Annotated in this window: 45 protein-coding genes and 1 tRNA gene; 37 read left to right on the top strand and 9 right to left on the bottom strand. The window is 43.8% G+C overall.

Annotation, left to right across the window (positions count from 1 at the left end; translation table 11 throughout):
* Window positions 1-30 precede the first annotated feature (30 nt).
* The 6 genes from PG766_RS13210 to PG766_RS13185 all read right to left on the bottom strand — a co-directional run bounded on the left by PG766_RS13210 (window position 31) and on the right by PG766_RS13185 (window position 3,775).
* Window positions 31-642: a hypothetical protein gene (locus PG766_RS13210; RefSeq protein WP_270590972.1), complete on the bottom strand. Its 612-nt coding sequence runs from the start codon at window positions 640-642 to the stop codon at window positions 31-33.
* A gap of 125 nt (window positions 643-767) precedes the next feature.
* Window positions 768-1,382 (bottom strand): hypothetical protein, encoded by a 615-nt coding sequence (locus PG766_RS13205; RefSeq protein ID WP_008370646.1) that lies wholly within the window; start codon window positions 1,380-1,382, stop codon window positions 768-770.
* A gap of 108 nt (window positions 1,383-1,490) precedes the next feature.
* The gene (locus PG766_RS13200) at window positions 1,491-2,144 is read right to left on the bottom strand and encodes a Fic family protein (RefSeq protein ID WP_270590968.1); all 654 of its coding nucleotides are present in this window, start codon (window positions 2,142-2,144) and stop codon (window positions 1,491-1,493) included.
* A 151-nt stretch (window positions 2,145-2,295) separates the two neighbouring features.
* On the bottom strand, window positions 2,296-2,805 hold the full coding sequence (locus PG766_RS13195; RefSeq protein ID WP_118199918.1) for a hypothetical protein: 510 nt from the start codon (window positions 2,803-2,805) through the stop codon (window positions 2,296-2,298).
* A 92-nt stretch (window positions 2,806-2,897) separates the two neighbouring features.
* A complete protein-coding gene (locus PG766_RS13190) occupies window positions 2,898-3,146 on the bottom strand; it encodes a hypothetical protein (RefSeq protein ID WP_270590964.1) in 249 nt (82 codons plus the stop codon).
* A 17-nt stretch (window positions 3,147-3,163) separates the two neighbouring features.
* Window positions 3,164-3,775, bottom strand: a complete 612-nt coding sequence (locus PG766_RS13185) for a hypothetical protein (RefSeq protein ID WP_270590962.1) — start codon at window positions 3,773-3,775, stop codon at window positions 3,164-3,166.
* A 253-nt stretch (window positions 3,776-4,028) separates the two neighbouring features.
* On the opposite strand from PG766_RS13185, the gene PG766_RS13180 reads away from it, so the two are divergent.
* Entirely contained in the window at window positions 4,029-5,216 is a 1,188-nt protein-coding gene (locus tag PG766_RS13180) for a tyrosine-type recombinase/integrase (RefSeq protein WP_118199458.1), read from the top strand.
* A 156-nt stretch (window positions 5,217-5,372) separates the two neighbouring features.
* Here the strand turns inward: PG766_RS13180 and PG766_RS13175 are convergent.
* Window positions 5,373-5,455: transfer RNA gene (locus PG766_RS13175), tRNA-Leu, on the bottom strand.
* A gap of 231 nt (window positions 5,456-5,686) precedes the next feature.
* On the opposite strand from PG766_RS13175, the gene polA reads away from it, so the two are divergent.
* From polA to PG766_RS13145, 6 genes are read left to right on the top strand one after another with little or no spacing between them, the layout of a single operon-like run.
* Window positions 5,687-8,311: a DNA polymerase I gene (gene polA, locus PG766_RS13170; protein ID WP_118199459.1), complete on the top strand. Its 2,625-nt coding sequence runs from the start codon at window positions 5,687-5,689 to the stop codon at window positions 8,309-8,311.
* 12 nt (window positions 8,312-8,323) lie between these two features.
* Complete coding sequence (gene coaE / locus PG766_RS13165) at window positions 8,324-8,914, top strand: dephospho-CoA kinase (protein ID WP_055156618.1); 591 nt, start codon at window positions 8,324-8,326, stop codon at window positions 8,912-8,914.
* Window positions 8,915-8,934: 20 nt separating this feature from the next.
* Window positions 8,935-9,732, top strand: coding sequence for an MBL fold metallo-hydrolase (locus PG766_RS13160; RefSeq protein ID WP_117834548.1), 798 nt, complete (start codon window positions 8,935-8,937; stop codon window positions 9,730-9,732).
* 42 nt (window positions 9,733-9,774) lie between these two features.
* Window positions 9,775-10,047: an ACT domain-containing protein gene (locus tag PG766_RS13155; protein WP_117556694.1), complete on the top strand. Its 273-nt coding sequence runs from the start codon at window positions 9,775-9,777 to the stop codon at window positions 10,045-10,047.
* 11 nt (window positions 10,048-10,058) lie between these two features.
* On the top strand, window positions 10,059-11,423 hold the full coding sequence (locus PG766_RS13150; RefSeq protein WP_118199457.1) for a PFL family protein: 1,365 nt from the start codon (window positions 10,059-10,061) through the stop codon (window positions 11,421-11,423).
* Window positions 11,424-11,440: 17 nt separating this feature from the next.
* On the top strand, window positions 11,441-12,313 hold the full coding sequence (locus PG766_RS13145) for a DegV family protein (protein ID WP_118199456.1): 873 nt from the start codon (window positions 11,441-11,443) through the stop codon (window positions 12,311-12,313).
* Window positions 12,314-12,389: 76 nt separating this feature from the next.
* Here PG766_RS13145 and PG766_RS13140 read toward each other — a convergent pair whose 3' ends face one another.
* On the bottom strand, window positions 12,390-13,688 hold the full coding sequence (locus PG766_RS13140; protein WP_118199455.1) for a tRNA(Met) cytidine acetate ligase: 1,299 nt from the start codon (window positions 13,686-13,688) through the stop codon (window positions 12,390-12,392).
* 200 nt (window positions 13,689-13,888) lie between these two features.
* Here PG766_RS13140 and PG766_RS13135 point away from each other — a divergent pair, with 200 nt between their 5' ends.
* From PG766_RS13135 to PG766_RS13080, 12 genes are all read left to right on the top strand, one after another.
* A complete protein-coding gene (locus PG766_RS13135) occupies window positions 13,889-15,076 on the top strand; it encodes an acetate/propionate family kinase (RefSeq protein WP_117823893.1) in 1,188 nt (395 codons plus the stop codon).
* A gap of 97 nt (window positions 15,077-15,173) precedes the next feature.
* A complete protein-coding gene (locus PG766_RS13130) occupies window positions 15,174-15,701 on the top strand; it encodes a YceD family protein (protein WP_118199454.1) in 528 nt (175 codons plus the stop codon).
* A gap of 3 nt (window positions 15,702-15,704) precedes the next feature.
* The gene (rpmF, locus tag PG766_RS13125; protein ID WP_008372209.1) at window positions 15,705-15,887 is read left to right on the top strand and encodes a 50S ribosomal protein L32; all 183 of its coding nucleotides are present in this window, start codon (window positions 15,705-15,707) and stop codon (window positions 15,885-15,887) included.
* 141 nt (window positions 15,888-16,028) lie between these two features.
* Window positions 16,029-17,054, top strand: a complete 1,026-nt coding sequence (plsX, locus tag PG766_RS13120; protein WP_022219879.1) for a phosphate acyltransferase PlsX — start codon at window positions 16,029-16,031, stop codon at window positions 17,052-17,054.
* 21 nt (window positions 17,055-17,075) lie between these two features.
* The gene (acpP, locus tag PG766_RS13115) at window positions 17,076-17,306 is read left to right on the top strand and encodes an acyl carrier protein (protein WP_008372189.1); all 231 of its coding nucleotides are present in this window, start codon (window positions 17,076-17,078) and stop codon (window positions 17,304-17,306) included.
* A 67-nt stretch (window positions 17,307-17,373) separates the two neighbouring features.
* On the top strand, window positions 17,374-18,069 hold the full coding sequence (rnc, locus tag PG766_RS13110) for a ribonuclease III (protein ID WP_022219880.1): 696 nt from the start codon (window positions 17,374-17,376) through the stop codon (window positions 18,067-18,069).
* 7 nt (window positions 18,070-18,076) lie between these two features.
* The gene (smc, locus tag PG766_RS13105; protein WP_270590958.1) at window positions 18,077-21,637 is read left to right on the top strand and encodes a chromosome segregation protein SMC; all 3,561 of its coding nucleotides are present in this window, start codon (window positions 18,077-18,079) and stop codon (window positions 21,635-21,637) included.
* A gap of 16 nt (window positions 21,638-21,653) precedes the next feature.
* On the top strand, window positions 21,654-22,607 hold the full coding sequence (gene ftsY, locus PG766_RS13100; RefSeq protein ID WP_022219882.1) for a signal recognition particle-docking protein FtsY: 954 nt from the start codon (window positions 21,654-21,656) through the stop codon (window positions 22,605-22,607).
* Window positions 22,608-22,611: 4 nt separating this feature from the next.
* Window positions 22,612-23,826, top strand: a complete 1,215-nt coding sequence (gene ilvA, locus PG766_RS13095; protein ID WP_008372180.1) for a threonine ammonia-lyase — start codon at window positions 22,612-22,614, stop codon at window positions 23,824-23,826.
* A 476-nt stretch (window positions 23,827-24,302) separates the two neighbouring features.
* Complete coding sequence (locus PG766_RS13090) at window positions 24,303-25,691, top strand: 2-isopropylmalate synthase (RefSeq protein WP_055248879.1); 1,389 nt, start codon at window positions 24,303-24,305, stop codon at window positions 25,689-25,691.
* Between the two features lie 22 nt (window positions 25,692-25,713).
* A complete protein-coding gene (locus PG766_RS13085) occupies window positions 25,714-26,352 on the top strand; it encodes a GntR family transcriptional regulator (RefSeq protein ID WP_118199452.1) in 639 nt (212 codons plus the stop codon).
* Between the two features lie 19 nt (window positions 26,353-26,371).
* Window positions 26,372-27,568 carry an NADP-dependent isocitrate dehydrogenase gene (locus PG766_RS13080; protein WP_118199451.1) on the top strand — a complete coding sequence of 399 codons (1,197 nt, stop codon included), beginning with the start codon at window positions 26,372-26,374 and terminating at the stop codon, window positions 27,566-27,568.
* Between the two features lie 57 nt (window positions 27,569-27,625).
* On the opposite strand, the gene PG766_RS13075 is transcribed toward PG766_RS13080, so the two are convergent.
* The gene (locus PG766_RS13075) at window positions 27,626-29,533 is read right to left on the bottom strand and encodes an ABC-F family ATP-binding cassette domain-containing protein (protein WP_118199450.1); all 1,908 of its coding nucleotides are present in this window, start codon (window positions 29,531-29,533) and stop codon (window positions 27,626-27,628) included.
* A gap of 158 nt (window positions 29,534-29,691) precedes the next feature.
* Here PG766_RS13075 and PG766_RS13070 point away from each other — a divergent pair, with 158 nt between their 5' ends.
* The 18 genes from PG766_RS13070 to PG766_RS12985 all read left to right on the top strand — a co-directional run.
* Window positions 29,692-30,339, top strand: coding sequence for a redox-sensing transcriptional repressor Rex (locus tag PG766_RS13070; RefSeq protein WP_022219887.1), 648 nt, complete (start codon window positions 29,692-29,694; stop codon window positions 30,337-30,339).
* Between the two features lie 80 nt (window positions 30,340-30,419).
* Entirely contained in the window at window positions 30,420-31,943 is a 1,524-nt protein-coding gene (locus PG766_RS13065; RefSeq protein WP_118199449.1) for an NAD(P)H-hydrate dehydratase, read from the top strand.
* The gene (gene alr, locus PG766_RS13060; RefSeq protein ID WP_118199448.1) at window positions 31,940-33,103 is read left to right on the top strand and encodes an alanine racemase; all 1,164 of its coding nucleotides are present in this window, start codon (window positions 31,940-31,942) and stop codon (window positions 33,101-33,103) included. Before PG766_RS13065 ends, alr begins: the two co-directional genes overlap by 4 nt.
* 90 nt (window positions 33,104-33,193) lie before the next feature.
* Window positions 33,194-33,541, top strand: coding sequence for a type II toxin-antitoxin system PemK/MazF family toxin (locus PG766_RS13055; RefSeq protein ID WP_022219890.1), 348 nt, complete (start codon window positions 33,194-33,196; stop codon window positions 33,539-33,541).
* A gap of 22 nt (window positions 33,542-33,563) precedes the next feature.
* Window positions 33,564-34,406 (top strand): hemolysin family protein, encoded by an 843-nt coding sequence (locus PG766_RS13050; RefSeq protein ID WP_022219891.1) that lies wholly within the window; start codon window positions 33,564-33,566, stop codon window positions 34,404-34,406.
* Window positions 34,407-34,457: 51 nt separating this feature from the next.
* Window positions 34,458-35,192, top strand: coding sequence for a YebC/PmpR family DNA-binding transcriptional regulator (locus tag PG766_RS13045; RefSeq protein ID WP_022219892.1), 735 nt, complete (start codon window positions 34,458-34,460; stop codon window positions 35,190-35,192).
* A gap of 23 nt (window positions 35,193-35,215) precedes the next feature.
* A complete protein-coding gene (locus PG766_RS13040) occupies window positions 35,216-35,977 on the top strand; it encodes a CFI-box-CTERM domain-containing protein (protein WP_118199447.1) in 762 nt (253 codons plus the stop codon).
* Between the two features lie 248 nt (window positions 35,978-36,225).
* On the top strand, window positions 36,226-36,957 hold the full coding sequence (locus tag PG766_RS13035; RefSeq protein ID WP_055260573.1) for a ClpP family protease: 732 nt from the start codon (window positions 36,226-36,228) through the stop codon (window positions 36,955-36,957).
* Window positions 36,958-37,100: 143 nt separating this feature from the next.
* Window positions 37,101-39,755, top strand: a complete 2,655-nt coding sequence (locus tag PG766_RS13030) for an FtsK/SpoIIIE family DNA translocase (RefSeq protein ID WP_118199446.1) — start codon at window positions 37,101-37,103, stop codon at window positions 39,753-39,755.
* Between the two features lie 32 nt (window positions 39,756-39,787).
* Window positions 39,788-41,455, top strand: coding sequence for a formate--tetrahydrofolate ligase (locus tag PG766_RS13025; protein ID WP_055156706.1), 1,668 nt, complete (start codon window positions 39,788-39,790; stop codon window positions 41,453-41,455).
* Between the two features lie 33 nt (window positions 41,456-41,488).
* Window positions 41,489-42,862 carry a chitobiase/beta-hexosaminidase C-terminal domain-containing protein gene (locus PG766_RS13020; protein WP_118199445.1) on the top strand — a complete coding sequence of 458 codons (1,374 nt, stop codon included), beginning with the start codon at window positions 41,489-41,491 and terminating at the stop codon, window positions 42,860-42,862.
* Window positions 42,863-43,155: 293 nt separating this feature from the next.
* The gene (locus PG766_RS13015) at window positions 43,156-44,337 is read left to right on the top strand and encodes an iron-containing alcohol dehydrogenase (RefSeq protein ID WP_022219898.1); all 1,182 of its coding nucleotides are present in this window, start codon (window positions 43,156-43,158) and stop codon (window positions 44,335-44,337) included.
* A 294-nt stretch (window positions 44,338-44,631) separates the two neighbouring features.
* On the top strand, window positions 44,632-45,519 hold the full coding sequence (locus PG766_RS13010) for a sulfide/dihydroorotate dehydrogenase-like FAD/NAD-binding protein (protein WP_055156711.1): 888 nt from the start codon (window positions 44,632-44,634) through the stop codon (window positions 45,517-45,519).
* Window positions 45,519-46,904 carry an NADPH-dependent glutamate synthase gene (gltA, locus tag PG766_RS13005; protein WP_117556726.1) on the top strand — a complete coding sequence of 462 codons (1,386 nt, stop codon included), beginning with the start codon at window positions 45,519-45,521 and terminating at the stop codon, window positions 46,902-46,904. Before PG766_RS13010 ends, gltA begins: the two co-directional genes overlap by 1 nt.
* A 410-nt stretch (window positions 46,905-47,314) precedes the next feature.
* Window positions 47,315-47,989 carry an HAD family hydrolase gene (locus tag PG766_RS13000; RefSeq protein WP_118199444.1) on the top strand — a complete coding sequence of 225 codons (675 nt, stop codon included), beginning with the start codon at window positions 47,315-47,317 and terminating at the stop codon, window positions 47,987-47,989.
* Between the two features lie 20 nt (window positions 47,990-48,009).
* Window positions 48,010-50,034 (top strand): HelD family protein, encoded by a 2,025-nt coding sequence (locus tag PG766_RS12995; RefSeq protein ID WP_182438651.1) that lies wholly within the window; start codon window positions 48,010-48,012, stop codon window positions 50,032-50,034.
* A 39-nt stretch (window positions 50,035-50,073) separates the two neighbouring features.
* Window positions 50,074-50,553: a 23S rRNA (pseudouridine(1915)-N(3))-methyltransferase RlmH gene (rlmH, locus tag PG766_RS12990; RefSeq protein ID WP_022219903.1), complete on the top strand. Its 480-nt coding sequence runs from the start codon at window positions 50,074-50,076 to the stop codon at window positions 50,551-50,553.
* Between the two features lie 93 nt (window positions 50,554-50,646).
* On the top strand, window positions 50,647-51,264 hold a 618-nt coding region (locus tag PG766_RS12985; protein WP_270590956.1), incomplete at its 3' end, for an IS607 family transposase.

Here is a 51,264-nt window from a genome sequence, read left to right as displayed (position 1 = left end):
GAATGGTCCTATTTCTTTTAGGGACTTATTTCACAGCCCCTCCAAATTATCTAAGAAATCCCATGTGTCATCATCTTCGCATGGATAATATTGAATATTACCGTCGCGACAGCCATGGTCTTTGTCGTATTGTTCTCTTAAAAGATCAAGGGAACGTTTGGTTTTTTGTAAGTCTCGATATGTTTGAAGTTTATCAGCAAGTGGGACTCTTCCCATGGACGATCTATCGATGGTTCTTGGTTCCTCATCTGTTTTGTTGTAATGAACGAAATCGATGTTTCCGTAAGCTGTTTTATACCATTTGGACTTTCCTGTGGTCATATAGGTCATGACGGTAGGAATCTGCGAAATGAGGCTCCATGCTGAAGCAGAGGATTCAAGGCTTTCATAGAAAGAGTCATTTGGTCGGATCTTCTTACCGATCAAATCCATCGTACCAAGTCCCCAATATTGCGAAAAATAATAAACGTATACATTATGGTATGCACGATTCAAAATGTCTTCTTTTATAAGAGACTTCAATGTTCCATTCAGTTTGCTGCCGGTTTCGTTGAAAAGCTCAGACAGCTCTTTTTTAGTGTAAACATGAGTAAATCGCCCATCATTGTGGGCAAGTTTTTTCATAGCGTCGATAATACGCATCTTATCACCTACTTTCAAAGTATATTATATCATATATTTTGATTAAGTAAAACTCGTCTAACCGTAAAAGGAAGAGAGGAAACGTAAAGCATAATGACTCCAAAAAAATAATAGGAAGATGCACACTAGAGTACATCTTCCTGCTTATCAAGAAAATCCCAAGTATCGTCGTCTTCGCAAGGATAATATTGGATATTTCCGTCGCGACAGCCATGGTCTTTGTCGTATTGCTCTCTTAAAAGATCAAGGGAACGTTTTGTTTTTTGTAAGTCCCGATATGTTTGAAGTTTGTCTGCAAGTGGAACCCTTCCCATCGACGACCTATCGATGGTTCTTGGTTTCTCATCTGTTTTGCTGTAATGAACGAAATCGATGCTTCCGTAACCCGTGTTATACCATTTTGACTTTCCTGTGGTCATATAGGTTACGACCGTGGGGATCTGTGAAATGAGACTCCATGCTGAAGCAGAGGACTCAAGGCTTTCATAGAAGGAGTCATTTGGTCGGATTTTCTTACCAATCAAATCTAAAGTACCGAGTCCTCCGTATTGAGAAAAGCGAAAAACGTATACATTATGGTATGCACGATTCAAAATGTTTTCTTTAATAAGTGACTTCAATGTTCCATTCAATTTGCTGCCAGTTTCATTAAAAAGTTCTGACAGCTCCTTTTTAGTGTAAACATGAGTAAATCGCCCATCATTGCGGGCAAGTTTTTTCATAGCGTCGATAGTACGCATCTTATCACCTGCTTTCAAAGTATATTATATCATATACTTTGATTAAGTAAAACTCGTCTAACCGTAAAAGAAAGCAGGAAGCCGACTGAAATCAGTTTCCTGCTTCTCTTAATTGTAGATTGATGTTTCAATTAAAAATTTCTGTAATTCAGAATCATCCGCTGTCTCATAGAAGCGCTTGAGCTTTTCACCGAAGTCATGTTTACACTCTGGTGGAATCGCCAAGATTCCGCGCCCGTCAGCGATCAACATCTTGTTTGCCACGAGCTGTGCCGTTCGCTTATTTCCATCACTAAAAAGTTGGGAACGACAAAGATAACCGAACATCTTAAGCGCCCGTTCTCTCCCAGGTTCCATATTCGCAATTTTCTCGATAGTGGTTTTTGCAGTATCGAAGTCCGGCATTTCCGGTTGCCAGGCGGTCCCACTGATACCTACTGGTATGTTACGAATACATCCAGCGTTATGAACAAGCGATGCACCCAAAATGGAATTTATTTTGGCAACAAACTCAAAATCTACAAGTGAGTTTAAATGCTCAAAGAGATAATTCCAAGCAAGTTTAAGATTGTAGACGGTAATTGTTCCGGTGACAGTCAATCCTTCAACGGTTTGGTTGTGCTCAACGATTACTTTTGCTTGCGGGTATGTGATGTTGACACCTTCAATGATTGCCTCTTTCCAGATACTATCCACAACATTTTTTTTCGCATAGAAGACATTGAATTTAACAGCTTTTTCAGCCTCAGCGATTGTAGACATAGTATTTTTACCTCCATAATACTATTATACCATGTCCATATGCATTCATTCAATATGCTCGGTGTGCGCTGTACGGTCAGCGTTTTGTGTCTTGCTAATGCCCACAGTATTACTTCTTGTTTTCAACATGTTGCTTCCAAGTGTGGCAGCTTTACACTTCGGGCGTTGCGGGATAGTCAGACCAACCTCGGGCATCGGCTTGCCTTTCCTGGCCTTGTCCGTGTTCCTGAGATTGCTCTTTTTCAGGGGTATCGTTTTCGTGCTCGATTTTTTTACCGAGCTCTTGTTCAACCATCTTGGAAAAGGCCAGGATTTTTGCAACATCGGAAGTGCTGAACAGAAGATTGTTATCTTCATGCATCGCATCCATGCCCATTTGCTTCATTGTGTCCGCAAAGAGCTTTGCAATAGCCGGATCATTAAGGTCAAGTTGACCATAATCTTTTCCATTACGCGACAGGCGGCCGAATGTGCCATCATAGACTTTCTTGAAGATACCTCCGACGAAATCTTTCATTCGACGAAGGATACCGCGCCTTTGCGTTTTGGTGCCATAGCGGAGGTCTTGCTGCTTATTACGCATGAGCTCTTCAAGCAACCGCAAGAAAGTCGTGACGACTTTCATTTGTGAGGAGAATGCTTCCTCTCCCAAATCTGCCATTATCAATCATCCCTTCTGGATGCCTTTTGCATCCTACGGTACTAACACGCAATGATTATGCGATCTGCAAACCATACGTCAGGAAATTCATATTACAGCCGTGAATCAATATCTTGATCCGAAATGGAATTTCGGTCATCAGCAGCACGGTCATCCTCGATGGAGCGCTGATTGAATTCATATCCCGATTCGATTTCAGGTGTCGATGGATCGAGGTCCATTCCATCGTGCGACTTAAAGCGAGCATCTAGCTCCCTGAAACGATTTGTAGCCACGACAGCATCAGCAAGAGTTCTCTGATTGCGTGTGGCGGAATCTTGAACCATTTCACGGCTTGTCATTTTTGTCTCCTTTCTATTTAATGTTCGTCGAGATCACCGTCGTCAAGTACTTGACATGGACGGTCGAAAACGCGACCACGCTCATCTGCCTTATATTGTGCATCAAGACTGTCTTTAAGTGACGTGACCTTATCCGTAAGCCGATCAGACCTGTATTGTTCCAGATCATCAAGACTTTCCACCGGCATTGCGGTGTCAACATTCTTGAAGTTCCCGTTCTCCTTGAGAATGGCAACGCGTGCATCGAGATCGTCGTTTCTGCTCGCAATCATGTTGTCTCGAAAATCTCTGTCGAGAGGGCGCTCCCAAAGCCTTGAATCGCCCATGATGACGGACTGCACGTTGAATTCTGTCGGCTCGATTTCCTGCGCTTTGAGCTTTTCTCGGATATCCTCCTTGACCCATCTGACGCTGGCGTCCTCGATAATCTCAGGGCCGGCAGCTTCATGGGCGCATCCGAGATCGCTGAAGTATTTTCCGTATGACCACGAGGCCGTCGCGCGGTCATAGTCTGTAGCCACGCAAAACGGCTGCGCGTTGCTCGGCTGGAAGAGAAGTGCCGTGCCGTCTTGGAACTGCTCGAGGACGATATTGCCCTTTGTATCGATAGCGCCTAGGGCATTCATCATTTTTTTTTTGCTGGCAATTGCTGCTCATATGATTTCTCCTTTCTTTGACAGAACATGAGGAAATCTTTTGTAAGATTCTACCACTTTAAGATTCCGGCTGTTGTCTGAAGTGGAAAGTATTCCAGTTTCCGACAGGGAGTAAAGTTATGCTGAGGTAACACTGATACTATAGTACTAAGACAGTGATTTGCATTTTTCGAATACGCCACGTAAATGTTTGCGTTAAGAGAAAATTGCAAAAGGGGAATATACTATGAACGACGTCAATGGATATGATAGTACTATCAAATATGCTATTATGGATATCGTAGGTGCGATCAACAAAATAGAATCAATGAAACAAGATAGGTACTTAGCGATGCATCCATATTCCATTACGCATAGCGCAGATGGCTATTACCGAACATATCTTCCAGCCGATGATGGCAAACGTAAACAAATAAAAAAGAAATCGAAAAGCGATCTTGAAAAGGTTGTCATCGATTATTGGACGAAGCGATCGCCTACATCTTCTAAGGAGAGATATGCCGTATGGGTAGACCGTCAAAAGCTAAAAGGCGTTTCTGATAACACGATATACAAATATCAGACCGACTACGCACGTTTTTTGAAAGGTAAAAAAATCGAAAAGAGAGATGTCCGAACGATCGATGAAGAATATTTAGAACTATTTTTTAACGAACTGCTTTCAGAAAAGGAAGTGCCCTATCGGGCATTGAAAGCACTGTTCGGTTATCTTAAGGGCGTATTTGATAAGTCGATTAGGGATGGATTGATTGAAAGCAATCCGTGCCTAAAAATTGATTTGCCGCTTTACAAAAGGAGATGCGAGCAAGCGATTGTTAAGATGCCGGAAGAACGGACGTTTTCACAAAGCGAAAAAAATAGACTAATAAATTCTCTTAACAAAAAACGAAAAGAGCGTCCTGATGATGTTCTTCCATATGCCGTTGAGCTTGCCCTTTATACCGGAATGCGTGTAGGCGAACTTTCAGGATTGATGTGGAACGACATCGACGAAGTCAACAAGCGCATCATTATCCGGCACAGTGAAAAATTAAATCGACTGACAAACACTTTTTACATCTCGACGCCTAAAAACGGAAAGACGCGGATCTTCCCATTGACGATCGAAATCGCCGAGCTTCTTAAAAAGATTAAAAATGTCGAGGAAAAATACGGCTATTTGACTGAGTTCGTTTCCTCTAATGCGGATGGACGTATTCATGCAAGAGTCATCTCGGGATATATGAAACGGCGGACATCGAATGAGGGGTTCACTAATCCCAAAAGCATACATACTGCAAGAAGGACTTTGAATTCAGAGCTGCTTGCTTCCGGCGCACCAAGAACCATGTGCTGCGCAATGATAGGTAATACTGAGCGGGTAAATGAGGAATACTATACGTACGATCCTCCACGAGTGAAAAGATGGAAATAGTCACAAGGATAAACAGTCGGGTTACTTCAAATGTTAACGGTAACCGCAATGATGGTAGTCCTTAAGCTATCGAGTAATCAAAGGTAATCAAACATTTTTGAATGTAAAAATCCCTGAAACCCTTGGTTTATAAGGATTTCAGGGATGTTGGATAACTGCCGGCAGCGGGACTTGAACCCGCACGCGGTCACCCGCAACAGATTTTGAGTCTGCCTCGTCTGCCATTCCGACATGCCGGCTTAACTAAAGATTCAATAAGAACCGAAAATAATGATAGCATATTTGCTATTGGTTCGCAAGTATTTTTTCAAAATATATTTCTTAAGATCCTGTTCATATAATATTTGTAAATGGATTTATTTAGGAATATTGAAAATATATCAAAAAAATGTCATAATGAGATGTTGTATATTTGAACGAATAGATAGAAAAGATAGAAGTAAGTGATGAGACTTACAGAGAGGCAGTTGATTATGAGCAAAATCGTATTGATAGACGGACACAGTATTCTGAACAGGGCGTTTTTCGGACTTCCGGATCTGACAAATGCGGAAGGACTCCATACGAATGCAATATATGGATTCTTAAATATTATGTTCAAGATCCTGGAGGAGGAAAAGCCGGAGTATCTGACCGTTGCATTTGATGTGCATGCGCCGACTTTCCGCCATAAGATGTTTGAGGCGTATAAGGGGACGAGAAAGCCGATGGCAGAAGAACTCAGACAGCAGGTACCGTTGATGAAGAAAGTTCTGCATGCTATGGGAATCCGGACGATCGAGCAGGAAGGGCTGGAGGCAGATGACCTTCTTGGAACGCTGTCCAAAAGATGCGAGCGAATGGGGATGGAAGTGGTCATTATTTCCGGAGACAGAGATCTTCTCCAGCTTGCTACAGACCATGTTGAGATCCGGATTCCGAAGACAAAACGGACCGGAACTGAGATCGAGAATTATTATGCAGTGGACGTAAAAGAAAAATACCAGGTGACACCGACAGAATTTATCGATGTGAAAGCATTGATGGGAGATACTTCAGATAATATCCCAGGGGTGCCGGGAGTCGGAGAAAAGACGGCGACCAAGATTATTGTAGAATACGGATCTATTGAAAATGCCTACAAGCATGCATCCGAACTGAAGCCGCCGAGAGCATCGAAAAATCTGGTGGAATACTGGGATCAGGCACAAATGAGTAAGGTGCTGGCGACAATTGATGTAGACGCGGATTTTGCTTATGAACTGGAAGAGGCGAAGCTTGGAAATCTTTATACAGAGGAAGCTTATGTCTATTTCCAGAGACTGCAGTTCAAGAATCTGCTGAATCGTTTTGATGTGCAGAGTGAGAATTCGATTGAAGATGCATTTGTGATCGCTGTGGGAAAAGAAGAAATTAAGAAAATCTTTGCGGAGGCAGAAAAAGCGCAGACAGTGGGAGCTGTTCTTTACAAAGACACCAGAAATGTACTTCCGCTGTTTGCAGGAAATGCTGAGATAGGTGGAATTGGAATTTCGTTTGGAAAAGAGAAGATCTACTGTATTCCGGCAGGAAATGGATACAGCATGGAGGAACTTCTGGAGGCACTTGTACATGTGGCAAAGCATGCCGGACGGTTTGTGGTGTTTGATCTGAAGTCATCCCTGCCTTATCTGAAAGGATTAGAAGGAGCAGCAGAGGAGAAGTGCTTTGACAGTATTGTAGCAGCTTACCTCCTGAATCCGTTGAAAAATGATTATGGATTTGAAGATGTGGCACAGGAGCATCTTGGATTGATGATCGATCCGAAGACAGAACTGGAAAAAATGGTCTGTTATGAAGCCTATGCTGCATTTGCGTCATCGGCAGTTTTGGAAGAAAAGCTGAAAAAAGAGGAAATGTGGAAGCTTTTTACAGAAATAGAGATGCCGCTTGTATTTACTCTGTTCCACATGGAGCAGAATGGGGTGCGTGTAGAAGCAGAAGAACTGAAAAGCTATGGAGAACAGCTTGGCGGAAAAATCGTACAGTTGGAAAAGGAAATTTATGAGCTTGCCGGGGAAGAATTTAATATCAATTCACCAAAGCAGCTGGGCGTGGTCCTTTTTGAACATCTGTCCCTTCCAAATGGAAAGAAGACGAAAACAGGATATTCGACGGCAGCAGACGTACTGGATAAGCTGGCACCGGATTATCCAATCGTGGCAAAAATCCTGGAATATCGTCAGCTTGCCAAGCTGAAATCGACTTATGCAGATGGGCTTGCCGTATTTATTCATGAAGATGATCACCGGATCCATGGAAAATTCAACCAGACAGTCACAGCGACCGGACGTATCAGCAGTACAGAGCCAAACCTGCAGAATATCCCGGCGAGGGTAGAACTTGGTCGGCTGATCCGTAAAGTATTTGTGCCGGAAGCGGGATATGTGTTTGTAGATGCTGATTATTCGCAGATAGAACTGCGTGTGCTGGCACATTGCTCCAGAGATGCAGCACTGATCGAAGCATACCGGGAGGCAAAGGACATTCACCGAATCACAGCTTCTCAGGTGTTTCATACTCCGTTTGATGAAGTGACCGATCTGCAGAGGCGAAATGCAAAAGCAGTCAACTTTGGTATTGTCTATGGGATCAGTTCTTTTGGACTGAGCCAGGATTTAAGTATTACGAGAAAAGAAGCGGCCGAATATATTGACCGTTATTTTGAAACCTATCCGGGCATTAAGAAATTTCTGGATGATGCAGTTGCTCATGCAAAAGAACAGGGATATGTTGTGACCTTATTTGGCAGAAGAAGACCGGTTCCGGAGCTGTCTTCCAGCAATTTTATGCAGAGACAATTCGGGGAACGTGTGGCAATGAATTCTCCGATCCAGGGAACGGCTGCAGATATCATTAAAATCGCAATGATCGCTGTGGACAAAGAGCTTCGCATGAGAAACATGAAATCCAGGCTGGTTCTGCAGGTACACGACGAACTTCTGATCGAGACATGGAAGGAAGAGGAAGAGGAAGTGCGGGAGATCCTGAAAGAAGGCATGATGCATGCGGCAGATCTTTCCGTTCCGCTTGAAATTGACATGCATAGTGGAAAAAACTGGTATGAGGCAAAATAGAAGGAAACAGATATGAGAAAAATAGGAATAACAGGAGGCATTGGTTCCGGGAAGAGCAAAGTACTCGACTTTTTAAGTGTAGTGCGCGGTGCGGTGATCTGCCAGTCAGATCTGGTGGCACATCAGGTACAGCTTCCGGGAGAAAAATGTTATCAGAAGGTCGTGGAGACGTTTGGGAAAGAAATTTTAAATCCTGACGGAACGATTGATCGGAAAATTCTTGGCAGAATTGTGTTTGATCAGCCAGAGAAACTGCAAAAGCTTAATGCGATCGTGCATCCGGCGGTCAATGAAAAGATCCGGGAGGAAATGCAGAAGGCGCAGGAAGAGGGAAAAGAGCTTTTTATTCTGGAAGCCGCACTCCTTACGGAACCGGTATATCGTGAGATGTTGGATGAGATCTGGTATATTCATGTGCCACAGGAGATCCGGATGGAGCGACTGAGAAGTTCACGCGGATATTCAGATGAAAAAATGTATGCGGTGTTTGCAAATCAGCCGTCGGAAGAGACATTTACAGCGGTTTCGGATCTTGTGATCGAAAACGGCGGAACCTTTGAAGAAACGGAAAAACAGATAGACTTGGCACTGGGAAGAGGCTAAGAACAGGGAGAAGAAACAAGATGAGATTATGCAGCATTGCCAGTGGCAGCAGCGGAAACTGTATTTATGTGGGGAGCGATCGAACGCATCTGCTTGTAGATACAGGAATCAGCAAAAAACGAATTGAGGAAGGCTTAAAGGAACTTGAAATAAAAGGGAAAGAGCTGGATGGAATCCTGATTACCCATGAACATGCAGATCATATTCAGGGACTTGGTGTATTCAGCAGAAAATATGAGATCCCGATCTATGGAACACCGGGAACGATTCGGGGAATCCGTGATTATAAAAATCTCGGGAAAATGCCGGAAGGACTTTACCATGAAATCCAGGTAGATAAAGAATTTAAGCTGGGAGATATTGATGTGCATCCATTTGCTATTTCCCATGATGCAAATGAACCGAGCGGCTACCGCTTTGAGCAGGATGGAAAGAAGATCGCGGTAGCAACGGATCTTGGAAAATATGATGAATATACGGTAGAGAACCTGAAGGATTTAAACGCGGTCCTGTTGGAATCTAACCATGATATACATATGCTGGAAGTCGGTCCTTATCCGTACTACCTGAAGCAGAGAGTTCTTGGGGACAGAGGACATTTATCAAATGAATTGTCAGGACGGCTTCTTTGTGATATACTACACAATAACTTGCAGAGTGTATTGCTGGGGCATTTGAGCAAGGAGAATAATTACGAAGAACTTGCGTATGAGACTGTCAGGCTGGAGGTCACTTTGGGGCAGAACCCGTATAAGGGGGATGAGATACCAATCGCAGTTGCAAAAAGGGATCAGGTGTCTGCAGTGATCGAGGTTTAGAAAAAGAAAGTATGCAGGATTGGATTCAGGAGGACAGGCAGAATGAAGAAATGCATTATTACAGTAGTCGGTAAAGATTCGGTAGGAATTATTGCAAAAGTATGTACATACCTGGCAGAGACCAATATCAATATTTTAAATATTTCCCAGGCGATCGTGGATGGGTATTTTAATATGATGGCGGTTGCAGATGTGGAAAATTCAAAAAAAGAACTGGATATCGTAGCGGTAGAACTTCGTGATATCGGCTTACAGATCGGTGTCAATATTCATTGTCAGAGAGAAGAGATTTTTGAAAAAATGCACAGAGTGTAAGGAGAATCGCTATGATTAATTTTTACGAAGTAGTAGAAACAAACCAGATGATCGAAGAAGAAAATCTGGATGTAAGAACAATCACATTGGGTATCAGTCTGATGGACTGTATTGACTCAGATCTGGACAGACTGAATGAAAAGATATATAAAAAAATCACAACACTTGCAAAGGATCTTGTATCGACAGGAGAGAAGATCGAAAGTGAATTTGGAATTCCGATCGTTAATAAGCGGATTTCCATTACACCGGTTGCACTTGTTGGCGGTTCAGCCTGCAAAAAAACAGAGGATTTTGTGACGATCGCAGAGACACTGGATAAAGCAGCAAAGGAAGTCGGTGTAAACTTTATCGGAGGATACTCTGCAATCGTATCCAAGGGAATGACAAAGAGCGATGAACTCCTGATCCGTTCCATTCCGATGGCAATGGCAAAGACAGAGCGTGTGTGCAGTTCGGTCAATGTAGGTTCGACAAAGACTGGTATTGATATGGATGCAGTCCGTCTTTGCGGCGAGATTGTAAAAGAGACAGCAGAGGCGACAAAGGACAAGGATTCGATTGGCTGTGCAAAATTTGTAGTTTTATGTAATGCACCGGATGATAACCCGTTTATGGCAGGGGCTTTTTTAGGTGTTACCGAAGGAGATGCCGTGATCAATGTCGGTGTCAGCGGACCTGGTGTTGTAAAAAGAGCGATTGAAAAATGTCGTGGCGAGGGCTTTCAGGAACTTTGTGATACGATCAAGAAGACCGCATTTAAGGTGACAAGGGTTGGTCAGCTTGTAGCCGGAGAAGCTTCCAAAAGGCTTGGTATTCCGTTCGGAATCATTGACCTGTCACTTGCACCGACACCGGCTGTTGGCGATTCAGTAGCGGAGATTCTGGAAGAAATCGGACTTGAGAGAGTTGGCGCACCAGGAACAACAGCAGCACTTGCTATGTTGAACGATCAGGTGAAAAAAGGTGGCGTTATGGCGTCTTCCTATGTAGGAGGTTTAAGCGGAGCTTTTATTCCGGTCAGTGAGGATAAAGGAATGATCAATGCAGTCAATGCCGGATCTCTTTGTATAGAAAAGCTGGAGGCGATGACTTGTGTCTGCTCGGTAGGACTTGATATGATCGCTATTCCGGGTAAGACGAAAGCTACTACGATTTCCGGGATCATTGCGGATGAGATGGCGATCGGAATGGTCAATCAGAAGACAACGGCGGTTCGTGTGATACCTGTAGTTGGAAAGGATGTTGGAGATATGGCAGAGTTTGGTGGCCTTTTGGGATATGCGCCGATCATGCCGGTCAATGAATTTGACTGCAGTGCATTTGTGAATCGAAAGGGAAGAATTCCTGCACCGATACATAGTTTTAAAAATTAGAAAGAGGTAAAGAGAGCATGGGGAAAGTTGCGATTGTAACAGATAGTAACAGTGGAATTACACAGGCAGAAGGAAAGAAGATGGGAATTTACGTACTTCCGATGCCATTCTATATCAATGAGGAGTTGTTTTACGAGGATATCACACTCACGCAGGAGGAGTTTTATGAAAAACTGGCAGGAGATGCAGATATTAAGACTTCCCAACCGGCTCCCGGAGATGTAATGGATATGTGGGACAAGGCGCTGGAGGAATATGATGAGATTGTGCATATTCCGATGTCAGCCGGTCTTAGCAGTTCATGTGAGACTGCAATCATGCTTTCCCAGGACTATGATGGAAAAGTACAGGTCGTAAATAATCACCGGATTTCTGTTACGCAGCGAAGATCGGTGGAAGAGGCGAAAAAGCTTGCAGATGCTGGAAAGAGCGCGGCAGAAATTAAAGAACTGTTAGAAGCGATCCAGTGGGACAGTGATATCTATATTACAGTAGATACTTTAAAATACCTGAAGAAAGGCGGCAGACTTACACCGGCAGCTGCAGCGATTGGAACGGTTCTGAACCTGAAGCCAGTTCTCCGTGTTAAAGGAGAAAAGCTGGATGCGTTTGCGAAGTCAAGAGGATGGAAGAGTGCAAAGAAGACGATGATCAAGACAATTAATGAGATTCGTACTTCAGAATTCGGAGATTGTGATGGAAAAAAAGATCTGTATCTGGATGCAGCTTACACAGGAGACCGCAAGGAGGCACAGGAATGGCTGGATGAGCTTCATGAAGCATTTCCGGAGTTTGAAATCCGGATGGATCCACTGTCGTTGAGTGTGGCATGCCATATCGGACCTGGAGCCAGGGCGGTGACTCTTACCAAAATTCTTCATGTGAACTAAATGAGAAAGAGACTTTTTGCACAAACATGCGTAGTAGTGGTGTGCAAAAAGTCTCTTTTTTGACAAAGGGGAAGGGTTAAATAATTTGCAACTGCTTCTGGTATTCATTTGTAAAAGGTGTGTTAAATTTCTCGGTAATTATGGATTCATACAGGTCTGATGCGAAAATGTCCAGGTTCAGGAGAACCTGGGTGGCGGATGTGAGATCTCTGGCATCTGCGAGCTTTGCGATCAGAGGGATGGTGGCATACTCTTTGATCTCTTTAAGAATTTGAGTATCTTTTTTTTGAAAACCGAGTACGCGGGCATAAAGGGCGGATGTGGATGATCGCTCTTTTTTTGCTTTGCCGGAAATGTTGCCGGAATCTTCTACAAAACAGAAAGGAGGCTCATGTCGGAAGGTGTCCTTTTCTATGCCGAGCAGGATGTGCAGCAGGGCGCGGCTGATCCGGGTGTAGGTAAGCTCTCTGGTTTTCAGAAGATCGCAGAAGGAACTCCAGGTAGCAAAATTATTTCTCTGATTGATGATCCGGTTGGCGAGGTCTTTGCTGACATCAAGGTAATCGGTCAGAGAGGAAGCACTCTCACAGAGCAGTCGATACTTTAGCAGGAGCGAAAAATCATCCTGGGTAACCGGAAGTGAGGACTGGTAATTCTTTCGCAGCAGATCTGAAGAAGCGGGCGGAAGTTGTCCTGCGACGGATGAAAAAGCATCTTCTGGTAAAGATGGATTCAGAATTCGGTTGCGGATCGCAGTTGCGGAACTGAAGGTTTCGCAGAGGTCAGTATCGTTGTAGCCGGATCCCTCACGGGGAATCGCGAAAGGCTGGATCGGACTTTTGAAATACCGGAGCGCTTTTAAGTATTCAATCCCAAGAGTATTGTTTGGTGAGGACAGGATTTCGGCAAGGGACGGATCCTTTGTATAGACACTTAGGGCAGTCTGGCGTGCCTGCGGAAACGGTCGGCCTTTTCGCAGCTCATCCTGCAGGAGCTGCCGGTAGACTTCTGGCTCTTCGGAAAGAATCCGGGCAAGCCGATTGAGTTTTTTGATATCGCCACACTCACTGCCAAAGCAGAGATAGGAAATACAGCCAAGACTGTTAAAAATAGAAACAGCACCTCTTGCAAACAACTCTGCACTGCCACAGGAAAAAAGGACCGGGAGCTCCAGAATGAGTGATGCACCGCCAAGAAGGGCAGCTTTTGCCCGCAAATGCTTTGGTGCGATAGCAGGGGCGCCACGCTGGACGAAGTCACCACTCATAAGGACAACTGCCGCATCTGCCCCCGTTTTTTGAAGTGCCTGGTCTATATGATACTGATGCCCGTTGTGGAACGGATTATATTCTGCGATGATACCGACGATTTTCATACTTTTAACTAAAATCTCCTTTGTGTTGTTTGTGAAAAGATTATACTATAAAAAGAGTTTTTGTGCAAAAAACATTGTACTGGAAAATATTACGTGAAAAAAATAACATTGCTTGTATACAATGTGTGCAAGGAGTATAATTAAGAATAGAGTGTGAGTTCTAATAAAGAAAATTCTAGTACCAGAAGGGAGAAACATCAATGAATGTATTAGTAATCAATTGCGGAAGTTCATCACTGAAGTTCCAGCTCATCAACTCAGAATCGGAGGCGGTTCTCGCAAAAGGTCTTTGCGAAAGAATCGGTATTGACGGAAGACTTACCTATCAGCCGGCAGGTGGAGAGAAGAATGTATCTGAAAAGGCTATGCCTACACATACAGAAGCAATCCAGTTCGTAATTGACGCGCTGACAGATGCAGATACAGGTGTTGTTAAGAGCCTTGACGAAATCGGAGCAGTCGGACATCGTGTTGTTCACGGCGGAGAAAAGTTTGCAAAATCTGTAGTTGTAACACCGGAAGTAAAAGCTGCGATTGCAGAGTGCAATGACCTTGCACCACTTCACAACCCGGCAAACTTAATCGGAATCGAAGCTTGTGAAAGTCTGATGCCGAGCACACCACAGGTTGTTGTATTTGATACTGCTTTTCATCAGACAATGCCTGAGAAAGCTTATATGTATGGACTTCCATACGAATATTATGAAAAATACAAAGTAAGACGTTACGGATTCCACGGAACAAGCCACAGCTTCGTATCTAAGAGAGTAGCTGAGATTGTTGGAAAACCATACAACGCAACAAAGACGATCGTATGCCATCTTGGTAATGGAGCATCTATTTCCGCAGTTCTCAACGGAGAATCTGTAGATACCTCTATGGGACTTACTCCACTGGAAGGTCTTGTAATGGGAACACGTTCAGGAGATATCGACCCGGCTATCATGGAATTCGTTGCTAAGAAAGAAAACCTTGATATCGCAGGTATCATGAACGTTCTGAACAAGAAATCTGGTGTAGAAGGTATTTCCGGAGTATCAAGCGACTTCCGTGACCTTGAAGAAGCAGCAGATAACGGAAACGCACGTGCAGCACTTGCAATTGATGTGTTTGCTTACAGAGTAGCAAAATATGTTGGTGCATACACAGCAGCTATGAACGGTGTAGACAATATCGTATTCACAGCCGGTATCGGTGAAAATGCCGGACTTGTAAGAACAAAAGTCTGCAGCTATCTTGGATATCTTGGAATTACAATCGATGAAGAAGCAAATGGAAAACGTGGAGAAGAGATCGTAATCTCTACACCAGATTCCAAAGTGAAAGTTCTTGTAGTTCCGACAAACGAAGAACTTGCAATTGCAAGAGAGACAGTTGCACTTGTATAACAGAAGAAATTAGAAAAAACCTTAAAATCTGTAAATCATCCTTGACAAAAAGAATTTACATGGTATAATAGTTTAGGTGTGAACAGGAGAAAGAATTATGTTAATTGACCTGTCCGAAGTCTTATCTGAACCGCATAAGTCCATTGACGAAGTGGTCGGCACTGAGATGAAAGAAGTGAAGGTGAACGGAAGCAGATTTCTGGTAAGCCGGACACAGCCTGTGCATATTCATGTCGAGTATGCCGGCGAAAAAAAACTTCATATCAGTTGTGAGACAAGTCTTACGGTAATCATTCCGTGTGACAGATGTCTTACAGATGTACCGACAGATTTCACGCTTTCCTTTGAAAAGCAGGTGAATACAGCTCTGGCAGACGGAGAAGATGATGGCGAATCCGATGAAGCGAATTACATTGACGGATATCATCTTGATGTGGAGCAGCTGCTCTATAACGAGATTTTAGTAGGGTGGCCGATGAAAGTTCTATGTAGCGAAGACTGTAAAGGGATTTGCAGTGTATGTGGTCAGAACTTGAATGAGGGAAGCTGCGACTGCGAAGACACCAGTCTTGACCCTAGAATGTCAGTTATCCGCGATCTTTACAAGAATTTTAAGGAGGTGTAACCTATGTCAATTTGTCCAAAGAATAAATCTTCTAAAGCAAGAAGAGACAAGAGAAGAGCAAACTGGAAAATGAGCGCACCGAATCTGGTGAAATGCAGCAAATGTGGAGAACTTATGATGCCACACAGAGTTTGCAAAGCTTGTGGATCTTACAACAAGAGAGAAATCGTTACTGTAGAAAACTAATTAAAAAAGGCTATAGTACAGGAGTTAGGCGTATTGCTTAACTCCTTTTCTTTTTCCTAATTTTCCTAAATCTGCTAAATATTATTGATTTTTACGGTCATGTCTAGTAGAATTGGTTTAGTAATGCTGGGAGGTAACAGTATGAAAGAAATAACAAAAGTTGTTGTCGATGCAATGGGCGGAGACAACGCACCGCATGAGATCATCAAAGGTGCGGTCGAGGCGGTCGGGAAGTCAGATGCGATCCATGTGATCCTGGTCGGAAAAGAAGATGTCATCAATCAGGAACTTTCCGGGTACACATATAATAAAGAACAGATTTCGGTTGTTCATACATCGGAAGTAATTGAGACAGCAGAACCGCCGGTTATGGCGATCCGCAGAAAGAAAGACTCATCCATTGTGGTAGGTCTTAAGATGGTGAAGGATAAAGAAGCTGACGCTTTTGTTTCAGCAGGAAGTTCCGGTGCGGTTCTTGCCGGGGGACAGCTTCTGGTTGGACGTATCAAAGGGGTGGAAAGACCACCGCTTGCACCGCTGATCCCGACAGAAAAAGGATTCTCCATTTTGATCGACTGTGGGGCGAATGTAGATGCAAGACCTTCACATCTGGTGCAGTTTGCTAAGATGGGTTCGATCTATATGGAACATATTATGGGAGTCAAGAATCCGAAGGTTGCGATCGTCAATATCGGAGCTGAGGAAGAAAAGGGTAATGCCCTGGTCAAGGAGACTTTTCCTATGCTGAAAGAATGTAAGGATATTAACTTTATCGGAAGCATTGAAGCGAGAGAAATCCCTCACGGACAGGCAGATGTTATCGTCTGTGAAGCATTTACCGGCAACGTGATCCTGAAACTCTATGAAGGAGTAGCATCGGTTCTTGTAAGCAAGATCAAAGGTGGTATGAAGCAGAATCTCCGCGGCATGATCGGTGGACTTCTGGTTAAGCCGGTGCTGAAAAAGACTATGAAGGATTTTGACGCAAGTGAGTACGGTGGAGCACCACTGCTTGGACTCACTGGTCTGGTAGTAAAGACACACGGCAGTTCCAAGGCAAAAGAAGTCTGCAATTCAATTTTGCAGTGCGTAACCTTCAAAGAAGAAGGAATCAATGAAAAGATCAAAGAATGTATTCAGGCGGAAGAAAAATCCGCACAGGAATAAGCTCAGAAAGGATTAAGAATTATGGAATTTGAAAAACTGAAAGACATTATTGTTGATGTGATGGGATGTAACCCGGATGAAATTACGATGGACACTACATTTGTAGATGATCTGGGAGCTGATTCGCTTGATATTTTCCAGATTATTATGGGAATTGAAGATGCATTTGATATCGAAATTGAAAATGAAGATGCAGAAAAGATCGCAACAGTAGGTGATGCTGTAGAACAGATCAAGAACGCTGTTAACTAGGGAAAATGATTACAGGGGACATCCCCATTTTTGGGGAGTGTCCTTTTTTAAAATTGGAGGAGCAATCATGAGCAGAAATGTAAAGGAACTGGAAGAAAAAATCGGCTACAATTTCAAGGACAGCCATTTGCTCAGACATGCTGTGACGCACAGCTCTTATGTGAATGAAAAGCATATGAAGAAGGCAGACTGTAATGAACGTCTGGAATTCCTTGGAGATGCTGTTCTGGAACTGATTTCAAGCGAATATCTTTTTTTCGAGAACCAGACAATGCCGGAAGGAGAACTGACTAAATTAAGAGCAAGCATGGTATGCGAGAAGGCACTTGCATTTTGTGCGCGGGATCTGGAACTTGGAAGTTATCTGCTGCTTGGGAAAGGTGAGGACGCGACCGGTGGAAGATTCAGAGAGTCTATTACCTCGGATGCATTGGAAGCACTGATTGGTGCGATTTATCTGGATGGTGGTTTTGCTAATGCGAAAGAGTTTATTTTAAAATATATTTTAAACGACCTGGAAGGGAAACGGCTCTTTTATGATAGCAAGACTATCCTGCAGGAAATGGTACAGGGCGGTCAGGAAAAAGGAATTGTCTACCAGCTGGTAGGAGAAGAGGGACCGGACCACAATAAATCCTTCCGTGTAGAGGTTGTGATCGGCGGAGAAGCCTTTGGATGTGGTATCGGAAGGACCAAAAAGGCTGCCGAACAGGAAGCGGCTTATCAGGCAATCCTGAAGCTGAAAGAAGGAAAGGTACAGTAGGTGAGGCATGTATTTAAAAAGTATTGAAGTACAGGGATTCAAGTCTTTTGCAAATAAGATTGTCTTTGAATTTCATAACGGGATCACCGGAATCGTCGGACCGAACGGAAGTGGGAAAAGTAACGTGGCGGATGCCGTCCGCTGGGTACTCGGAGAGCAGAAGGTGAAGCAGCTCCGTGGAGGTACGATGCAGGATGTTATTTTTTCCGGCACGGAAAACCGGAAACCCCTCAGCTACGCATCGGTTGCGATCACACTGGATAATTCAGATCACAAACTCCCGGTGGAGTTTGAAGAGGTTAAAGTCACAAGAAAGTTGTACCGTTCGGGGGAAAGTGAATACCTGATCAACGGCAGTGTCTGCAGGCTCAAAGATATCAATGAGATGTTTTATGATACAGGTATCGGAAAAGAAGGATATTCGATCATCGGACAGGGACAGATTGACAAGATCCTGAGCGGTAAGCCGGAAGAGAGACGAGAGCTTTTTGATGAGGCGGCCGGGATTGTCAAATTTAAGCGCCGCAAGGCGTTATCTCTTCGCAAACTGGAAGAAGAGCAGAGCAATCTGGTCCGTGTTAATGATATTTTGGGAGAGTTGGAAAAGCAGTTTGGTCCGCTTCAGAAACAGTCGGAGACAGCGAAGGAATATCTGAAAAAGAGAGAAGAACTGAAGCATTATGACATCAATATGTTCCTGGTGGAGATGAAACGTCTGAAGGGGCAGATCCGGGAAAACGATGAGAAGCTGAAGATTGCGCAGGATGAACTCACTGAAGCCGGCAAAAAGCATGAAGATATGAAGGCACAGTATGAGAAGATTGAGCAGGAAGTAGATGAGATCGACGCCGGAATCGAGCATGCAAAAAGCCAGAGAAATGAGACAACACTTCTGAAGCAGCAGTTGGAAAACCAGATCGAGCTTTTAAAAGAGCAGATCAACAGTGTCCGTATGAATGATGAACACTATGAAAAACGCGCAAACGATATTCAGGCAGAGCTTGCAAACCGTGAAAGGCAGAAATCCGAACTGGAAGAAGAAAAAGCAGAGATCGACAGACATCTTGCAGCAGCATCTGAGAGACAAAAGCAGGCAGGAGAGGAGCTGACTGCCCTGCAGAGCCGGATTGCAGAGATGACAGTGGAGATTGAAAAGAATCAGAACGATATCCGTGAGCTTCTGAATAACCGTGCATCCACGAAGGCAAAGCTGCAGCATTATGAAACGACGCTTGAACAGATCAAGGTACGCCGGGCACTGCTTTACAAACGTCTGGTAGAAGCGGAGAGTGATGTACAGAGACAACAGGAACTTGCCGCGCAGTATACGGAAGAACTGAAGGCAGTATCAGGGAAGATCACGGATTCTGTAGAACAGATCAAAAACTATGAAACAGAGATTGCCGGACTGCAAAAAGAGATCGGACAGGCAAATGAAAACCTGCGAAACAGGCAGAATGCTTATCACAGGGAGTACTCTCGTCTGGAGTCTCTGAGGAACCTTACGGAGCGTTACGATGGTTATGGGAACAGTATCCGTCGTGTGATGGAGCAGAAAAGCCGTGAGCCGAAAATCCTGGGGGTTGTGGCTGATCTGATCAAAGTAGATAAAAAATATGAGACTGCGGTGGAGATTGCACTTGGAGGCAGTATCCAGAATATTGTTACTGCAGACGAAGAGACTGCAAAAAAAATGATTGGTTATCTGAAGCAGAACCGGTATGGCCGTGCAACTTTCCTTCCGTTGACAGCGATTCATGGGGGACAGGGATTTGCCAGGGCAGAAGCCCTTCGCGAGCCGGGTGTGATCGGCACGGCGGACAAGCTGGTAACGGTAGAAGATAAATTTACATCTCTTGCAGAGCATCTTCTTGGAAGAACTCTTGTGGCAGACAACATTGATACTGGGATCCGTCTGGCAAGAAAGTATCGTCAGTCTCTGCGTATCGTTACGCTGGAAGGAGATCTGATCAATCCTGGCGGAGCAATGAGTGGTGGAGCATTTAAGAATTCCAGTAATCTGCTCAGCAGAAGACGTGAGATTGAAGAACTGGAAAAGACGGTTGCGCGTCTGAAAACAGAACTCCAGAAATCGGAAGCAGAAGTTGCGGCCGCAAAGGAGAAGCGGACGGCGCTGTATGCAAAGGTGGAAGAGATCCAGCAGGAATTGCAGAATGACTATGTGGTTCAAAATACTGCGAAGATGAATCTGGATCAGGTAAAAAGCCGTCAAAATGCGACCAGAGAAAATTCAGAAGGAATTTATGCGGAGCGCAAGAAACTGGAAGAACAGGTTCATGAGATCGAGGAAAACGAAGAATCGATCAAAATGGAACTGGAGACCAGCCAGCAACTGGAGGACGAGCTGACACGCCAGATGGAAAGCTCACAGAAGTGGCTGGAAAAAGAGCGTGAGGCAGAAGCGGCAGAAGTGCGCAAAAATGAAAATATTCACCTCAGTTTTGCTGCATTGGAGCAGAAAAAAGATTTTATTGAGGAGAATTTTGTCCGTATCCGGGAAGAGGTGGGAAAATTCCAGGAAGAGCTTGCCGCTTTAAATGCAAGCAAAGGAGAGAATCACGGTGAAATAGAGCAAAAGGAAGCACAGATTACCGAGATCCGGCAGACGATAGAGAATTCAAAGGAATTATTTGAGGAAATCAACAAAGAGATCGAAGAATCGCAGAAAAAGCGGGAAAAACTGAATCAGAAGCATAAGGCATTCCTGAAAAAGCGAGAAGATCTGGCAGCCCATATGGCAGAGCTTGATAAAGAATCCTTCCGGCTTACCAGCAAGAAAGAAGGCTACGAGGAAGCTTTGGAAAAGCAGATCAATTATATGTGGGAAGAGTACGAACTGACGTATAATCATGCACTGGAAATCCGGGATGAGAGTCTGACAGATCCTGCCGAGATGCGAAGGCGGATCCAGGAATTAAAGACGGAGATCCGGAAACTCGGATCGGTGAACGTCAATGCGATCGAAGATTTTAAAAATCTTTCCGAGCGGTATGAATTTATGAAAACGCAGCATGATGATCTGGTAGAGGCAGAAGCAACGCTCAAGAAGATCATTGAAGAGCTGGACGAGGCGATGCGCAAGCAGTTTACTGAGCAGTTTGCAAAGATCAGCCAGGAGTTTAATCAGGTGTTCAAACAACTGTTCGGTGGTGGAAAAGGAACTCTGGAACTGATGGATGATGAGGATGTGCTGGAAGCCGGAATCCGGATCATTGCGCAGCCGCCGGGTAAAAAACTTCAGAATATGATGCAGCTTTCCGGTGGAGAAAAGGCGTTGACGGCGATTTCGCTGCTGTTTGCAATCCAGAATCTGAAACCTTCCCCGTTTTGTCTGCTGGATGAGATCGAGGCGGCACTGGATGATTCTAATGTCACGAGATTTGCACAGTATTTGCACAAGCTGACGAAAAATACACAGTTTATCGTCATTACACACCGTCGTGGTACGATGACAGCGGCAGACCGGCTGTATGGGATCACTATGCAGGAAAAAGGGGTATCAACGCTGGTATCTGTGGATCTTCTGGAAGATGAGCTTACAAAGTAGTGGATAGGAGGATATGATGGCAGAAGAAAAAATGGGATTTTTTAAGCGTCTGGTAGCAGGACTTAACAAGACGCGCGATAATATCGTGTCTGGAATGGACAGTATTTTTCATGGATTTTCAAAGATAGATGAGGACTTTTATGAGGAACTGGAAGAGGTTCTGATCATGGGAGATCTGGGGGTAAAAGCAACTTACGCGATTCTTGATGATCTTCGTAAAAAAGTAAAAGAACAGCATATCAAAGAGCCGATTGAGTGCAGACAGCTCCTGATCGACAGTATCAAAGAGCAGATGGATGTAGGCGAGACAGCTTATGAATTTGAAAACCAGACTTCTGTTGTTCTGGTGATCGGAGTAAATGGAGTCGGAAAGACGACTACTATCGGAAAACTTGCCGGTAAGATGAGAGGTCAGGGCAAGAAAGTTGTGCTTGCTGCAGCAGATACTTTCCGTGCAGCTGCGGGCGATCAATTAAAGGAATGGGCACATCGTTCGGATGCAGATCTGATCGGCGGACAGGAAGGTGCAGATCCGGCAGCCATCGTTTATGATGCGGTAGCGGCTGCAAAAGCGAGAAAGGCAGATATCCTTCTGGTGGATACAGCCGGAAGACTTCACAATAAAAAGAACCTGATGGAGGAACTGAAGAAGATTAACCGTGTGCTGGAAAGAGAATATCCGGAAGCATACAGGGAAACTTTGGTCGTTCTGGATGCAACGACCGGACAGAATGCACTTTCACAGGCAAAGGAATTCAGTGATGTTGCGGATATTACAGGAATTATCCTGACTAAGATGGATGGAACGGCCAAAGGTGGAATTGCAGTTGCAATTCAGGCAGAGCTTGGAATTCCTGTTAAATATATAGGTGTCGGTGAGACAATCGATGATCTGCAGAAATTCGATTCCGACGAATTTGTACAGGCATTATTTACAACAGAAGAAAAGAAGGAAGAAGGAGAAGAATAATAATATGCTGACATTGGAAAAATTTGAAGAAGCAAGCGAGATCGTAAAACGTGTGACACGTCCGACAAAGCTTATCTACAGTGAGTATCTCAGTAGCCAGACCGGGGGAAAGGTCTATTTGAAACCGGAAAATATGCAGTACACAGGTGCATACAAATTAAGAGGAGCTTATTACAAGATCAGCACACTTTCTGAGGAAGATCGTGCAAAAGGTCTGATCACAGCTTCAGCAGGAAACCATGCGCAGGGTGTGGCATATGCGGCAAAAGCGTTTGGATGTAAGGCGACGATTGTTATGCCAACTGTCACTCCGCTGATCAAGGTAAACCGTACCAAGAGCTATGGCGCCGAGGTTGTTTTACACGGAGATGTCTATGACGATGCCTGTGCAAAGGCCTATGAGCTTGCAGAAGAGTACGGATATACTTTTGTACATCCGTTCGATGATCTGGATGTAGCTACCGGACAGGGAACGATTGCAATGGAAATTGTCCAGGAACTCCCGACCGTTGATTATATCCTTGCACCGATCGGGGGCGGCGGACTGATCACAGGTGTATCTACACTTGCGAAAATGCTGAATCCAAAGATCAAAGTGATCGGTGTGGAACCGGCAGAAGCAGCAAGTATGACTGCTGCAATCGAAGCAGGACATACCGTAACACTTCCAAGTGCCAACACGATCGCAGATGGTACAGCAGTAAAAAAAGTCGGGGAACAGAATCTCCCATACGTCATGGAAAATGTAGACCAGATCGTAACTGTAGAAGACGATGAACTGGTCGGAGCATTCCTTGATATGGTGGAAAACCATAAAATGGTAGTAGAAAACTCCGGTCTTCTTTCCGTTGCAGCTTTAAAACAGCTGGATCTGAAAGGTAAGAAAGTAGTATCTATCTTAAGCGGCGGGAACATGGATGTTATTACCATGTCTTCAGTTGTACAGCACGGACTGATCCAGAGAGACCGTATCTTCTCTGTATCGGTACTTCTTCCGGATAAACCGGGTGAACTGGTAAAAGTGGCACAGACGATTGCAGAAGAGCAGGGAAATGTGATCAAACTGGAACATAATCAGTTTGTAAGTATTAACCGGAATGCGGCTGTGGAGCTTCGTGTGACACTGGAAGCATTTGGAACCGATCATAAGAACCGGATCATTGCGGCATTGGAGGCAGCCGGGTTCAGACCGAAGCTGATCAGTGCGAAGTTATATTAGAATGTTTAAGAGGACAGTCTTATCCCCTGGTGAGGGATGAGGCTGTCTTTTTTTGAAAATAAGGTTGTTAGGTCGGGCGAGAAAAAGAATCTCTTCCAATCCAGGTTGTGCAAACCATTCCGATGAACCTCTGAAGGCGAAAATTATGTCAGCAGAGGCTTCCATAATTTTTGAGTTTCATCTCCATTGCACAAAATAGGATTGGAAGAGATTCTTTTTCTCGCCCGGCCAATGAACGGTATTGGTTAAAAGGGCAGGACTGCTTCATAGTGAGGGAGAGGGGATAGAGACTGCAAATGTGATTGGGTGCTTGTTAAAGACGGGAGATATAGATGGAAAAATATGGAAATTTAACCAATTAGCACTTTAATTGAATGAAATACTGGGTTAAAGTCACGAAATGAGGAAAATGGGGTTGACATCGAAGGTATAGTTGTATACAATAATACAAAAATACAGGTCGGGGAGTGACGGTTATGGAAAATAGGAAGGTTTATCTGGATAAGCATACAAATTTATTGCAACTTGAGGAGCATATGTACCCGCTGGTAGACGTGGACACACCGAATGTGTTCCGGAACCTGTTTCATTATGATGAGATTCCGAAGATTGCGTTTAATGATCGTATTGTACCGCACAGTATGCCGGATGAGATCTGGATCACGGATACGACATTCAGGGATGGACAGCAGTCGAGAGCACCCTATTCAACGGATCAGATTGTAACCATTTTCGATTATATGCACAGGCTTGGAGGTTCGCAGGGGAAGATTCGTCAGAGTGAATTTTTCTTATACAGCAAGAAAGACCGTGATGCCGTATATAAATGTATGGAAAGAGGTTATAAGTTCCCGGAGATCACAAGCTGGATCCGTGCAAATAAAAAGGATTTTGAGCTGGTAAAAGATCTGGGAATGAAGGAAACCGGAATCCTGGTAAGCTGTTCGGATTATCATATTTTTTATAAACTGAAGATGACAAGACGAGAGGCGATGGAACATTATCTGTCAGTTATACGTGAATGTCTGGAGACCGGTGTCAGTCCAAGATGTCATCTGGAAGATATTACCAGATCGGATATTTATGGATTTGTAATTCCATTCTGTCTGGAACTTATGCATCTGATGGAAGAGTATCAGATTCCGGTGAAGATCCGTGTCTGTGATACAATGGGATACGGAGTCAACTATCCGGGGGCTGTGATTCCTCGTTCCATTCCGGGTATCATTTACGGACTCAGAGTACATGCAGGTGTACCGAGTGAACTGATCGAATTCCATGGACACAATGATTTTTACAAGGCAGTCAACAATTCTACAACGGCCTGGCTTTATGGAGCATGTGGTGTGAACTGTTCCTTGTTTGGAATCGGTGAACGTACCGGCAATACGCCGCTGGAAGCGATGATTTTTGAATATGCGCAGCTTCGTGGAACGCTGGATGGTATGGATACAACGGTGATTACTGAACTGGCAGAATATTATGAAAAAGAGATTGGATATCAGATTCCGCCGCGTACCCCGTTTGTCGGAAAGAATTTCAATGTAACCCGTGCGGGGATCCATGCAGACGGACTGTTAAAGAACGAAGAAATCTACAATGTGTTTGATACCGGCAAGTTTCTGAACCGTCCACCGCTGGTTGCTGTGTCAAATACTTCCGGCCTTGCAGGTATTGCACACTGGATAAATACATATTATCACCTGAAAAATGAGAAACAGGTAGACAAGAATTCCATTTTAGTTGTAGAATTGAAGAAGTGGGTTGACGCGGAATATGAATCCGGCCGTGTGACCGTACTCACAGATCAGGAACTAATCCGGGAGATTGAGAGAATCTGTGACGAAAAGGGGATTACAATCTAACAAAATTCAGGAGAGAGATAAAATGGAAGAGTATTCATTGAGAAGTCAGGTTTTTCAAACTATCAGAGATGACATTCTGAAAGGTAAGTATGAAGAAAATGACGAACTCAGGGAAGCAACATTGGGGAAGGAACTTGGAGTTAGCCGTACACCGGTAAGAGAGGCACTTAGACAGCTGGAACTGGAGGGACTGGTGAACATCATCCCGAATAAAGGAGCCTATGTTACCGGTATTTCTGATAAGGATGTACATGATATTTATATGATTCGTTCCATGCTGGAAGGATTATGTGTCCGTTGGGCAACAGAACATATTACACAGGAGCAGCTGGAAGAACTGGATGAGATCATTCTTTTATCCGAGTATCATATGGATAAAGGACATTCCGATCAGCTGACAGAGCTGGATGGAAGATTTCATCAGATTCTGTATGAGGCATCACAGAGCAGGATTTTGGATCATGTGCTTTCAGATTTTCACAAATATGTACAGCTTGCAAGAAGGACTTCCGTTAAGACAGAAGAGCGTGCGATCAAGTCGATTGGTGAGCATAACGAGATCCTGAATGCCATCAAGGCGAAGGATGCGGAAAAAGCCGGCAATCTGGCAACGATCCATATTATGCATGTTATGGAGAACCTGCATATCGAAGAAGAATAGCCAAAAAGGAGACGAAGTTATGAGTAAAATTCAGATGACGACACCGATTGTTGAGATGGACGGAGATGAGATGACCAGAATTCTCTGGAGGATGATAAAAGATGATCTTCTTCTGCCGTATATCGATCTTAAGACAGATTATTATGATCTTGGATTGGAACACCGCAATGAGACAGATGATCAAGTTACAGTTGATTCGGCTAATGCAACAAAGAAGTACAAAGTAGCAGTCAAATGTGCGACCATTACACCGAATGCGGCAAGAGTAAAAGAATATGAACTCAAAGAGATGTGGAAGAGTCCGAACGGAACAATCCGTGCGATTCTGGATGGAACGGTATTTCGTGCTCCGATCGTGGTAAAAGGAATTGAACCATGTGTAAAGAACTGGAAGAAGCCGATCACGATTGCCCGTCATGCTTATGGGGATGTATATAAAGGAACCGAGATGAAGATTCCGGGACCTGGAAAGGCAGAGCTGGTCTACACGGCACCTGACGGAACAGAGACAAGAGAGCTGATCCATAATTTCGAAGGAGCAGGTATTATCCAGGGAATGCACAATATCAATGCATCGATTGAAAGTTTTGCAAGAAGCTGTTTTAGTTATGCACTGGATACAAAGCAGGATCTTTGGTTTGCAACAAAAGATACCATTTCCAAAAAATATGACCATACTTTCAAAGATATCTTCCAAGAGATCTTTGATGCGGAGTATAAGAACCTTTTTGATGAAGCGGGAATTGAATATTTCTACACACTGATCGATGATGCGGTAGCCCGTGTAATGAAGTCAGAGGGTGGTTATATCTGGGCATGTAAGAATTATGACGGGGATGTGATGAGTGATATGGTTTCCTCAGCATTTGGTTCACTTGCCATGATGACATCTGTACTGGTATCACCGGAAGGCTTTTATGAATATGAAGCTGCACATGGAACAGTACAGCGTCATTATTATAAACACCTGAAAGGGGAAGAGACTTCAACAAACTCTGTTGCAACAATTTTTGCATGGACAGGAGCCTTGCGCAAGAGAGGAGAACTGGATGGGAACCAGGAACTGATGGATTTTGCAGACCGTTTGGAAAAAGCAACGATTGATACGATTGAAGAGGGTTATATGACAAAGGATCTGGCAATGATCACAACTCTTCCGGAGGTACATGTACTGAACAGTGAAGGGTTTATTAAAGCGATTGCAGAAAGATTATAAAAAGAGCAGGGAATGCATGAAGGGCGTATCTCTGACAGGAAAATGGGAAGAACTGGCTTATTCAGCCAGTTCTTCCCATTTTTCATAGAGTTCTTCGAGTTCTGCTTCGTTTGCTGTTTTTTCTTTTGCCAGTTCCTGGCATTTAACAGAATTCGTATAGACTTCTTCCTGCATCATCAGTTCATCGATTTTGCCATTACGTGTTTCCAGAACACCGATACGTTCTTCTGTTTTCTTCAGGTCGTTCTGCCTTTTACGGAGACGTGCCTGTTCTTCTTTCTGTTCCTGCCAGCTTAGTTTGGATTCGGAAACCTGCGCCGGTGCATCTTCGGAAGCAGCTGTGGAAACAGCCGGGGTCAGAAGATCTTTTTTCTCCAGATAATAATCATAGTTACCGATATAATTTACAAAGGTATTACCGGTCAGTTCCAGAATACGGGTGGCAGTCTGGTTGATGAAATAACGGTCGTGGGATACATAAAGTATCGTACCGGTATAATCGTTCAGAGCCCGCTCAAGAATTTCCTTGGAAGTGATGTCCAGATGATTGGTCGGCTCATCGAGGATCAGAAAATTTGCATTGGAGAGCATCAGCTTTGCCAGAGATACACGTCCCCTTTCACCACCACTTAAATCACCGATCAGCTTGAAAACATCATCTCCGGTAAAAAGAAAAGCCGCAAGCATGTTCCGGATCTGTGTGTTGGTAAGTGTCGGATAATCATCGGAAATTTCTTCAAAGATCGTCTTATCCATATGAAGGACGTGGTGTTCCTGATCGTAGTAACCAATCTCCACATTGGCACCCAGTGTAAAGGAACCGCTGTCTGCCTGGATCACATTGTTCAGAATCTTGAGAAGCGTAGTTTTTCCGGTTCCGTTGTCGCCAATGATGGCTATATGTTCCCCACGCTTGATCTCGAAACTGATATCGGTGAAAAGTGTCTGTGGCGGAAAGGCTTTGCTTAATCCTTTGACAGAAAGGACATCATTGCCACTGACACGGGAAGGCTCCAGCTTCAGATGGATGTCAGTGTTGATCTCCATCGGTTTGTCTACAAGCGTCATCTTGTCCAACATTTTTTCCCGACTTTCGGCACGCTTGATGGATTTCTCACGGTTAAATGAACGGAGCTTTTCGATCACGGCTTCTTGATGTTTGATCTCACGCTGCTGATTCAAGTATTCTTTTAATCTGGCTTCTCTGAGCTGTTCTTTTTTGACAGCAAAATCAGAATAATTGCCCATATAAGTATGAAGCTGTCCCTGCTCGACTTCAATCACCTTTGTAACCACACGGTTCAGGAAATAGCGGTCGTGGGATACGATAAGAACAGCACCCGGATAATTCAGAAGATAGGTTTCCAGCCATGCGATGGAGTTCATATCCAGGTGGTTTGTTGGTTCATCCAGAAGCAGGACGTCAGGCTTGGTAAGAAGGAGTTTGCCAAGAGATACACGAGTCTTCTGACCACCGGATAAAGAATCTACGGGTTTGGTAAATTCTTCTTCTGTAAATCCGAGACCTTTTAGAACGCCGGTAAGCTCACTTTTATAAGCGTAACCGTCTGCGTGCTCAAATGCAGAAGTCAGTCTCTGATAAGTGGCAAGACGTGCTTCAAGAGCATCTCCGGAAAGAGACGGAAGCTCGATCTCGATTGTACGGATCTGCTTTTCCATCTCAATGACTTCGGCTTTTGCCGTGCGGACTTCTTCGTAAATGGTATTGCCGCTTTCCATCTCCTGATGCTGTGCAAGGTAGCCGAGAGTTTTGCCTTTGGTAAGAACAACCGTCCCTGCATCGGGAGAAAGCTGTCCTACGATCATCTTGAGGATCGTGGATTTGCCGGCTCCATTAAGACCTACAAGAGCAGCTTTTTCATGGTTCTCTATATGAAAGGATCCGTCTTTTACGATGACCTGATCCCCAAAACTTTTTGACAGATTATGACATGCCAGTATCATTTTTATATCCTCCTGTTAAAGTGGCAATTATGTTACTGCTCACAGTAACATAATTATAGCTGAAATACGACAAAAAACAACTATAAAATTTGACTTTTTCACTGGATTCTTATATAATTAAAAATAATGAGTCAGAAAATAGGAAGGTGGAAGTGAAAGTGGCATCAAGAGAAATATCTCAGGCAGTAATAAGGAGACTTCCGCGGTATTATCGTTATTTAGGGGAACTACTGGAGAGCGGAGTCGAACGGATATCATCCAATGAATTAAGTAAAAGAATGAAAGTAACTGCTTCACAGATCCGTCAGGATCTGAATAATTTTGGTGGATTTGGACAGCAGGGATATGGCTATAATGTAAAGTATCTTTATACAGAGATAGGTAAGATCCTTGGACTGAACGAGAAACATAAATTCGTTATCATTGGAGCAGGAAATCTTGGACAGGCACTGGCGAACTATGCAGCATTTGAAAATCGGGGATTTGTTTTAAAAGGGCTGTTTGACGTAAACCCAAGGCTTGCCGGATTGACGATCCGTGGAGTTGAGATCCGTATGATGGATGAATTGAAGGATTTTGTGAAAGAAAACGATATTGAGATCGGGGTTCTTACGATTCCGAAGACAAAAGCAGTAGAGGTTGCCAATCTCCTGGTAGATAATGGAGTCAAGGCTATCTGGAATTTTGCGCATACAGATCTGAATCTGCCGGATAATATTATTGTGGAGAATGTTCATTTGTCTGAAAGTCTGATGAGATTATCTTATAATATCACCAGATACAATGAAGAACATGAAGGAAAGTAGGCAAAGCAGACCAGAAGGCAGAGGTGCAGGAAAGTTTTTTCCTGCACCTTTTTGAAAATTAAATGTATGGGAGACCGGATATGAAAGAAATACTGACAGCAGATCAGATGAGAAGATCGGATCAGAGAATGATACAGAAGATGCAGGTCCCGTCCCTTGTCCTGATGGAACGGGCGGCACTTCAGTGTGTGGCTGCGATGAAAGCAGAAGACATAGATTTGTCGAAAGCACTGGTCGTGTGTGGAAGTGGCAACAACGGTGGTGACGGATTCGCAATTGCAAGGATGCTCGTAGAAGAAGGAAATCATCCAGATGTAGTATTGGTCGGAAATTATGACCATCGTAGTGAAGAAACAAAAATCCAGATGAAAATTCTGGGAAATCTGGGAATATCTGTAGGAAACAGTTTGCCACAGAAAGAATATAGTGTTATTATAGATGCCGTATTCGGTATTGGCCTATCCCGTGAAATAAAAGGCAGATATGCAGAGGTGATTGATCAGATGAATCGGATGACTGCCTGTAAGGTGGCAGTCGATACTCCTTCAGGGATCCGTTCGGATGATGGGAAAGTGCTTGGAACGGCATTTAAAGCAGATCTTACAGTGACCTTTGCGTTTCAGAAGATGGGACAGATCCTATATCCGGGATGTGAGTATACAGGAAAGCTTGTTACAGCACCGATCGGAATTACCAGACCGGAGTTTTTTGCGGAAGAAGAAATCTGCATGGCACTTGAAAAATCCGATGTGCCGACAATGCTGCCGCAAAGGAAACCGGATTCTAATAAAGGGACTTATGGAAAGGTTCTGATGATTACCGGAAGCAAAGGAATGTCCGGTGCAGCATATTTAAGTGCCAGGGCAGCATATCTTTCGGGAGCAGGTCTTGTCCGGATTTATACGGAGGAAAGTAACCGGGCAATCTTACAGGAACTTTTACCGGAGGCGGTAATGACGACCTATTCTCTGGATGAGACAGAATCATTTGAAGAACTTCCGGATTTGCTGGAATGGGCGGATGTGCTCTGTATTGGATGCGGACTCGGTATGGGACCGCATTCGGAGGAATTACTGAAAAAGGTGCTTGAGAATAATAAAACCCCGGCTGTTATTGATGCGGACGGACTGAACCTTCTGGCAAAGACCGATGAGTGGGGGATCGAACAGATTCGGATGAATCCTTCCGGATATGTACTTACTCCACATATGAAAGAAATGTCCAGACTGACCGGATACAGCGTACAGGAATTAAAAGACAACAGAAGAGAGCTATTAAGGAAATATACAGAAAAAGTCCATGCTGTCTGTGTACTGAAAGACAGCAGGACACTTGTGAAAGCGCCAGAGGGAAGGCTTATGATCAATACCACCGGTAATGCGGCAATGGCAAAGGCCGGATCGGGAGATGTGCTTGCAGGAATGATCACCGGATTTATGGCACAGCATATGAGACCGGATGATGCCGCTGTGCTTGGCGTTTATCTGCATGGTCTGTGCGGAGATCATGCCAGAAAAGAACTTGGCTCTTACAGTGTGCTTGCGGGTGATCTCTTGAAAATGCTCGGCAGAACACTTAAGGAATTGGAGGATATGACAGAATGAAGAAATACAGCAGACTGCGTGCGGTAATCGATCTGGATGCGGTGATGTATAACATGGAAATGATGCATGCAAATATAGAAAAAGAGACCAAGATGGTCGTGGTCATCAAGACAGATGGTTATGGTCATGGAGCGGTGCCGATTTCAAGAATGCTGGAAGATGTGGACTATGTCTGGGGCTATGCGGTCGCAACTCTGGATGAAGGTGTTGTACTTAGAAAAGCCGGCATTCAGAAGCCGATTCTTTGCCTGGGATGTATTTTCCCGGACCAGCTGGAAGAGATGATCCGTCATGAGATCCGCATGACAACCTACAGCTATGAGCTTGCGAAGCTTGCGGATGAGACCGCATACCGTATGGGGAAGAAGGCATATCTGCACATTAAGATCGATACAGGAATGTCAAGACTTGGCTTTCCGGTGGCGAAAGAAAGTGTAGAGGAGATCCTTAAGATCGGCAGACTTGTTTATACGGATTGCGAAGGAATGTTTACCCATTTTTCAAAGGCAGATGAGACGGATAAGACCACGACACTGGAACAGATCCGTGCTTTTCTGTGGATGAAAGAACATCTTGCAGCAGAAGGTATGGAATTTACTTATTATCACTGTGCAAACAGTGCAAGTATCATTGATATGCCAAAGCTTGGAATGAATCTGGAGAGAGCCGGGATTTCTACCTATGGACTGTATCCGTCAGATGAAGTCAATAAGGAGGCAGTTCCGCTCCGACCGGCAATGGAGCTGATCGCGCATGTGACTTATGTGAAATGGATTGAAAAGGGTACGGAAGTCAGCTACGGAGGCACCTTTGTTGCCCCGAAAAGGATGCAGATCGCCACGATTCCGACGGGATATGGAGACGGATACCCACGAAGTCTTTCCAACAAAGGATATGTTCTGATCCATGGTCAGAAGGCACCGATCCTTGGCAGAGTCTGTATGGATCAGTTTATGGTAGATGTGACCGGAATTCCGGATGTGAAATTTGGTGACAGGGCAACACTGGTCGGCCACGATGGGGATGCTTATCTTTCAATAGATGAGCTTGCCGGTCTGAGCGGCAGATTTAACTATGAATTTATCTGTGATATCAATAAACGTGTTCCAAGGGAATATCTGCGTGACGGAAAAGTTGTAGAGCAGGTCGATTATTTCTAAAATGCGGGGATGCACTTCGAAAGAGATATGAATACAGCAGGAGAAAGCTGGCAATAATGAAAGTATCTTGATAAGCGGAGTGTGAAAGAAGTGCAGATCAGGCGTGGAGATATTTATTATGCGGATTTAAGTCCGGTAGTCGGTTCGGAGCAGGGCGGTGTGCGTCCGGTTCTTGTCATCCAGAATGATGTCGGGAACCGGCACAGTCCGACCGTTATCTGTGCCGCGATCACTTCAAGGATGAATAAAGCGAAGCTGCCGACACATGTGGAAATCGATGCAAAAAGGTACAGAATCGTCAAGGATTCTGTTGTCCTTCTGGAGCAGATTCGGACTATCGATAAACAGAGACTGAAGGATTACGTGTGCCGGGTAGACAAAGAGCTTATGAGAAAAGTCGATGAAGCGCTGTGCGTCAGCCTGATGCTTCATACATAAAAGAGGAGAAGTATGGAAAGCAATGGAAACGGAAGGTAATTTACTTCAGAAAATGAAAAATGTATTTTCTGACAATGAAGATAAAGAGAAAATTGCAGAAGAAATCATTGAAAAAGTACTGGAAGGCTATGAAAAAGGTGTTCTGACAAGACGTGAGATGAAGATGATCACCAACATTTTTGAATATATGGATTCGGATGCAAAAGATATCATGACGCACCGGAAAAATATCGTAGCACTGGATGGAGAGGAATCTCTGGAAAAAGCACTTACCTTTATGCTGGAGGAGAACAAATCCAGATTCCCGGTTTATGAAGAAGATATTGACAACATTGTGGGGATTCTTCATATCCGGGATGCGATGCAGAGCTACCTGGACGGTCCGGCAAGGAAAAAACCAGTGCATGATCTGAAGGATGCCATCCGTCCGGCAGGATTTATCCCGGAAACAAAGGCGATTGACAAACTGTTTCAACAGATGCAGCAGGACAAGAGCCATATGGTGATCGTGCTGGATGAGTATGGACAGACATCAGGGATCGTAACGATGGAAGATATTGTAGAAGAAATTGTTGGAAATATCCAGGATGAGTATGATGAGGAAGAAGAGCTGATCATCAAACAGGCAGATGGTACATATATCGTGGATGGTATGACACAGCTGGAGGATCTGGAAGAGCTTCTGGGAATCAGTTTCAACGAAGAAGATTACGATACGATCAATGGTTATCTGATCGACTGCCTGGACAGAATTCCTTCGGAAGATGAAGAATGTCAGGTGGAATTCGGAGGCTATCTGTTCCATGTATTGTCGGTTGATAATAATACAATACGCAAAGTCCTTGTCAGTAGGACAAAAAAGTGATAAAATAGTACAATTGAGAATAGTAAAAATACTGAAGAGAGGTAAAAAGTAATGTCAGGACATTCAAAATTTGCGAATATCAAGCATAAAAAAGAAAAAAACGACGCAGCAAAAGGAAAAGTATTCACGAAGATCGGTCGTGAAATCGCTGTAGCAGTCAAAGAAGGAGGCGGAGCTGATCCGGCTAACAACAGCAGACTCCGTGATGCGATTGCAAAGGCAAAAGCAAATAATATGCCAAATGACAATATTGACAGAAGTATCAAAAAAGCAGCCGGAGACGGAGATGCTAATAACTACGAACACATCGTATACGAAGGATACGGACCGAACGGAACTGCAATCATCGTTGATGCACTTACTGATAACCGTAACCGTACTGCTTCTAATGTAAGAAGCGCTTTCACAAAGGGAAAAGGAAATATCGGAACCAGTGGATGTGTTTCTTTCATGTTTGATCAGAAAGGACAGATCATTGTCGATAAAGAAGAATGTGAACTGGATGCAGATGATCTGATGATGCAGGCACTGGATGCAGGAGCAGAAGATTTTTCGGAAGAAGAGGACAGCTTTGAAATTCTTACAGATCCGAATGATTTCAGTGAGGTTCGTCTTGCTCTGGAAGAAGCGGGTATTCCGATGGCAAGCGCAGAAGTTACAATGATTCCACAGACATGGGTAACTTTGGACAACGAAGAAGATATCAAGAACATTCAGAAGACGCTTGATCTTCTTGAAGATGATGATGATGTACAGGAAGTATATCATAACTGGGAAGAAGCATAGGATCGATTCCGGGAGGAACCTGAATGAATCAGAGTATACAGAATGGACTGAATGACCTGTTTGACCAGATTATTCCGATTTCCAGAGATTTCAATAAAAAGACTTATGCGGATTCGTTTAAAAATGCATACGAGAAGTATAAGCCACTTTTTACTGAGATTGCACAGGAATGCGAGAATTCGGAAGACAGACAGGAAGAGATTGAAGAGATTGCTGCTGTTCTTCCGGATAGAATGCGGGAAGTACTGGATCAGGAAAGTTCAAAAAGAAAAAAAGAAAATGTACTTATGAAATATAATCTGGGCATGGTTACGTATGTGATTCCGATGTTCCGTTATGGCAGAATGGATGCTTGTGAAGAGATTGTAGACTGCATGATCGAACGCTGGAATGATCATGATCTGGAACTAAAGATCAGTAAATCGGAATTCGAGCAGATCCAGGGAGGCTTCAAATCACGTCTCTGCTATATTACTACAGCCGTATGTGCAAGCCTTGGCAAACCGGATGATTGTTACGAACTGAATCTGATGAGAAGATACAGAGATGAATATCTGGTGAATCAGAAAGGCGGCGAAGAAATTGTTGCCGAGTATTACGATATTGCTCCGACAATCGTAAACCGGATCAACCGGATGGAAAATTCAGAAGATGTATATGCAGATATCTGGAGCCGTTATCTTCACCCATGTGTTTCCATGATCGAATCTGATAATCTGGAGGCATGCCGCAAGATTTATACGGATATGGTATATAGCCTGCGCAGGAAATATTTATTTTCATAATGTTTAAATCAAAGAGAATGTGCCGAGTCGCATTCTCTTTTGCATATACAGTGAATCAGGTACAGATTTGTGTCAGTACAAGAATCTGCGATTCATTTCTGTGGCGAAAATCCTGCATATTTTCATAAGCATTGTCCATACTAAGCTAAAAAGAACGGAGGAATGCGGCAATGAAAATACAGGAAGAAACGGATGTAAAAGAATACCAGATACGCAAGAAAAAGAGCAGGGAACAGACTGTAGAAAATATGGAAAATAAAGAAAAGGCAGTCAGAGAGACGGAGCCGGAAACCACAAAGGAAGAAGATGAACATGTTAAAGAAATGGGAATGCTTTCGCTTGACCGACGTCGGAATCATCAGATCGAGCTACTCACGATCATCGGCGAAGTAGAAGGGCATGAGACGGTTTCCGGCAGTACAAAGGCAACCAAGTATGAGCACCTGCTTCCAAAGCTGGCACAGATTGAGAACAGTGTTCAGACTGATGGTGTGCTGATTCTCTTAAATACACTGGGCGGAGATGTGGAGGCGGGACTTGCGATTGCGGAAATGATCGCGTCTTTAAGCAAACCGACAGTATCTCTGGTACTTGGAGGGTGTCATTCTATCGGTGGCCCTCTTGCCGTGTCGGCAGATTATTCTTTTATTGTTCCAAGTGGGACGATGATCATTCACCCGGTGCGGACAAGCGGAATGTTCATCGGTGTGGCACAAAGCCTGCGGAATATTGAAAAGACGCAGGACCGGATCACCGGATTCCTTGCAGAGCATTCCGGAATGTCACAGGAGCGGATTGAAGAACTGATGCTGGATTCCACACAGCTTGTCAAAGATGTGGGGACAATGCTGGAAGGAAAACGCGCAGTGGAGGAAGGACTCATTGATGAAGTTGGCGGAATAAGAGATGCATTAAATAAATTGCATGAAATGATTGATGAAAAAATGGAAAATACTGATAAAAATTATGAGATGACATAAGGCGAAGAGGATGCTATAATAAAATAGTATGTACAAGTATACACTTTTGATGACTGATTCCGGATACTATATCTGGGGAGAGAGGAGAAGGAATCGGTCATTTGATTACAAGATAAAGAGTATAAATCCAAGGGGGAAGTTTGATGGCTTCAAAGACAACCGGAACAAAGAAAAATGCAAAGCAGAGCACGGCGAAAAAACGGCAGCCTACGAAGAAGACAAGTGCAAAGTCTGCAAAATCTGCGAAGACAACCAGAAAGAATACCACATCAAAAGCTGTGCCGCAGGAAGAATCATTTCTTGCAACGGAGATTCTGATCTGGGTGACACTTGCGGTAGGGATTCTGCTCACAATCAGCAATTTCGGGCTTGCAGGTGCATTTGGAAGAAAGATTGCAGCACTGCAGCAGGGAATGATGGGTTGGATGGCGTATGTATTTCCACTGCTTTTATTTTGTGGAGTCGCGTTTGTGGTTTCCAATAAAGGAAACAGGATCGCATATATTAAGACTGTTGCAGGCGTTGTATTACTGGTTCAGTGCTGTGTGCTCTTTGAACTGATTGATGAAAAAGGCGGATCTGTCGGAAAGGCAATTGCGGTCAGACTGGTGCCGGCAATCGGTAAAGTGGGTACATATGTTGTCGTGATCATTTTAATGGTGATCTGTGTAGTCCTTATTACAGAAAAGTCTATTCTAAAAGGAATGAAGATCGGCGGGGAAAAAGCGTATGACCGTGCCAGAGAGGACATGCAGAAGCGTAAAGAAGAGGCTGAGGAACGCAGGGCAAGACGGGGAGCTATGCGTGTTGATTATCAGGTAAGCGGCGTTTCCTTTAATTCGACAGTTGGAGGAAAAGAGAACGAGGCAGAAAAAGCAGAAGAAAAAGCCGGAAAAGAAGCAAAGGAAAGCACAGAAAAGAAAGCTACCAGACGCAGCCGGAAGGATATGAGCAGAGTGCTTGCCGGTGCAGAAGAAGCGGCTGCAAAGCACATTATGGAACAGACTGGGAAAATTGCACTGGATGATGTAGTGATCAATCGTGCGATGCCCCTTTCCGCTACAGAGCTGATCCCGGATCCGGAACCGGTTCCCCTTGAGCCGGTGAAAGAAAAACTCCCGAAGTTCTTAAAAGGAGCGATGCAGGAAGCAGAAAAAAAGACGGAGTCCGGTAAAGATATACAGACAGATGTGGCTGAAGAAAATTTATCAGCGGGGAAGACAGAAGACGGAATAAAAAGACAGGTCTCCGGAAATTCAAAAGTTAAGGCAGATATCCCAAAAGAGGTGGCTGCTGTTGCAGATACGATTGCAAAAAGTGAGAAACCGGTCAGGGAATACCGCTTTCCACCTCTTAGTCTGTTGAAGCATGGAAGTAAAAACTCCGGAGATTCGGATGCGCATCTGCGGGAGACAGCAGCAAAGCTCCAGAAGACACTTCAAACCTTCGGTGTGAATGTTACAATCACTAATATCAGCTGCGGACCTTCTGTCACACGCTATGAGTTACAGCCTGAGATGGGGGTGAAAGTCAGCAAGATCGTAGGACTTGCGGATGACATCAAGCTGAACCTGGCGGCGGCTGATATCCGTATTGAGGCACCGATCCCGGGAAAAGCAGCGGTCGGCATTGAAGTTCCGAATAAGGAAAATACTGCAGTTATGCTGCGTGATCTTCTGGAATCAGATGAATTTAAGAAAAGTAGATCACGGATCGCATTTGCGACAGGTCGTGACATTTCAGGTAAAGTGGTGGTATCAGATATTGCAAAGATGCCGCATCTGCTTGTCGCAGGAGCTACCGGATCCGGTAAATCTGTCTGTATCAATACGATCATTATGAGTATTATCTACAAAGCAAAACCGGAGGATGTGAAGCTGATCATGGTAGATCCAAAGGTGGTGGAATTAAGTGTATATAATGGAATTCCACATCTGATGATCCCGGTTGTAACGGATCCGAAGAAGGCAGCAGGAGCTTTGAACTGGGCGGTTGCGGAAATGAACAGACGTTATCAGCTTTTTGCCGAGTATAATGTCCGTGATCTGAAAGGTTACAATGATAAAGTCGAGAACATTAAAGATATTGACGATCCGAATAAAGCACAGAAACTTCCACAGATTGTAATCATCGTAGACGAACTTGCAGACCTGATGATGGTTGCACCTGGAGAAGTGGAAGAGGCGATCTGCCGTCTGGCACAGCTTGCGCGTGCGGCAGGACTTCATCTGGTTCTTGCAACGCAGAGACCATCGGTTAATGTCATTACCGGTCTGATTAAGGCGAATATGCCATCAAGAATAGCATTTTCTGTATCATCCGGTGTGGATTCCCGTACCATCATTGATATGAATGGCGCGGAGAAGCTGCTGGGAAAAGGCGATATGTTGTTCTATCCGGCTGGCTATCAGAAGCCGGTACGTGTTCAGGGGGCTTTTGTTTCTGATAAAGAAGTCCAGGCAGTGGTTGATTTCCTGAAAGAGAACAGCGGAGGCGCAGTCTACAGTGAAGAAATCCAGAAGCAGGTGAATAGTAATCAGAATGTATCTGCGGGAGGAGCATCTTCCGAGGACGACAAAGATGTCTACTTTGTAGATGCAGGAAAGTTTATTATTGAAAAAGACAAAGCATCGATCGGAATGCTCCAACGGGTGTTTAAGATCGGGTTTAACCGTGCGGCGCGGATTATGGATCAGCTTGCCGAGGCGGGAGTCGTAGGAGAAGAAGAAGGTACCAAACCAAGAAAAGTACTGATGTCTATGGAACAGTTTGAGCAATACATAGAAGAATCAGTTTAAGAAACGCAGAAGAAAAAAGGGAGGATATAATTATGAAAACAGACATTCAGATCGCACAGGAGGCAGAGATGCTCCATATTCGCGAGGTTGCAGCAAAGGTTGGAATTGAAGAGGAAGACCTTGAGTTTTACGGCAAGTATAAGGCAAAATTATCGGATGAACTGATGGAAAGAGTAAAAGACAGACCAGATGGAAAGCTGGTACTTGTTACTGCAATCAATCCGACTCCGGCGGGAGAGGGGAAGACGACGATTACCGTTGGACTTGGAGAGGCAATGGCAAAGCTCGGTAAAAAAGCTCTGATCGCTCTGCGCGAGCCATCGCTCGGACCTTGCTTTGGAATTAAAGGCGGTGCTGCCGGTGGCGGTTATGCACAGGTTGTACCGATGGAAGATCTGAATCTTCATTTTACCGGAGATTTTCATGCGATCACATCGGCAAATAACCTGCTTGCAGCTCTTCTTGACAACCATATCCAGCAGGGAAATGCTCTTGGAATCGATCCGAGACAGGTTGTGTGGAAACGGTGTGTAGATATGAATGACCGTGTACTGCGTAATGTAGTAGTTGGTCTTGGAAATAAAATGGACGGAATGGTAAGAGAGGATCATTTTGTGATCACAGTTGCGTCCGAAATTATGGCAATTTTATGTCTGGCAGACGATCTGGAAGATCTGAAAAAACGTCTTGGCAGAATCATTGTTGCCTATACATTTTCCGGAGAACCGGTTACAGCTGACCAGCTTCATGCAACCGGTGCAATGACAGCACTGTTAAAGGATGCGATCAAGCCGAATATTATCCAGACTCTGGAACATACACCGGCACTGGTACACGGTGGCCCGTTCGCAAATATTGCACATGGCTGCAACAGTGTACGTGCAACCAAGATGGCACTTAAGTTGAGTGATATCACGATCACAGAAGCGGGATTCGGTGCGGATCTGGGTGCAGAGAAGTTTATGGATATCAAGTGCCGTATGGCGGGACTGAAACCGGACGCTGTAGTTCTGGTTGCAACGGTACGTGCATTAAAATACAATGGTGGCGTGCCAAAAGATGAACTGAACAAAGAAAATCTGGATGCTCTTGCAAAAGGAATTGTAAATCTTGAAAAGCATATTGAGAACCTGCAGAAATTCGGTGTTCCGGTTGTGGTTACCTTGAATTCATTTGTCAGTGATACTGAAGCAGAATACGAATTTATCCGTAAGTTCTGCGAAGACAGAGGCTGCGAATTTGCCCTTGCAGAAGTATGGGGTAAAGGCGGAGACGGCGGAAAAGAGCTGGCAGAGAAAGTATTACAGACTCTGGAGACAAAAGAAAGCCATTATCATCCGATTTACAGTGATGAGTTATCAATTGCAGAGAAGATCGAGACAATCTGCAAAGAGATTTACGGAGCAAAGAGTGTTGTATATGAACCTGCTGCAAAGAAACAGCTTGCACGAATTGAATCAATGGGCTTTGGCAAGTTCCCGGTATGTATGGCAAAGAACCAGTATTCTCTGTCCGATGATGCGAAGCTTCTTGGACGTCCGGAGAACTTTGATATCCATATCCGTGAAGTCTATGTAAATGCAGGAGCAGGATTTGTTGTTGCTCTTACCGGAGCAATCATGACCATGCCGGGTCTTCCGAAAGTACCTGCAGCAAATGGAATTGATGTAGAAGACGGTAAAATTACCGGATTGTTCTAAAAGAAGTATGATACCAGAAGGAGACGAAAGACAATGAAATGTATGCACTGTGGAGCAGATTTGCCTGAAGATCAGTTGATCTGTCCTAGATGCGGCAGAGAAATACAGATCGTGCCTGATTATAACCCACTTGATGATATGCTGACTGCTCAGTTAAAAGGAGGCATTACACAGACAATGTCGCTTCATCTGGGTGAGCAGGAAAAGCAAGATGTCAGCTATTCTGGTGCGGCAAATCCGGTATATGAAAGACGGGAAATTGTTGGAGGAGAGACCAGGTGTGTGGAAAATTCAGGAAGTGTTGGTCGTCGCCAGCAGGGAACTGTGACCAGGCGTGGAAGAGATGCAGTGGTCAGACGCAGTGATGTCAGACCGGCTACCGGACGTGTGGGTCAAAGAGAAGATGCGCGGGAACAGACGAGAAGAGCGTATGAAGAAGAACGCAGATTGCGGCGTATGCGGGCAGAAAAGAGAAAAGAGCGCGCCAGAAAAAAACGCCGGAAAATGCTGCTTATGCTATTGGCGGGGTGTATTGTTCTGGCAGGACTCATTTTCTTGTTTTATCAAAATTCATATACCGGAAAAGTAAAGAAAGGATACCGGCTTCTGGCAGCTTCCGAATATGAGAACGCACTCACTGTATTTGAAAAAGCAGCTTCTGGAAGTCCGAAGAAAGCAGAAGCTTATACAGGGATTTCAAAGGTTTATATTGCCAAGGATGATCTGGATCAGGCAGAAGAAGTTTTTACAGATGAGATTGCAAAGCAGTCCGGAAATGCAGAAATTTATCGTGCAGCGGTAGAATTTTATATTGATACCAAACAGGAAGAAAAGGTATCACCGCTTCTGAATGCATGTACCAGTGATACGGTTCTTGAAGCACTGAAGGATTATGTGTCAGGTGAACCGGAGTTTAGTCTGGATGAGACAGAGACATATGATGAAGTGCAGGCACTGGAACTGACCGGAAAAGGAAAAGCGATCTACTATACGACAGACGGTTCAGAGCCGACAACTTCAAGTACGAAATATACGGAACCGATCAAGATCGGTGAAGGTGAGACAACGGTGAAAGCAATTTCTGTTAATAAGAAAGGAATTCCAAGCCTGACAGAAAGTAAAACTTATAAAGTTGAGTTCCCGATTGCAGATGCGCCGGCGGTGACTCCATCGACCGGGCAGTATAACCATGTCCAATCAATCAGTGTAGTTGTACCGGATAAGTATACGGCATATTACACGACGGATGGATCAGATCCGGATCCGGAGAATAATTCTGCGACGCAGGAGTATACCGGGCCGATCGTAATGCCGGCGGGAAGTACGATTTTCAGCTTTGTTCTGCAGGATCAAAAAGGCAGATTAAGTGATGTCACAAGAAGAAATTATGAACTGAATATAGAGTAAAACCCGATTTTAAGAAGAGAGTATGCCGAGTCGTCTGCTTGTCAGAGCAGACTGGTAAAGCGTACTCTTTTTCGATTACTTTCATTTGTGGATAACTTGCGTAAATATGTGAAATATATCACAAATCAAATATTTTATGAATAGAGTGGGGATAATATGGCTTATTAAAAATGTATAATTGTATGGAAACAAATACAATTTATTTGTGACAAAATATTGCAAAAAGGATAGAATTGAGATACAATGTGATTGTCAAAAAGATAACATACTTTAAGGGCGAAGGAGTGTTTGAAATGAGCAGATTTACATTACCAAGAGATATTTACCATGGAAAAGGATGTCTTGAAGAACTGAAGAACCTGAAAGGAAAAAAAGCAATCCTGGTTGTCGGAGGAGGTTCCATGAAGCGTCAGGGATTCCTCGACAGAGCTGAGAACTATCTGAAAGAAGCAGGAATGGAAGTAAAGCTTTTTGAAGGTGTTGAGCCAGATCCATCTGTTGAGACCGTTATGAAAGGTGCAGCAGTTATGCAGGAGTTCCAGCCGGACTGGATCGTAGCTATGGGTGGCGGATCACCGATTGATGCTGCAAAAGCAATGTGGGCATTCTATGAATATCCGGATGTTACATTTGAAGATCTCTGTATTCCGTTCAACTTCCCGGAATTAAGAACAAAAGCAAAATTTGCTGCAATTCCGTCAACATCAGGAACAGCAACAGAAGTAACAGCATTCTCCGTTATTACCAACTATCAGACCGGAGTAAAATACCCACTTGCCGATTTTAATATTACACCGGACGTTGCAATTGTAGATCCGGATCTTGTCATGGGTCTCCCGGTAAAGCAGGTTGCTTACACAGGTATGGATGCACTGACACATGCGATCGAAGCTTATGTATCTACCTTGAACTGTCCATTTACAGATCCGCTTGCACTGCAGGCAATCGAGATGGTTCTGGATTACCTTCCGGCATCTTACAAATGTGATATGGTAGCAAGAGAGCAGATGCATTATGCACAGTGTCTTGCAGGAATGGCATTCTCCAATGCACTTCTTGGAATCGTACATTCTATGGCACATAAGACAGGTGCGGCATTCTCAACCGGACACATTCCGCACGGATGCGCAAATGCAATTTATCTTCCATATGTAATTAAATACAATGCAAAAGATCCGGTCGCTGCAAAACGTTATGCAGAAATCGCACGCAGAATGGGACTTCCGGGCACATCTGAGAAAGCGCTGATCAACAGCCTGTGTGCAAAGATCGATGCATTTAATGTAGAACTGAATATTCCGAAGACACTGAAAGATTTCGGTATTGACGAAGCAGAATTCAAAGAAAAAATTGCAAAGATTTCAGAACTTGCAGTTGGTGATGCATGTACAGGATCCAACCCACGTCCGATCGATCCGGCAGCTATGGAAAAACTTTTCAACTGTACATATTATGGAACAGAAGTAGATTTTTAAAAAAGAGAATACAGTTCTTACAGAGACAGACGGACACAATATTGACCGTCTGTCTCATTTTTATATCCGGTCAGCAGGTAAAAATTCGTGTCGGCACAAGATTTTATGTAGTTGAAAATTTTGATAACCGGAAGAATTTTGGCAGATTTATAGAAGAAATATTGGTACTTATAGATAAAAAAGATAGTTATATTTATGACATAAATAATTTTTTAACAAATTAAAAAGAAATACTTGCTATTTACTTTGCAATAATTTATCATAAAGAGAGTAAATATTTTAGGAGGCAATGCAATGTACAAGATAAGAAAAGCTGAAAAACTGGCTGATAAGATTTATCTTATGGATGTAGAAGCACCACGTGTGGCAAAGCACTGTGAGCCAGGACAGTTCGTAATTGTCAAGATGGATGACAAGGGGGAAAGAATTCCGCTGACAATCTGCGATTATGACAGAGAAGAAGGAACAATTACCATCGTATTCCAGACAGTAGGAGCATCTACTGAGAAGATGGCACAATTAAAAGCAGGAGACTCTTTCAGAGATTTCACAGGACCGCTCGGATGCCCATCTGAATTGATTTCAGAGGATATTGAGAGTCTGAAGAATAAAAAGATCTTATTTGTAGCCGGTGGTGTTGGTGCAGCCCCTGTATACCCGCAGGTTAAATGGATGCACGCACATGGGATCGATGTAGATGTTATCGTTGGTTCTAAGACAAAAGATATGCTGATTCTCGAAAAAGAGATGGAAGCAGTTGCAGGAAATTATTACCCATGTACAGATGACGGTACATACGGACATGCAGGTATGGTAACAACAAAGATCGAAGCACTTGTTGCAGAAGGTAATAAGTATGATGTCTGTGTTGCGATCGGACCGATGATCATGATGAAATTTGTATGTCTGCTTACAAAGAAACTCGAAATCCCGACTATCGTCAGCATGAACCCGATCATGGTAGACGGAACAGGTATGTGTGGCGCATGCCGTCTCCACGTAGGTGATGAAATCAAATTTGCATGTGTAGACGGACCGGAATTTGACGGACATCTCGTTAACTTTGATGAAGCAATGAAGAGACAGCAGATGTATAAGACTCAGGAAGGCAGAGCTATGCTGAAATTACAGGAAGGTGACACACATCACGGTGGATGCGGTCATTGCGGAGGTGACGAATAATGGCAGACGTATTAAAGAAAGTACCTGTAAGAGAACAGGATCCGAAGGTACGTGCAACAAATTTTGAAGAAGTATGTTATGGATATAATCAGGAAGAGGCAATGGAAGAAGCAAGCCGTTGCATCAACTGTAAGAATGCTAAATGTATTCAGGGATGCCCGGTAGGAATCAATATTCCTGCATTCGTTCATGAAGTAAAAGAAGGCAATATCGAAGAAGCATATAAGATTATCGGACAGTCTTCTGCACTTCCTGCTGTTTGTGGACGTGTATGTCCTCAGGAATCACAGTGCGAAGGAAAATGTATCCGTGGTATCAAAGGAGAATCTATTTCTATCGGTAAGCTGGAAAGATTCGTTGCTGATTACGCTCTGGAACATGACATCAAACCGGTTGGAGCTGACAAGAAGAACGGACACAAAGTTGCCGTTATCGGTTCAGGCCCTGCAGGACTTACCTGTGCAGGCGACCTTGCAAAGCTTGGCTATGATGTAACTGTATTTGAAGCACTTCATGAACTCGGTGGAGTACTTGTATATGGTATTCCGGAATTCCGTCTTCCAAAACAGAAAGTCGTTGCAAAAGAGATCGCAAAAGTAAAAGAGCTTGGTGTTCACTTTGAGACAAACGTTGTAATCGGTAAATCTACTACAATCGATATGCTGATTGAAGACGAAGGATTTGAAGCAGTATTTATCGGATCAGGAGCAGGACTTCCAAAATTCATGGGAATCCCGGGGGAAAATGCCAACGGTGTATTTTCTGCAAATGAATACCTGACAAGAAGTAACCTTATGAAAGCATTTGATGATTCTTATGATACACCGATCGCAGCTGGTAAGAAAGTTGCAGTTGTTGGTGGTGGTAACGTAGCAATGGATGCTGCAAGAACAGCACTTCGTCTTGGAGCAGAAGTTCATATCGTATATCGTCGTAGCGAAGAAGAGCTTCCGGCCCGTGTAGAAGAAGTTCATCACGCAAAAGAAGAAGGTGTACAGTTCGACCTACTGACAAACCCGGTAGAAATCCTCGAAGAAGATGGATGGGTAAAAGGAATCAAATGTGTTCGTATGGAACTTGGTGAACCGGACGCATCAGGAAGAAGACGTCCTGTACCGGTTGAAGGTTCTGAATTCGTGATCGATGTTGATACAGTTATCATGTCACTCGGAACATCACCGAACCCGCTGATTTCTTCTACAACAGAAGGACTGGAAGTTAACAAGTGGAAATGTATCGTTGCAGACGAAGAACACGGAAAGACTTCTAAAGAAGGCGTATATGCAGGTGGAGATGCCGTAACAGGTGCAGCTACAGTAATCCTTGCTATGGGAGCCGGAAAAGCTGGTGCAAGAGGTATCGACGAGTATCTTTCAAATAAATAAGGGTTATGACCGCAGTTTCCTTTGATAGGGACTGCGGTTTTTTATAGGGGTTGTGTAGACCACCTGGGGAAAAATAATTGCTCCAATTCAAGTTGTGCAAACCATTCCGATGAACCTCTTAGGGCGAAAATTATGTCAGCAGAGGCTTCCATAATTTTTGAGTTTCATCTCCATTGCACAAAATAGAATTGGAGCAATTATTTTTCCCCAGGTGGTCGTTCTACGGTATTGGTAAAAAATGCAAAGAAGTTATACAAAGGGGAGAAAACTGGCGGTTATAGAGGGAAAATCGGACGCTGGTTTGTATGTTGTGGTTGATTTTAAAAGAGTTCTGTAGATTTACATTTCTGGACAGGACTGGTCAAAAATGGTACAATAAAAAAAGTATTATTTTGTGAAAGAGGGGTATTATGAAGTATAAATATATCTTATTTGATTTGGATGGGACGATTACGGAATCGGGACCGGGGATCATGAATTCGGTGGAGTATGCGCTGAATAAAATGAACCGGGAGGTTGGTGAGCGGGATACTTTAAAGAAATTTATCGGACCGCCGTTGACAGAATCAATGGAGAAATATTATGGGATGTCTGAGGAAGAGGCACTGCTTGGAGTAAAGTATTACCGGGAATATTATGCGGTGAAAGGCATTTTTGAGAATTCGGTGTATGAAGGGCTTGCGGAGACGCTGGAATTCTTGAAAAATGAAGGATATATACTTGCAGTGGCGACTTCCAAACCGGAAGAGTATGCAAAAAGGATTGCGGACAAATTTGACTTTGCAAAATATTTTGCAGGGATTTACGGGGCTACGATGGATGGCTCTCTGATCCGGAAGGCGGATGTGATCCGGTATGCGTTGGATAACCTGGGCGTGGAAAGGGAGAATTACGATCAGGTCGTTATGGTCGGTGACAGAAATAATGATATCTACGGTGCAAAGGAGAATGGGATCCAGGTGATCGGTGTCCTATATGGATACGGAGATCTTGCGGAGCTTCAAAGTGCCGGTGCAGATTACATTGCAAAGATGCCGGAAGAGATTGCACAAATCATCGGAAGATGTAATCATGAGAGGGTTTGAATATGAGTAATAACGACGCAATGAACAGTGAGATTCGGTTTCTGGAAGAGGTTGAAGAGAAACTGAAGACACGCATTACCGAGATCAACGCATTGTTTCTTGAAGGAGAAAAACAGATTGAGAGCATGCATGATTATTATTGGGAAAACTATACGGAGATGGATGAGTATGGTTATGAAAATTATGATAATCAGCAGGCACTTCTCGGAGAAGTTAATGCGAACAATGAACGTCTGATGAAAAAACAGCGCCTTAAGAAAATGATCGACTCTCCATATTTCGGAAGAGTGGATTTTCTCTTTGAGGGGGAAGAAGAAAGCGAAAGTTTTTACATCGGAATCGGCAATTTTGCGCCTAAGGCAGGAATGACGCCACTGATCTACGACTGGAGGGCGCCAGTGAGCGGTCTTTTTTATGATTATGACAGAGGACAGGCTTCTTATGAAGCACCGGGAGGAACCATTGAAGGGGAGATTACTTCCAAATGGCAGTATAAGATCAAGAAAGGGAAGATGGTTTATGCATTTGAAAGTGACACCAAGATTGATGATGAGATCCTGAAACAGGAGCTTGGAAGTAACGGGGATGTACAACTGAAGAATATTGTCCGTACTATCCAGAAAGAACAGAATGAGATCATTCGGAATGTAAAGGACAAAGTTCTGGTCATTCAGGGAGCCGCAGGAAGTGGGAAAACCTCCGTTGCACTGCACCGGATTGCATATCTTTTGTATCACGACAGGAAAAATTTAAAAGCATCGGATATCCTGATCCTTTCACCGAACAGCGTATTTGCGGATTATATTTCCCACATTCTGCCAGAGCTTGGAGAAGAAAATATCCAGGAGATGAGTTTTGATCTGTTTGCGTACAGAGAATTGAAAGGAATCGTATTGGACTGTGAGGACCGTTATGATTATCTGGAGAAGCTGATCCATTTTCCGGAGATGGGAATCCGGGAGAGCTATCTGAAGAAGCAGTCTGCTGGATTTGTCGGAGAGATGGAAGGTTTTCTGGCAGTTCTGGAAGATCAGCTGATGGATTTTAAGCCGGTTAAGATCCGTACTCTGGAAAAAACCGAAGAGGAGCTGATCCATCTGTTCTATTTCAAATTTCAGGATATTCCGATCCTTGCAAGAATGGATGCGGTGATGGAATATCTGGTGGATGAATACGAGACATTGTATAACCGGAATCTTCCGGAAGATGAGGTAGAAGAGATCCGGGAGAAATTCAACCGGATGTATGTCACCCGTGATATTTACAAAATATATAACTGGTTTTTGGAGGACAGTGGGTATGAGACACTGGCAAAAATTCCGTATGAGAACAGAAAACTCCAGTATGAAGACGTATTTCCGGTACTTTATCTCAAATACCGGATGCTTGGAGGAACCAGACATAAGCATATCAAGCATCTGGTGATCGACGAGATGCAGGATTATTCATATTTGCAGTACGTGGTACTGTCCCAGCTGTTTTCCTGCCGGATGACGATCCTTGGCGACCGGGCGCAGACACTGGACAGTCAGATGCAGGATGTACTGACATTCCTGCCGAAGATTTTCGGACGTACGATCCGCAAGATCATCATGAATAAAAGCTACCGGAATACCATTGAAATCGCAGAGTATGCAGCGAAATTTACCGGGGAAAAGGATCTGGAATATCTGGAGCGTCATGGCAAACCAGTGACCGAAAAGACATTTGATTCGGATGAGGAACTGTTAAATGAACTTATCCGGGAGGCAGATGCCGGAATGGATAAATATGAGACCGCCGCAGTTCTGACGGAGACGATGGACGAGGCTTATACAATGACCAGGATGCTTTCAAACCGTGGACTTCCGGTAAACTGTATTGACCGGGACAGCAGTACCTTTGAAAAAGGCGTGACAGTAACGACTTTCTATATGGCAAAGGGACTGGAATTTGATCAGGTATTCGGTGTGTTCCCGAAGAAAGAAAATCCGATGACCGGGCAAGCAAAATACATCTGTGCAACAAGAGCACTGCATGAGCTTTATATGTATGAAAGGGCATAATTGTACAGACTGATACAGCGAAAGAGAGGAAAGAAGAGGATGAAGATAACCGTACTGACGGTTGGAAAAATAAAAGAAAAGTATCTGCGGGATGCGATCGCGGAATATACGAAGAGACTGAGCCGCTACTGCAAGCTGGAGATCATTGAGGTGGCGGATGAAAAGACACCGGACAATGCCAGCGAAAATGCAGAGGAAATGATCCGGCAAAAAGAGGCCGAACGTCTTTTGAAATATATCCGTGAGGATGCATATCTTATTACACTGGAGATAGGCGGAAAGCAGCTGACCTCCGAAGAATTTTCAGAGAAAATTGAAAAACTTGGCATTCAGGGAACCAGTCACATTATTTTTGTGATTGGTGGATCCATAGGGATCGGGAAGGCAGTTCTGGAAAAATCGGATTATGCACTTAGTTTTTCAAAAATGACATTTCCGCACCAGCTGATGCGTGTAATCCTGCTAGAGCAAATTTACCGTGGATACCGGATCATGTCGGGAGAACCCTATCACAAATAGAAAAGAGGTCATTAACAGTTAAAGATAAATTATAAAATCATATAATGTTTTATAAGATATTAGACTAGAATATTATTGAAAGGAGTTGATACTTTGAGTAAATATTATTCTATACACGAATTTTCAAAAATTATAGGCGTATCTGCTCAGACATTACGAAATTGGGATGCAAATGGAAAACTTCATCCGCATCATACTACAGTAAGTGGCTATAGATATTATTCTGATGAGCAACTCAACCAGGTAATAAATGTAAAGCCTAAAAATCGCATTACAATTGGATATTGTCGCGTTTCCAGCCATAAACAAAAAGATGATTTGGAACGACAGATTGATAATGTTAAGACATATCTTTTGGCAAAAGGACAGCCGTTTGAGATAATAAGCGATATCGGTTCTGGGATTAATTATAAGAAAAAAGGACTTCAGGAATTGATTAGACGAATCTCTCAAAATCAAGTTGAAAAGGTTGTTGTTTTATATAAAGACAGGCTATTGCGATTTGGTTTTGAGTTGATAGAATATATCGCTTCACTTTATAATTGTGAGATTGAGATTATTGATAATACTGAAAAATCTGAACAGCAGGAACTTGTTGAAGATCTGGTTCAAATAATCACAGTATTCAGCCGCAAATTACAAGGAAAACAAGCGAACAAAGCTAAGAAACTTATCCGGGAATTGATACAGGAGGAAACAGATGGTAAAAGC

This window comes from Coprococcus sp. LG101-27 (assembly GCF_027695515.1).
Lineage (GTDB): Bacteria > Bacillota > Clostridia > Lachnospirales > Lachnospiraceae > Allocoprococcus > Allocoprococcus comes.
Note: the sequence above shows the minus strand (reverse complement) of the source record. Positions and strands in the feature narration are given on the sequence as shown.

What these genes read in the sequence shown, in the direction of transcription:
- PG766_RS13000 (WP_118199444.1), top strand. Translation starts at nt 47,315, where the DNA reads ATGAAGTATAAATATATCTTATTTGATTTGGATGGGACGATTACGGAA.
- PG766_RS13160 (WP_117834548.1), top strand. Translation starts at nt 8,935, where the DNA reads ATGAGATTATGCAGCATTGCCAGTGGCAGCAGCGGAAACTGTATTTAT.
- PG766_RS12995 (WP_182438651.1), top strand. Translation starts at nt 48,010, where the DNA reads ATGAACAGTGAGATTCGGTTTCTGGAAGAGGTTGAAGAGAAACTGAAG.
- PG766_RS13030 (WP_118199446.1), top strand. Translation starts at nt 37,101, where the DNA reads ATGGCTTCAAAGACAACCGGAACAAAGAAAAATGCAAAGCAGAGCACG.
- PG766_RS13075 (WP_118199450.1), bottom strand. Translation starts at nt 29,533, where the DNA reads ATGATACTGGCATGTCATAATCTGTCAAAAAGTTTTGGGGATCAGGTC.
- PG766_RS13050 (WP_022219891.1), top strand. Translation starts at nt 33,564, where the DNA reads ATGGAAACGGAAGGTAATTTACTTCAGAAAATGAAAAATGTATTTTCT.
- ilvA (WP_008372180.1), top strand. Translation starts at nt 22,612, where the DNA reads ATGCTGACATTGGAAAAATTTGAAGAAGCAAGCGAGATCGTAAAACGT.
- rpmF (WP_008372209.1), top strand. Translation starts at nt 15,705, where the DNA reads ATGTCAATTTGTCCAAAGAATAAATCTTCTAAAGCAAGAAGAGACAAG.
- PG766_RS13140 (WP_118199455.1), bottom strand. Translation starts at nt 13,688, where the DNA reads ATGAAAATCGTCGGTATCATCGCAGAATATAATCCGTTCCACAACGGG.
- PG766_RS13210 (WP_270590972.1), bottom strand. Translation starts at nt 642, where the DNA reads ATGCGTATTATCGACGCTATGAAAAAACTTGCCCACAATGATGGGCGA.
- smc (WP_270590958.1), top strand. Translation starts at nt 18,077, where the DNA reads ATGTATTTAAAAAGTATTGAAGTACAGGGATTCAAGTCTTTTGCAAAT.
- PG766_RS13040 (WP_118199447.1), top strand. Translation starts at nt 35,216, where the DNA reads ATGAATCAGAGTATACAGAATGGACTGAATGACCTGTTTGACCAGATT.
- PG766_RS13010 (WP_055156711.1), top strand. Translation starts at nt 44,632, where the DNA reads ATGTACAAGATAAGAAAAGCTGAAAAACTGGCTGATAAGATTTATCTT.
- PG766_RS13155 (WP_117556694.1), top strand. Translation starts at nt 9,775, where the DNA reads ATGAAGAAATGCATTATTACAGTAGTCGGTAAAGATTCGGTAGGAATT.
- PG766_RS13135 (WP_117823893.1), top strand. Translation starts at nt 13,889, where the DNA reads ATGAATGTATTAGTAATCAATTGCGGAAGTTCATCACTGAAGTTCCAG.
- PG766_RS13015 (WP_022219898.1), top strand. Translation starts at nt 43,156, where the DNA reads ATGAGCAGATTTACATTACCAAGAGATATTTACCATGGAAAAGGATGT.
- ftsY (WP_022219882.1), top strand. Translation starts at nt 21,654, where the DNA reads ATGGCAGAAGAAAAAATGGGATTTTTTAAGCGTCTGGTAGCAGGACTT.
- PG766_RS13085 (WP_118199452.1), top strand. Translation starts at nt 25,714, where the DNA reads ATGGAAGAGTATTCATTGAGAAGTCAGGTTTTTCAAACTATCAGAGAT.
- PG766_RS13065 (WP_118199449.1), top strand. Translation starts at nt 30,420, where the DNA reads ATGAAAGAAATACTGACAGCAGATCAGATGAGAAGATCGGATCAGAGA.
- PG766_RS13150 (WP_118199457.1), top strand. Translation starts at nt 10,059, where the DNA reads ATGATTAATTTTTACGAAGTAGTAGAAACAAACCAGATGATCGAAGAA.
- acpP (WP_008372189.1), top strand. Translation starts at nt 17,076, where the DNA reads ATGGAATTTGAAAAACTGAAAGACATTATTGTTGATGTGATGGGATGT.
- PG766_RS13025 (WP_055156706.1), top strand. Translation starts at nt 39,788, where the DNA reads ATGAAAACAGACATTCAGATCGCACAGGAGGCAGAGATGCTCCATATT.
- PG766_RS13080 (WP_118199451.1), top strand. Translation starts at nt 26,372, where the DNA reads ATGAGTAAAATTCAGATGACGACACCGATTGTTGAGATGGACGGAGAT.
- PG766_RS13045 (WP_022219892.1), top strand. Translation starts at nt 34,458, where the DNA reads ATGTCAGGACATTCAAAATTTGCGAATATCAAGCATAAAAAAGAAAAA.
- PG766_RS13205 (WP_008370646.1), bottom strand. Translation starts at nt 1,382, where the DNA reads ATGCGTACTATCGACGCTATGAAAAAACTTGCCCGCAATGATGGGCGA.
- PG766_RS13090 (WP_055248879.1), top strand. Translation starts at nt 24,303, where the DNA reads ATGGAAAATAGGAAGGTTTATCTGGATAAGCATACAAATTTATTGCAA.
- rnc (WP_022219880.1), top strand. Translation starts at nt 17,374, where the DNA reads ATGAGCAGAAATGTAAAGGAACTGGAAGAAAAAATCGGCTACAATTTC.
- alr (WP_118199448.1), top strand. Translation starts at nt 31,940, where the DNA reads ATGAAGAAATACAGCAGACTGCGTGCGGTAATCGATCTGGATGCGGTG.
- coaE (WP_055156618.1), top strand. Translation starts at nt 8,324, where the DNA reads ATGAGAAAAATAGGAATAACAGGAGGCATTGGTTCCGGGAAGAGCAAA.
- rlmH (WP_022219903.1), top strand. Translation starts at nt 50,074, where the DNA reads ATGAAGATAACCGTACTGACGGTTGGAAAAATAAAAGAAAAGTATCTG.
- gltA (WP_117556726.1), top strand. Translation starts at nt 45,519, where the DNA reads ATGGCAGACGTATTAAAGAAAGTACCTGTAAGAGAACAGGATCCGAAG.
- plsX (WP_022219879.1), top strand. Translation starts at nt 16,029, where the DNA reads ATGAAAGAAATAACAAAAGTTGTTGTCGATGCAATGGGCGGAGACAAC.
- PG766_RS13180 (WP_118199458.1), top strand. Translation starts at nt 4,029, where the DNA reads ATGAACGACGTCAATGGATATGATAGTACTATCAAATATGCTATTATG.
- PG766_RS13185 (WP_270590962.1), bottom strand. Translation starts at nt 3,775, where the DNA reads ATGATGAATGCCCTAGGCGCTATCGATACAAAGGGCAATATCGTCCTC.
- PG766_RS13130 (WP_118199454.1), top strand. Translation starts at nt 15,174, where the DNA reads ATGTTAATTGACCTGTCCGAAGTCTTATCTGAACCGCATAAGTCCATT.
- PG766_RS13200 (WP_270590968.1), bottom strand. Translation starts at nt 2,144, where the DNA reads ATGTCTACAATCGCTGAGGCTGAAAAAGCTGTTAAATTCAATGTCTTC.
- PG766_RS13020 (WP_118199445.1), top strand. Translation starts at nt 41,489, where the DNA reads ATGAAATGTATGCACTGTGGAGCAGATTTGCCTGAAGATCAGTTGATC.
- PG766_RS13195 (WP_118199918.1), bottom strand. Translation starts at nt 2,805, where the DNA reads ATGGCAGATTTGGGAGAGGAAGCATTCTCCTCACAAATGAAAGTCGTC.
- PG766_RS13145 (WP_118199456.1), top strand. Translation starts at nt 11,441, where the DNA reads ATGGGGAAAGTTGCGATTGTAACAGATAGTAACAGTGGAATTACACAG.
- PG766_RS13190 (WP_270590964.1), bottom strand. Translation starts at nt 3,146, where the DNA reads ATGACAAGCCGTGAAATGGTTCAAGATTCCGCCACACGCAATCAGAGA.
- PG766_RS13035 (WP_055260573.1), top strand. Translation starts at nt 36,226, where the DNA reads ATGGAAAATAAAGAAAAGGCAGTCAGAGAGACGGAGCCGGAAACCACA.